The sequence below is a fragment of the Neotamlana sargassicola genome (assembly GCF_020523965.1).
GTDB lineage: Bacteria > Bacteroidota > Bacteroidia > Flavobacteriales > Flavobacteriaceae > Neotamlana > Neotamlana sargassicola.
In genome coordinates, this window is the sequence record NZ_JAJAPX010000002.1 from 461,370 (window position 1) to 519,040 (window position 57,671).

Here is a 57,671-nt window from a genome sequence, read left to right on the forward strand (position 1 = left end):
CAGAACCTGCGAAAGTTGAACATTTTACAGAAAACAACAATGTTTTGGTAATGACAGGTTTTGGAAGTGATAATAAAAACAAGCGTTTGCCAAAAGAAACAGAAGCTATAAAAGGCGAAGTAGAATTTGATTCTCGCATTAAAATAGTAGCCAAAGGCGGACGTGTCGAGGCTAAAAACAACACGCTTGAAGTTTCAAAAGCTAATAGCGTACTTATTTATTTGTCTATTGCAACCAATTTTATAAACTATCAAGACGTAAGCGGCGATGCACATAAAAAGGCTTCAAATTATATCGCTTCCGCGGAAAAGAAATCGTACGAAAACTTGCTAGAATCACACACAAATTTCTATCAAGAATACTTCAATCGTGTGTCTTTAAATTTAGGTACCTCTGAAGCGGCTAAACTTCCAACCGATGTTAGGATAAAAGCATTTAAAGACGGATTCGATCCAGAATTGGCAGCCTTATATTTTCAATATGGAAGATACTTGTTAATTTCTTCGTCCCAACCAGGAGGGCAGCCTGCAAACCTTCAAGGGTTATGGAATAAAGATTTAACACCACCATGGAAAAGTGCCTACACCGTAAATATTAATACCGAAATGAATTATTGGCCAGCCGAAGTCACTAATTTAACCGAAATGCATGAGCCATTAATTGAGATGGTAAAAGATTTATCGGTTGCCGGTCAAGAAACAGCAAAAGTAATGTACGACGCCGAAGGTTGGGTTACACACCACAACACCGATTTATGGCGTATTTGTGGCCCTGTAGATGGTGCTACTTGGGGGATGTGGCCAACCGGAGGTGTTTGGTTAACACAACATGCCTGGGAAAAATTTATGTTTAATGGCGATCTAGATTATTTAAAATCGGTTTATCCAGCCATGAAAGGCGCTTCACAATTTTGTTTAAGTATTTTAACACCAGAACCAACAAATGGTTGGTTAATTGTTACTCCTTCAATTTCGCCAGAACATGGTCCAAAAGGGCGAACAACTAGAGTTAATATTGAGGCAGGAACCACTATGGATAATCAATTGGTGTTCGATATGCTTACTAAAACCATTTTAGCAGCGCAGTTATTAAATGTCGATACTGAATTAATAAACAAAATGGAAGCAGCTTTAGCGAAATTACCACCCATGCAAGTGGGTAAATACAACCAATTACAAGAGTGGTTAAAAGATTTAGACGATCCTGAAGATAAACACCGTCACGTGTCGCATCTGTATGGTTTATATCCTTCGAATCTAATTTCGCCTTATAGAAATCCAGAATTGTTTAAAGCGGCCGAAAATACTTTAATTCAACGAGGCGATCCATCAACAGGATGGTCTATGAACTGGAAAATTAATCTTTGGGCACGTTTGTTAGATGGTAATCATGCGTATAAGCTTATGGGCGATCAAATAAAACTAGTAGGCCGTCCAGGTTCTCCAAAAGGAGGTGGTACTTATGCTAATATGCTCGATGCGCATCCACCATTTCAAATTGATGGGAATTTTGGTTTTACTTCAGGTTTAACCGAAATGTTGGTGCAAAGTCATGATGGAGCAGTGCATTTAATTCCGGCCTTACCAGATGTTTGGAAAAATGGTAAAGTAACTGGTTTACGAGCTAGAGGTGGTTTTGAAGTTTCGGAATTAGTTTGGGAAAACGGAAAAGTTGTAAAAGCGGTAATCAAGTCTAATTTAGGAGGGAAGTTACGTATTCGTGCATATAACGAATTACAACTAGAAAAAAGTAACCTATTAGTTGAGGCAACAGGTGTAAATACAAACGCATTTTACCAGGTTCCTAAAATTAAAAATCCGTTATTAACCAATGCAACTAATATTGAACCAATAGCGTTAAAGGCTTCTTATTTATATGATGTTGAAACAAAAAAAGGAGAAGAAATAACTTTAATTCAGAAGTAATAAAAGCTTTAAATTTCGATTAGATATAATTAAAAGCGCATTAAAATTTATTTTAATGCGCTTTTTATATAACTTGATTTAAACTTGGTTGTCTCTAACGTTTAATAAGTTTTTTAACAACACTTCCTTGATTATTGCTAAACTTCAAGAAGTGAATACCAGAACTTAAAGAATGTAATGAAATAATATTTTGACCAGCTGATACGTTAATAGTTTTTTCTAAAATCCCTTGAACATTATAAATTTCCAGAGTCGAATTTTCTGCATTTTTAATGTTTAGTAAATTATTGGCCGGATTTGGATAAAGTTGTAAATCATTAAATGATGTTTTATTTACGCTAAGGGTATTACTGCCGTAAACTTCTACTTCCGCAAGTGAAATAGCTCTATTCGAAGTTTTAGATATTTTTACAATTTTACCAACTGTTGTTCCAACATCAATAGTCAATGGGCGGCTACTTGGGTAAGAGGCATAAAATTGAGAAAAAGTTACATCGCCGTTAGCCTTGATAATTTCTACAGTAAAATTATTCAAATCATCAATATAATTACTTCCTGTTCTGCCATATACTTTAATTTCATTAATGGTTTTATCGGCTCCTAAATCTACTTGCCACCATTTAAGGACACCTTCGGCACCATGTTCTGTGTGAGTAACAGAGCCTCCGCCGTAATTTCCATCGGTATTTCCGTCGTTTGCTCTGCTTGCATCGCCTTCGTAAGCGGTGCCAGATTGAGATGCAATGCCGCCATTTGAAGCCAAAGCTAAATTTATTGACTCTTGGGTTTCTGCATGAAATTTAAACCAATCAATATTAAACTCATTATTGCCAAAATAAATATAAACATCATGAATACCTGTTACTTCTTGGTTTAAAGGCACGGTTACTTCTTGCCAAACTTCCCATCCTCCTGTTTGCGGTACTGTTGTTGTGGCAATCATGGTGCCATCGTACGGGTGACTTAACATAACGTTTACGTAGCCTGTAGTTGTGCTAAGTCCTGCAAGGTTTAATGTGATTTCTGCCGGACTTGTTGACGTAAAATCTACGTTGCTATAGCGAATCCAATCGCCATCGTGAATACCACCAAGGTATTCGTCGTTTATGGGTATAACACCAAGCATACCGCAATAGCTTAAGGCGTCTATTTGAGTATAAGCATCGTATGAAACACCAAAGCATTCATCGTTTTGAAAGTAAAAATTATCGAACTTTAACCATGTTCCTGTACCTTCAGTAAATACAAAATAGATGTCGTGAATTCCTGTTAGTTCACTACTTGTATAACTTTTAAACACATCGTATGTGTCCCAGTCGCCGGTGCTTTCTACAGATATTGTTGCAAGCAAAGTACCGTCTACAGCACCGCTTCTAACTTCTACTTTACCATTTGAAGTTGCCGAAGCTAAAATTTCTACAGCATTATAAACATCGTCATACCCAAAATCGACATTCGAGAATTTTATGTAATCGGTGTTTTCTATATCGCTAACTACATCGTTAAAAATAGAAAGGTTTTCAATTGTAACACCACTACCATCACAATAATCTTCGGCGCTTAAACGGAAAAACGGATTATAACTTGTTGTACAAGGGTCTTCAACAAACTTAATGACATCAATATTAAAAAGCCATCCAGTATCGGAGGGTGAATTTGCTACAAAATATAAATCGGTTGTACCAGAAATAGTTTGGTTTAAATTAGCAGAATACTCTTGGTAAGTTAAATAATTACCCGTGCTTGAAATAGGAATTGTAGCCAAAAGCGTACCCGTTGAGCTGCCTTGTCTAACCTGTAACGACACGTTGTCTTTTGTTCCAGAAGCTTTAACTGTTACCGAAGCCATGTTTGTTAAATCGATGGCGTTAAAACTTATCCAATCGCCTGAATTTATACCATACACTTCACGTTCGTTGGTGTCGCCTGCTATATCTTGAGTGCCAATACCTAGCATATTGTCGTAACATTCGGCCTGCAAATTGTCTGCACGGTTATCGCAAGGTCTAATATAATCGCAGGTTGTTAAGGTTGTAATTGTGTTTCCAGAACCATTATCGGTAACAGGGCCACAAGAATAAATATCGCAATTTGTTGCAGTTTCTAAAATAACAGGATATTTGGTGTTATTAGTAAATGTAATATTTTCGGCACTTCGAGATGGTGGAGGTTCAACAGATCCTGTTAAAAATCTATTTGCGTATCTATGGCCTCCTAAAACAATTTGGATATCCGGATTGTAGTATGTTGTGCCATCGTGTATAGTAATATTGTGGTTTGTTCCACCTGCAAAAAAGTATGGTGTATTTCCAATTTTAGGTATGTAATTGTCTAAAATAGTAACCTCGTAAGTGGCGTTCGAGCGATGAATGTCTTCCGATAAAATCGGTCCAACAGAGGCATCTGCAAAACAATTAATAACATCGCCGTCGTTACCAAGCCAGAACCCACCTTCGCAAGCTAGGGCAGTACAGTTTTCAATACGTTTATTATCGCCACCTTCTGCACCGGTATTAACACCAACCCGCATTTTTACAATGGTACAATCTATAACCGTAGTATTTAAGGTTTGTCTGGCAGTTTCAGTGGTTGGATTTCCGTCGCTATCGTAAACTACACCTGTTGAATATGCTCTAATTCCAGCTTCTTGTAAGCTAAAAGTATAATCGCTTGTGTGATCTTTTAAATTGAAGCCCCAAACGGTTTCAAAATCTACATTATCGGCAGGAGAATCTGTGCCTTCTTCTTGAAGCATTTCACCTACGGTTCTTAATTCACCTTCAACATAACAGCCTTCAATAATAGCATCGTGAGAGCCTTGTACAAAAATACCATGACCATAAGCACGCATAATAACTGTACAGTTTTTTAAATGATTTCTGTCTCCTCTAACTAACATGCCGGCATGTTTGTTATGAGCAATTACAGAGCCACCGCCTTTACCAAAAGTATCGCCGTAGCCATATGGAAACGAGCCTCTAACAGTTGTTTTAAAGCCTTCAATTAGGTTGTCGGCACCATCTAGGTGTACAGTGCTTGCTCCTTTTGTAGGAACAGTCATGCCAATATCTTCGAGGGTTAAGTTTTTGTAAGTATTGTTGCTTCCAACCGGCCAAAATTCTATAACATCTACATTACCATACAAGGTGAAAATTTCGGTGTCAATTTCAAATTTAACATCAGTAAAATCAAACGTTGAATTGTTTCCAGTAAATAATAACAATCTAGGGTCATCAAAAAGTTTGCCTTCACCGCAATTGCTGGTGTTGAAATAATAGGTTCCTGGCGTCATAACAAAATTGCCGTTGTCGTCGTCTAATCTATCCTTTAATTCGGCAAGAGAGGTAATTGTTGTTTGAGCTCCAGATTTGGCTGCAATAAGCAGAATCAAACACAAAATTAATTGAGTAATGTTTCTCATAGTAATTAGTTTTATTTGGTCTTTTTTAGTTTTTATAAAAGAACAAATAAAGCCTCTGTCTTTTTTTTATTTATTACTCAATAACTGTAAAATATAACCCATTTGGTTTACGGGAAATTGAAATTAGATTGAATTATGTAGGGTTTAACTGTATATTAAAACCAAAACCAACATATGTTATAGTTTATGAGTGATAGTTTAAAGTGGTAAAAGATTTAAACAATTATAATTGTTTAATGTTTTCAAAATAAATAGGTCTGCAGGAATGTAGAGGTTTTAAAAACACCTAAACCAAACTAAATATTATACATGCCACAATTAAGTAAAAAATCAATTTTAAGTTTATTGTCAATGGTCGTTTTGTTTACAAGTTGCCATTCAAAGTTTAAGCATCAATACACAAAAACAGCTCACGGTGTAAGTATTGAGAATGATAGTATAATTATTGATGTTGAAATAATAAATGAAGCCATAATTCATGTTAATAAAATGAAATTGGGGAGTGAGCCAACTTCAATTCCAGATTATGTTACAGTTTTAGAGCCACAAAATGTGGAATGGAGCATTATTGAGTCTGCAGATAATTTAAGTATTGAAACTGAAGCTTTAAAAGTAGAAATTAATACTGATGGAGAAATAGTTTATAAAAGTAAAGATAATCGAAGTTTAGTTTCAGAAACAAACGAAAAAACGTTCATTAACTTAAATTCAGAAGTTTCTCATCCGGTTTCACAAGCATTTACAGCAGGCGACGAGGCGCTTTACGGGTTAGGGCAGTTCCAAAGTGGCATCATGAACTGGAAAAACGTGCCGATTCGTTTACAACAATACAATCAAGAAATTGCTATTCCGTTTTTGGTTTCAACAAAAGGTTACGGTATTTATTGGCATAATTATAGTTTAACAGATTTTAATTTGCCAGATAATGAAATAGAGTTCGCTTCCGCGGAAGTGTTGCCAGATGCTCCAAAAAATAAGGAAACAAAAATTCAAGGAGAGAAGGAAGATGTTGCATTGCATTTATCAAAACAAAATATATCTAAAAATATTCGTGAAACCACCTTTAAACCAACGCAAACGGGTGAATATACCTTTTTAGCATTAAGTGATAATAATGGAAGAATGCGAGGTGAAATAAAAGTTACTATTGATGGTGACGACATCATCAACTACGAAACCATTTGGGTGCCGCGTCGTTATTCTGGGAAAAAACATTTAGAAGCCGGTAAAACATATAAGGTAGTTTTTAAAAATACAGGCGCTAAAATACCAGGGAAATTATTTTATAACACGCCCGATTTTAACAAAACCGTGTTTAGCAGCACGCAAGGTAACGCCATCGATTATTATTTAATTCAAGGTGACAACCCAGAAAAAGTAATTTCAGAATATCAAAATCTTACCGGAAAAGCACCATTATTTCCTAAAACAGCTTATGGTTTTTGGCAATGTCGAGAGCGCTATCATAACCAAGAAGAATTATTGGAAAATGCGAACGAAATGCGCAAGCGCCAAATTCCTTTCGATAATATTGTGCAAGACTGGTTTTATTGGCCGGAAGGAACCAAAGGTCCGGAGTGGGATGCTGCCAAATATCCAAGTCCAGATTCTATGGTCGATGAGTTAAAAAAATTAAATTTAAAACTAATGGTTTCGGTTTGGCCAGAGATTAATAATAAAGCACTTGAAGAAAAATATAATCTTAAAAAAATAGAGAGTTCGAATTATGTTGATATTTATGATACAGGCGTAAGCGAGCGTTTTTATAAAATGATTAGCGACTCCATGTTTCAAAAAGGTGTTAGTTCAATTTGGCTAGACGGCACAGAGCCAGAAGGCGTAAAAGATGTGACTAAAATGACTGCGGTTGGTCGTTTCGAAGAGGTTCAAAATCCATATTCCTTAGAGGTTACAAGGGCTATGTATGAAGGTCGCAGAAACGAATTTCCAAACGAACGGGTGTTTAATTTAACACGTTCGGCTTATGCGGGGCAACAACGTTATGGTGCCACATCTTGGTCGGGCGATGTTGAAGCGTCTTGGGAACAATTAGAAGAGCAAATTTCTGCCGGACTTAATTTTACCATGGCGGGTATTCCATACTGGACACACGATATTGGTGGCTTTTTTAGAGATTCAAAATCCATCAATCCACGTTTCGATAATCAATACACCAATCCAGAATTTATCGAGTTGCTAACCCGTTGGTTTCAGTTTGGAGCATTTAGCCCAATTTTTAGAATTCATGGCTATAAATCGGAAACCGAAATTTGGAGATACAATAAAGAGTTTGAAGATATTGCTCGAAAATTTATCGATATCCGCTACCAACTTATGCCATACATTTATTCCGAAGCTTGGAAAGCTACAACCGAGGGTAAATTGATTATGGCGCCATTAACCTATCAATATCCAAACGATAAAAATGTTTGGGGTATAAAAGATCAGTTTTTGTTTGGCGAATCTATGATGGTGGGTATTGTTACCAAATATAAGCAACGAACTAAAAATATGTATTTGCCAGCAGGAACTTGGTATAACTTTTGGACAGATAAGCAAGTTGAAGGAAACCAAAAAATAACGGTTAATGCGCCATTAAATGAAACGCCAATTTTTGTAAAAGCAGGAAGTATTTTACCTATTGGTCCTAAAGTACAAAATGTAACCGATAGTGCTAAAAAACCAATAAATATAGTGGTTTACCCTGGTGAAGACGCTAAATATACCATGTATTTAGATGATGGTGAATCTTATAATTACGAGGATGGTTCTTATTCTGAAATTGAATTTTCTTATTCAGAATCAACCAAAATCCTAACCGTAAAAAAAGGTGAAGGTGATTATCACGATTTTGAAAATACACCAATAAAATTTACGTTTCAAATGATTGGAGAAAATAGAAGCGACCAGAAGGATTTTGTTGGACAAGAACTTACAATTCAGTTTTAAATATGAAAAAATCAATTTTAATTTTATGTTGTGTTTTTACATGTTTTGGAATCAACTCTAATATTGAAGCTCAAAACACAAAGCGGCCAAATATTATTTTTTTAATGACCGACGATCAGCGTTGGGATAATATGGGATGCTACGGAAGGTCTGAGTTTTACACCCCATACCTCGATAGTTTGGCGGCAAAAAGTGTGGTTTTCGATAATGCATATTATGCCGTAGCTATTTGTATGCCAAGTCGAGTTACCATGATGACTGGGCGTTATAATTCCAATCATCGTGTAGGTTTCGTTGCTCCAGATAATTATACTTTGTCTCAAACCGATTTAGCTAAAACTTATCCTGCCATGCTAAAAAATGCAGGATACCGAACGGGTTTTGTTGGTAAAGTAGGTTTTACAGTTACCGAAAATGGACAACGACCTAGTATTCCAAAAGAACATTTTTACAAAGAAAATTTAGGGCAAACTTTCGATTTTTTTGCCGGTAGCGAAACACGACCAACTAAAGGTTTAGTGTTATGGCCAGAAAACGATGAGGCGCTTAAAGAAATTTACAAACCGAGCAGAACAAATACAGGCAGAACCTTAAAAACGGGCGAAGCCATGTTAAGGTTTATAGATACGCAACCAGAAGATAAACCGTTTTGCTTATCGGTGAGTTTTTATGCGGTAAAGCACGACTCTGACAAACACATGTATATGCCGCATTTCGAGCAATTTAAAAATGAAGACTTTTCGGTGCCTGAGAATTATGTAGAAGGCGATAACGAAAAACTACCACAAGTTGTAAAAGAGAATGCACGTGGTGTTTATCTGCATCGAAACAGGTCATCGAAACCCGAGCAATATCAGCGATTAGTGCGCCGATTTGCTACGCAAGGGTATAGTGTAGATGACCAAGTGGGGAAACTAATTAAAAAACTAAAAGAGAAAAATTTACTCGATAACACTATAATAATTTATACCAGCGATAATGGCCGTTTTCAAGGCTCGCATGGACTTTTCGATAAATGCTTGCTTTACGACGAGTCGGTTAAAGCACCACTTATTATTTACGACGGTCGTAAAACAGTTTCGGAGCAAAGTAGGCGAGAAGATGCGTTGATTTCTTCAGTAGATATGGCGCCAACAATAGTTTCAATGGCTGGTTTAAAGCCAGCAAATACCATGCAAGGTCGAGATATTACAAAGGTTTTAAACCAAACACAAGATTTATCGCAATGGCGCGATGCTGTGTTTATGGAAGATTTGTTTTTAGTTGATATGTTTAAAGCTAAAAACAGTAATAATCCAGATGCATTAAATCAAGAATTAATTAAAAACAATAAATCGTATCGAGCAAGAGGCGTGCGCACTAAAAAGTGGAAATATTTTGTGTATTACGAGCACGAACCTAAAATAGAGGAATTGTACGATATGGAAAGCGATCCTTTAGAGCAAAATAATTTAGCTAATAAATCTCAGTATAATTCTGTTCTAAAACAACTTAGAGAGAAAACAGAAACGTATTATAGCAGTATTACGCGATTTTAAAATATCAATTTAAAGAGGCGGTAAGAGATATTTATAAGCATTTATACAATCAACTTTAACTAGACATAACAAAATGATTAAACAAACTTTATCTATCCTAACGCTATTACTTATGGTGTTTTCATGTCGAGCGCAATTAGCAGACAAGTCATCAGCAGTTATAGAAATCAGTTCGATCGCTGAATTCAAAAAATATATAAATCAAGATAATGTACATGTAAAACTTAAACCTGGTAATTATCAAATCGATTCGGCCGAAAAAATCCGATTTATCGAAATAACAGGAAACAATTCATATTTCGATTTAACTGGAGCCAGATTTATGGTAGATACGAAGTTGTTTAATCGTCCAGATTTAATAAAAAGTAGCGATGGAAACAGCATGTATTGTGCCATCGAAATATCGGGTAATCACACCACGCTCGAAGGTTTGTATATTGAAACTTATGGCGATACTCCAGGAAGACAAAGTAAAAATAAAATGTTTAATCTAGTTGGTGAGTCTGTTACTTTAAAAAACGTCGAAGTCAGAACCACAGGTTCTAGCCCTTGGGGATATGGTTACTTATATGGATTAGGCGGTGGCGATGTGCGTAAAATGAACGGCATTCGTATTGGTTATCCGGCTAAAAATGTAAAGTTACTTGGATGCAAGGTGCATATGCGAGCCATGGGACACGCCATCTTTTTGCAAGGTGCAGAAAATACTCTAATTGAGGAGTGCGAAGTAGATGGTTTGCTGCGAACTACCGATGCAATGCTTGCTGAAACCTCCGGTTATGGTTTCGATAAGAATTTTTATGCTGCAAAAGGCAATTATATCGAAGGCACCATTGTGGCAGCAGATGGTAAAATACTACCAGGTGAAATTATTTCATTAAGTGAAGATGGTATTCGCATATATCCAGAATATAATGGCTTTAAAACTAAAAATACAACGGTTAAAAATTGTACAGTTACCCAAATGAGACGAGGTATTTGTACTGGGTTAGGTGCTGCAAGCGATACCGTAATAGATTGTGTAGTGCGCGATTGCGTAGCAACAGGATTTAATGTTGGGAATGGTGATACACTAATTAATTGTAGTGCCAACGCTAAATATGGCGAGGCGTTTTGCATTCCGTATACCAATGCTAAAAACGCTAAAGTAGATATTACAATTTTAGATAGTAGAAACGGATTAGCCAATAACCTGTTAGCGAAAATAAACGGAACGGGTCATTCTGTATTAATTAAAACAGATAATGATGCGTATATCCCAGAAACTATGGCGATAAAATTATCGGTGTGGGAAGGTTATGGCAATTTTAACGAAAATGCAACCATGCATGCTACCAATATTACATTGGATAATAAAACCTCGACAGAGGTTATAAAGTTTAACGGCACAAAGCAATTAAAAGTGAAAAGTGTAGGGAAAGTACGTGAAGCTACCAATTCGGAAAACCTTATAAATGAAGGTAATCGTACAAAGAGGTAATTTTAACTTATTTGATAATTAAATCAATATGAAAAAGTTTTTAGTAAAATTAATCTTTTCATTATTTTTTGGTATAAGCACTACCATATTTGCAAAAGACATTAAAATAAATTCCCTAAAAGAATTAGCTAAATATGCTGCAGAAAGTGGAAATACCATTACGATGGAGCCTGGAGTTTATAAATTAACAGATTATTTAACTCCCGAAATTGTTAAAACTCGTAAAAATAATAAAGAATATCAGTACATCACTTTTAGCGGAAATAATAATATTTTCAATTTAAATGACGTTGAAATAGAGGTAGATACAGAAATTAGAACTTGGTTAAAACCACCCATTCATTCTGATGAATTTTTAGTTACAGGTGTACATAATACTTTTATAGGGTTAACTATTAGATGTGTTGGAAACGGAACATCACCAGGAGGTACAGTGTTACAAGTTGCTGGAGAAGCCAATGTTTTAAAAAATGTTACGTTGCACGTAGCGGGATCTTATCCTTATGGATATGGAGATTTATTTGGAAAAGGAAAACAAAAAGAAACCACTGTAAAACACAGAAAACATAGCGGACTTTTAGTAACGGGAGACGAAACTAAATTGTATGGTTGTAAAGTATTAAGCCGCTCTTTTGGGCATTGTTTTTTTATTCAGCAACATCCTAAAAATGTATATTTTGAAAATTGTTATGCCGAAGGAGAAGTACGTTCCACAGACGAGGTTTTGGCAGAAACATCTGGACCTGCTTTTGATGTGAACTTTAAAACTTGGACTCAAAATCGTGAAGGGGAATATGTTGTAACTCCTGGTTATATGAAATCGCTTTGCGAAGACGGATTTAGAACTTACGGAACATGTGAAAACATTGCCTTTAAAAATTGTACAGCCAAAAATACCAGAGGTGGATTTGAACTTCGTTTTAACAAAGCACATGTAGAAAATTGTACAACTATTGGAACAGAACGCGCGTATTGGATTGGAGATAACACCACAATGATTAACTGCAAAGGCGATGCTAATTACGGGCCTCTTTTGTTTGTTGAGGGAAATAATGTAGATGTAGAGTTGATGGTTGATTCAGCAGAATCTGATAGAAAAGTACATTCATTAATTACTGTTTTAGGAACTGATAATAAAGTAGTATTAAAAGCTGCTGATGGAAAAAATAGAACTCAAGGATTGCCAATTTTGGTAGGGTATACGCCTCCTATGCATGGTGAATCTATGTCTCCGTATAGTCAAGCCGAAGTAAATAAACTTCATTTAATAAATAAAACAGAAATGCCGGTGTCTGTTGGCCAAATGGCATCAAATTGTACCATTGAAACCAATGGGAAGGTTATAGAAAAAAAGGGAGAGAATAATCAAATACTAGAAAAATAATTTATGAAAAAGCGTCAAACGGTTATCGTTTTTGGATTTTTGTTGCTGTGTAATTTTTTGCGCGCTTCAGAAATTAAAATCAACTCCCTAAAAGAATTAGCAACCTATGCTGCCAAAAGTGGAAATACCATTGTTATGGCGCCCGGAGTTTATCAAATGAAAGAATACTTAACAACTGAGGTGATTAAAAATATAGTGCCAGATGAAATTGGAAGATATGCCATGATAAAATTTTCTGGAAACCATAATGTTTTTGATTTTACAGGAGTAACTATTGAAGTTGATACCAAACTGTTAAGTGTTTTTAAAGCACGAGTAAGTGAGTTTTATGTTGAAGGAAGTCATGTGCATATCAAAGGATTAACGGTTACAGATATAGGAAATCATCCAACGGCAAAAGGTGGGCATTCATTTACTGTGGCTGGAGATGATGCGGTTATAGAAAAAGTAACTTTAAATATGAGCGGATCTTTTCCTTATGGATATGGAGATTTATTAGGAAAAGGAAAGGGCGCTTTGGTACCTTTAAAAAAACATAGTGGTATGTGTATAGAAGGGTTAAATGATAAAATTAAGGATTGCTCTATTTATTCTAAATCTTACGGACATTGCTTTTTTGTCCAAGGTGGTCGCAATGTGCTTTTTGAGAATTGCTATGCAGAAGGTGTTACAAGAACTACAGACGATATGCTATCTGAAATTTCAGGGCCAGCATTCGATGTGAATTTTGCATCGGTTTATAAAAATTACGCAGGTGAAAATATAATAACTCCTGGCTACACAAAATCTTTAAATGAGTGTGGTTTTCGTATGTACGGAAAAGGTGGTGTAAACGCTATTAAAACAGGAGCGGTTACCGCTATAAATTGTACCGCTAAAAATACTCGAATTGGTTTCGCCTTTGCTAAAATTTCAGGAGATGTTTTAATTAAGGATAGCAAAGCTATAGGGTGCGAATTAGGATATTATGTGGAAGGATTAACGGTTGAAAATAGTATAGGAGATGCCGCAAACGGCCCCTTGTTATATGTAAATAAAGGAGAAAAAACAACGGTAGAAATAGCATTGTTACCCACGGAAGCTAAAACAAAAGTACACGTATTGGCTGCCATTGCCGGAGATAATCACAATATCACCTTAACGAATTGGAGAAATTTGAAAAGAGGGCAACAGCTTCCTATAAAAATAGGAGTAACTCATCCGCCAGCAAACAATAGTTTTTCTCCGTTGGGAACAGCAAAAACGACTGCGGTAGTTTTAAAAAATACAACAGGAATGCCGGTAGAACTAAATTCGGAAACTAGTTTGTGTGAAGTTTTTAGTAATGCTGCTGTTAAAGATAAAGGCACTAATAATTTGATAAATAAAAAATAAATTAAATCAGGAAAAATGATAAAAAAGCTATTAACAATTAGTATTGTGTTTTTAAGTATGTATTCATGTAAACACACTGAGGTGCGTACATTAAAACTAACTGAAGATTTAACAGTAAATGCCGAACTAATTTTAAGTGACGATTTTACAGAAGGTATAGATAATTGGAAAGTAGAGCAAATGCCAGGTGGAAGTTATTATCATAAAGATGGGAAATTAGAAATTAATGATGCTGCCGGTTGTACCGCTTGGTATAAAGAAAAATTTGAAGGTCCCATTATGATTGAGTACGATGCTCATGTTATTAAGGCTGATGGAGAATTTGATAGAGCTTCAGACTTAAATTGTTTCTGGATGGCAACCGATAGCGAAAATCCAGATAACTTATTTGCAAATTCTGCGGCAAGATCGGGACGTTTTCCAAATTATAATGCGCTGAGTTTGTATTATGTTGGTATGGGCGGACATTACAATACCAAAACACGATTCAGACGCTATTCTGGTAACGGCGAAAAACCACTTTTACCAGAACATGATTTAAGCGATTCTATTTATCTTATTAAACCAAATACAACGAAACAAATTCGCCTAATTGCTTATAACGATGTTATTCAATATTACCGAAACGATACTTTAATTTATGATTATAGAGATAAAAAACCTTACACAAGTGGTCATTTTGGTTTACGAACAGTGCATAATCATATGACGTTAGATAATTTTAAAGTGTATAAGTTATCAGAAGTAAACTAATGAATAACAATAAAATGATAAGTTATACGCTAAACAAAAAACACATAGTTGCATTATTTTATCTAGTTACTTTTTTTGTAACAGTTTCCTGTTCTAAAAAAGTGGTTGAAAAAGTAATAGTTTATCCAGCGCCCGAAGGTATTGAATTATCGAAATTATATAAGGTTACGGTTCAAGATATAAATGTGCCAGTTTATAATACTAAAATCCCACCTTCAAAACCTATTCCGCGTTTAAACCCGATTCGTGGTGAGTTAGGGTTAGCTTCAATCGCATCTTTCGATATGGATGAATCGGTTACTATTTCCGTTGAATCTCCAGAACAAGTTCAATCGGTTAAAATTTTACCAACCTCCTATAATATTAAACCAATTGTTTCGGGAAATAAAATTACTTTTCAGCTAGAGCATCCAGGACATGTTACGGTCGAAATTAATGGTGATTGGCACCAATCCTTACATATTTTAGCAAATCCGTTTGAAGTAAACCGACCAGACCCAAAAAATCCAGATGTTATATATTTTGCGCCCGGGATTCACGAGGTTTCTCAAATAACGGTAAAAGATAACCAAACGGTTTATTTGGCTGGCGGCGCTTATATTCGCTGTGTTTTACCGGAGCAGGAAGAAGAAATAGAAGTACGAGGGCATTTAAGAAAAAAACCAACCTTTATATTAGATGGAACCAATGTGGCCATTAAAGGGCGTGGTATAATAGACCAAAGTGCTATTCCTAAAAAGCAAAGGCGCTATACTATTTTAGCTCATAAAGCTAAAAATGTAACCATTGAAGGTGTTACAATTTTCGATCCGAGCCATTGGACCATTCCTATTCAAAGTTCAGACAACGTGCATGTCGATAATATTAAAATTATTGGCTGGCGCGGAAATGCCGATGGTGTTGATATTACGAGTAGTCGCGATGTGTTAGTTGAGAATTGTTTTATGCGCACTTTTGATGATGCTGTGGTAATTAAATCTTTTGGTGGTTATGGCGAAGTAAATAATGTTCACACCAGAAAATGCGTAGTTTGGAACGAATTAGCGCATTCGTTAAGCATAGGAGCCGAAGTTCACGAAAATATTAGCAATGTACTTTTTGAAGATTGCGATGTAATTCACGATGTTGGTAGAGAAACGGCATTAAGAGTATATCACTGCGACGATGCCGTTATTAGTAACGTAACTTTTGATAATATTAGAATTGAAGAAGCACGCCGTTTAATTTCCTGTTGGATTGGTAAAACACGATGGACAGAAACTGAGGAGCGTGGCCATGTAAAAAATGTAACCTTTAAAAATATCACAGCTACTTCGGCACCCATCGATACAACACTTACTGGTTTTCAAGATGGAACCGATTGGAAACCGTACATTATAAAAAATCACGCAAGTATTAATTTAATAGGCTTCGATGACGACCATTTGGTTGAAGATATTGTATTCGAAAATGTTGTTTTGGATGGAAAAGCAATTGATTCTACTCAAATTACCACAAATGCCTTTGTTAAAAATATAACGGTGAATAAATAATTAGACTAAACTAAACAATATAAAATGAAAAAAATAGAGGTTACACTTGTAGCCATTTTTGCGGTATTTACTGTAAATGCGCAAGACATTAAAATAGATGGAAAAAAAACAGGCAAAAAATTTGAGCACTTTTGGAGTAAAAGTGTAGGTGCTGGTCGAGCCAACGAAGGTCTGCGAGCCGGTTGGCTAGAGCAGTTGCAAAAAGTGCAAGAAAATTGCGGGTTCGAGTTTGTGCGTTTTCATGGTATTTTTCATGACGATATGTTTCCTGTTTTCGAAAAAGATGGGAAGTACACCTATAACTGGCAATACATTGACGATTTGTTCGATAGAATGCTCGATTTAAACGTGCGTCCGTTTGTAGAATTGGCGTTTTTCCCAACGCCGTTAGCAGCCGAAAATAGCAAGACGCAATTTTGGTGGAAAGCCAATATTACGCCCGACGAATCTAAATACAACGAGTGGCATAACTTAGTAAAAGCGTTTACGCAGCATTGTGTAGATCGCTATGGTATCGATGAGGTGTTAACCTGGTATTTCGAGGTTTGGAACGAGCCTAATTTACATTATGGTTTTTTCGATGGAACCAAATCGCAGTATTTCGAGTTGTATAAACAATCGGTTTTAGCAGTGCGTTCTGTAGACGACCGATTAAAAGTAGGCGGGCCATCAAGTAGTAATTTCGTAGCCGACGGGCGTTACAATGGTGAGATTGAAAGTAGAGATGGAGATTTAATTACCTTTACTGCCGATAATATTAACGACTTAGAATGGAAGGGCTCTTGGATCGTAGATTTTTTAGAATACTGCGAAAAAGAAAAACTTCCAGTAGATTTTGTGTCAACGCATCCATATCCAACCGATTATCCGTTTAATCCAACTACAGGAAAAGGAAAAGATTTTTCTAGATATGTAAATTCAACAAAAGACGATATCGAATGGTTAAATAAAACCATAAAAAACAGTGCATTTCCAAATGCCGAAATTCATTTAACCGAATGGAATACCAGCCCGAACAGTAGAGATGCGATGCACGATTTTTTACCGCCGGCAGCTTATATTACGAAGGTAAATTTAGATTGTATAGGTTTAACCAACTCTTTGGCATTTTGGACCTTTACTGATATTTTTGAAGAAAAAGGCGGCGGAGAAAGTATTTTTCATGGTGGTTTTGGTATGATAAACTATCAAGGTTTAGTAAAACCATCATATCATGCCTACAGAATGTTACATCAATTAGGTGATGAAAAACTGTTTAAAAACGATTATTTGTTTGTAAGTAAAAAATCAGAAAATGGTAAAATTGTGGCTTTAGCTTATAACTATCCAGAAGATCATTATAATGCTGTGCCTTCTAGTATTAAAAAGATTGATAAATATGAAAACGGTAAAACAAGACCATTAAATTTTACGGTACATAATTTAAAACCAGGAACCCAGTTTAAACTAGAAATTCTAGATAAAAACCACGGGAATATTTACAATTTTTGGGAGGACATGGGAAAACCAGAACCACCAACACGAGAGCAAATAAAAGTGATGAAACAATACGCCGAAAATTTAAAAACAGAGTTGGTTACAGCTGGAAAAAATGGCGTGTTAAAAATAAATCGAGAACTAGCGCCTTGGAGCTTGGTGTTAATTGAGCAAGTTAATTAAGGATAACAATAATTTTCGCGATAAAATGAATCTTAGTAAAATTTACTATTAAGATTCATTTTTTTTGTGCTAAACATCAAATTTGAACTTTGTTTTACATGGCTTGCATCATAATTTATATAAAAAAAGCAGTAAGCTATTTAGTTTTACCTTAAACTATAACCAACTAAAACCAATGGCATTTCTTGCAATTCTAAATTTTGTTATTGCTGCATTAAGCTCTTTAATTTCGATAATTACAGGTGTATTGCTTATTAGGCATCGTCAAGTTATATTTTACTTTAAAAGTGCATTTTCATTTATTAAAGACGATTATGTGTTTGAAGAAGAAATAAACTACAATGGATTTTTTAAGGAAGCTATTCAGGTGCTTAAATTTGGGATTAAATCTTTAGGGAAAAGCAGTTCTAAAACCGTTTATGGCGACAATCAAATTTTTGAAATTTCAATACTCGTTGTGTTATTAGGGAAGGTTTTGGTGTTTATTGGGTTTGTAGGCATTGTATTAAAATTTATTGGTTCTATTTGGATGCTTTCAACCTCACATGTTAATATCGATATTTTTAATTAAAACACTTTAAAAAGTGATGACTAATTCAATAAAATAAACGCTCTATCAAAATATCTTATGACGACTTTCAATTCAACAAAAAATAAAATAAAAATTAGCATTGTTTTTTTAATGTTGCTTTTACCTATTGCTAGTTTTTATGCGCAAACGGTAGTGGGTTCATTACAAGAATTATTGCCTTATTTAAGTGAAAACAATGTAAAGGTAAAACTTAAACCAGGTGCGTATGTTGTGTCTGCAAACGATATAAATAACGGCGATTTTGCCACTGCTACTAAAGTGAAAAACCATGCCAATGTTTTATTCCTGTTTTCAGGAAATAACAGTGAATACGATTTTTCTGGAGTAGTTATAAATGTAAAAACCGATGTTTTAACTGCATTTCCAAGTAAAAATGAAGAACTGTATGAAATTCAAATTATTGGGAATAAAAATGTTTTAAAAAATTTGACCCTAGTTGATGATGGCTCGGTTTACGATGCGCCAACACGACGCGCAACAAACATTGTTATGGATGGCGCTAGTAACAGAATTGAAGGGTTTCATATTACAACAAGAGGTGCTTATCCATATGGTTATGGCGAGGCCTTTGGTAAAGGCGGTAAAAGTGTAATAAATCACCGGAAGCATTCGTCGTTTTTAGTGCGTGGTTATAAAAATCATGCTAAAAATTGTACCATAATACACCGTTCTTATGGGCACGCCATGTTTATGCAAGCTGCCGATTGGCCTATTATTGAAGGTTGTTATGTTGAAGGTGCTATGCGCTCTACAGACGATATGTGGAAAGAAAAAGGCACAGGAACCGATGCCGATAAAGTGAATTTTAAAACCGTTTGGGGTTATAAATTACCAAAAGGGTATATGATGTGTTTGGGTGAAGAAGGTATTCGTGCCTACAACGGAGGCGAAACCATTATTGATGGAAAAGAGTATCGACGAGGAACATCTAACCCAACAATTATTAATTGCACGGTTAAAAATATGAGAGCAGGAGTAACCTTAACACATGCAACGGGTAAAAAATATGTAGAAGGTACAACAGTTATAGGTTGCGAAAGAGGATTCTGTATTGGTTCGGGCGATATAGTGGATTGTTATGCCGATACACAACATGGTCCAGCCTTAGGTGTCGATTACGAAAGAGATCAAGGTACAAAAGCCGATATCACCCTGTTACCTTACCAGGGAAAATCTTATAACGGAAGCGGTCATGCAGCGATAATAATTGGGAGTAATCACAAAATTATTTTTAGAAGCGTGGTTGAAAAAGCCGATCAAAATTTAAAAATTAATATTGGTGGTGATAATAAAACCATTGGTATGTTGTCTAAAGATGAAAACTACAGGGCATCAAATATTATTTTACACAATTTTACCAATTATCCGGTGGTTTTAGATGACAATAGTAAGAATTGCACAGGTGTTTCTGTGGGTGAGGTAAAGGATGAAGGATTCAACAATCACATTTTTAACATAAACAATTCAGAAAAATAATCACTTAAAAGTATATAAGCTTTGCATCATGGCTAGGAAGAATCTAGCTGAACAAGCAGTGTCGTTTTCAATGTTTATTAGAGTTCAATGGACAGTGTTGACTGATTCTAGAAATGGCAATACCGGCTTTGAGTTTAACAACACTTTGATGTATTTGTAAGGTTAGGGTATTCAGAAAACACTGAGTAAAGGTAGTGCTTATATATTACGCAAAATGAACGATAATTTATTCGATTTGAACCATAAATTACATCATAAAATATTTTAACTCCGTAGGTTTGAGCCTATAAGTCTCTCAATAATTAATTAGTCTATACTTCTGTCTATTATGGTCGAAGTAAGTTTTGAAATTACTGATTGTCGTGAATCATATAATTCGGTTTTGATTATAAAATTGAAACCATTCGGGGTTAGTTTTATATAGTTTACGATAGTGTTGTTAAATAATATTGATGGATTTATTTAAAAATTATGTTTTGTTTTATAAAGGGTTGTTATTGACCCTTTTTCTATTATTCTTATATCTTCCTTCGGTAAACCAGACAGATTACGTTAATTCGACCATAACATCAAAAACAGTGTTTTTTCTTTATGCGCTCATCGTTACACTAAGTTGCTGGGGGCTTCAAATGGTTGTCAACAAGAATAAACAACGGGCAGTAAAAATATCTATCCTAGATGTTTTACTAGCTCTATTATTGGTTTTTATTTGTGTTAATAGGTATGTTTTACAATCTAACTATGGGTTTTCTATTCGATTTATAGAACTATTAGGGTTGAGTCTTTTATATGTAATATTAAGAGGGCTACCTGTGAAGCATTTTGTGTGGATTTTGTTCGCTATAGTGCTTTCAGGTGTCATACAAGCGGGTTATGGTAACTTCCAGTTATTGGGGTATTACCCGTCTAATCATTCTGGATTTAAAATGACAGGAAGCTTTTTTAATCCAGGGCCTTTTGCTGGTCTTTTAACATCGGTATGGACGATGGCCTTAGGACTTTACTTGTATAGAGAACAGATTTTCAAACAGTTTTTATATCTAAGTACCTCTTCAACTTTAAGACTGAACACTTTAATAAAGTACACTTTCGAGTATATCCTACTATTGGCTATTATAGGCATTCTATTGGTAGTACCCGCATCACAATCCAGAGCGTCTTGGTTGGCTATTGCAATTACTACCGTAATATTATTAGAATTTAAGTACTGTTATCTTAAAAAACTTTTTGCTAAGATTTCAAGATTTAAAAAAGTAATGCTTTCTATGGGACTATTGATCGTATTGGGTTTAAGTCTATTTGGGATTTATCATTTTAAAAAAGGGTCTTCGGATGGGCGCTTATTTATATGGAAAGTTTCCTTTGAAATAATTAAAGAGAACCCTGTGGTCGGCGTGGGGTTCGATAGGTTTAAAGCACACTACATGGATGCCCAAGCCAATTATTTTGCTGAGCATGGCGAAACGACTGAGGCTATGGTGGCAGACAATTCATATTATGCATTTAATGAATTTGTGCAGTTTGTTGTTGAAAATGGCTTAGTGGGATTGTTGTCTCTTATAATTCTTAGTGTTCTGCTATTTAAAACAAAAGTAGAAAAAGAAAATACATACATTTCTAATATTCTTAAAACATGCTTATTGGCTATTAGTGTATTTGCATGTTTTTCATACCCCATGCAAATATTACCTATTAAAATAATTCTGGTAGCTGCTCTGGCTATGTTGACTACTGTAAATGCTAAGGTTTATGAAATCAAAATAACTCAAAGTAATACCATGCATAAAGTTTTTAAAACATCCTTGTTGGTAATTGCAATTTTTGGTGTTACTAAAGCGAGTTTATATGCTAATGTGCTTAATGAGGGTTTTAAAACATGGCAATATGCTCTAAGTCCTTATGGAAGTTACGAGGATGTTTTAGAGGATTACAAAGCTGTTTACCCCCTATTTAAAAGGGATGGTGATTTTTTAATGAACTATGGTAAAACATTGTGTTTAGAAAAAAAATACCCTCAGGCAATCTCAATTTTGCAGCAAGCGAAACAACATCTGAATACTACCATTATTGAAACGGCTTTGGGAGATGCTTATAAAGGCATTAAACAATATGAAAAAGCAGAAATAACCTACAAAAAAGCTTATCATATGATTCCGTCTAGGTTTTACCCTTTGTATTTATTGGCTAACCTATATGATGAGAGTGGTGATAAGACCAAGGCGGTAACCATGGCAAAGAGACTACTTGATAAAGAAGTAAAAATACCCTCAACTGCTATAAAAGAAATGAAAACTGAAATGAAAAGAATAATTACTAAACATAATACAAGTTCTACAGATAAAAAAAGTCAATATAAATGAAAAAAAATCATATGTCCAAAGCGGTGAAATCTTTAATGATTCTTATTCTTTTAATCTGTTTCAACTGCACTCAAAAAAAAGACAAACCTGAAGAGGAAGAATTCATCGATAAAAAAGCACACGGCATTCAAAAAAATGAAGTTAGTGTTGCCCTGTTAGAACAAAAACCTTTTAAACGCGAATTGGTTAGTAACGGTAAATTAATAGCCATTCAAAAAAATGTATTAAAGTTTGAAGTTGGTGAGCGTTTAGAAAAATTATATGTAGCCAATGGCGATCTGGTAAAAAAAGGACAAACCTTAGCTGTGTTAAAACCCTATAAATTCAAACAAAAGCTAGATAAAGCCACTATAAGTTTAAAAAAAGCCACTTTAGATTTTAAAGACCAACTTTTAGGTCGTGGTTACGATTACGATGTCAAAGATAGTATTCCCAAAAATATTTACGAAATGGTGGCTATTCGTAGTGGTTATGATGATGCTTTACGCGATTTGGAAGATGCTAAATACGAGTTGCGATCTTCTAAACTTGTAGCGCCATTTAGTGGTAGAGTTGCTAATATTGAAAGTAAACAGTTTGAGCAGGTAAGCGTAGGAAGAGATTTTATGACTTTAATTAACGATTCAACCTTTGAAGTAGAATTTCATCTTATAGAGTCTGAAGTAGGTGATGTTCGAGTAAACGACCAGGTAGAAATTGTACCCTTTGCTTTAGAGAAAACCTATCAGGGTAAAATTACCACAATTAATCCTATAGTAGAAAAAAACGGTACCATTCTCGTTAAAGCCCTTGTTAAAAATGATGGGCAATTAATTGAAGGGATGAATGTAAAAGTATTAATACAAAAAGATATTCCAGACCAATTAGTAGTGCCTAAAGAAGCTGTTATTTTAAGACAAAATCAAGAAGTTTTATTTAAAGTTGTTGATGGTAGAGCCTTTTGGACCTATGTTTTAACAACCAACGAAAACAGTAAGCATTATGCAGTCATACCGCATCCAGACAAAAGTTCTGCAAAGCTAACCCCTGGAGACTCTATAATTGTTTCGGGTAACTTGAATTTGGCACATGATAGTGAGGTGGTTGTTAAAAAATAAAAAATAGATGGTAAAGTTCCTTATACACAAACCCATTGCGGTTTTAATGACGACACTAGGTATATTGATTTTAGGTTTTTATTCCTCAAATTTTATACCCATATCGCTAATGCCAGATATTGATATTCCAGAAATAACAGTACAGATAAGCGATGAGAATTTGTCTGCACGCCAATTAGAAGATGGTGTTATAAAAAGCTTAAGGAACGAATTAAAGCAAGTAAGCCATTTAAAAGATATAAAAAGCGAAACCACCAATGGTATGGCTATAGTAAGGTTGCTTTTTACACATGGCACTAAAATAAATTATTCGTTTATAGAGGTCAATGAGAAAATAGACCGATTTATGGGGCGACTACCCAAAACCATGAAACGTCCCAAAGTTATTAAAGCCAGTGCTACAGATATTCCTGTGTTTTACATTAGTGCTACTTTAAAAGGCAATCGAGCCAAAAGGGGTATACAAAACAAAGATTTATACCCTGTGTCTCAAGAGTTTGTAGACTTTAATCGTTTTACCAATCAAGTTATAAAAAAACGTATTGAGCAAGTTAACGAGGTTGCCATGGTAGATATTAGTGGTTTGGTAGCCTCAGAAATTTTAATTATTCCAAATCTAGATAAAATACAATCTCTTGGTCTTACACTAGATGAATTAGAAAGCGCTATAAAAAGAGCTGATGTAGACATTGGTAATCTATCTATTAAAGATAGTCAGTACCAATATAACATACGTTTGGGTAGTGAAGTGGTAGACATTAGAGATGTAGAAAATTTATACATAAAAAAGCACAATCGTGTGTTTCAACTAAAAGATCTTGCGCAAGTTCTAGAACACCCACAAAAACGCAAAGGTTTAGTGTTATCTAACGGAAAAGAAGCCATTACTATGGCCATTATAAAACAACATGATGCACGTATGGGCGATCTTAAAGAAAAGTTAGACGAACTCCTAAAGCGTTTACGGAAAGATTATAAAACTATAGATTTTAGGGTGACGCGAAGCCAAACCAAGCTACTAGATTACGCCATTAATAATTTAACCCAGAGTTTATTATGGGGAGTGATACTTGCTTTTTCAGTCATGTTTTTGTTTTTAAAAAATATGAAGTCTCCTTTTTTAATTGCTATAGTTGTTCCGGTTTCTATGGTGGTTTGTTTGCTGTTTTTTCAATTGTTTCATATTTCCATCAACATTATCTCACTATCCGGATTGGTTTTAGGCATTGGATTAATGATTGATAATTCCATTATCGTAATAGATAACATCACACAATATATAGAACAAGGTAAATCCTTACCTAAAGCCTGTGTTTTAGGAACCAACGAAGTGTTTAAGCCGCTTTTAAGTTCTGCATTAACAACCTGCGCCGTGTTTTTACCTTTAATATTTATAAGTGGTGTTACAGGGGCGTTGTTTTATGATCAGGCTATGGCAGTTAGTATTGGACTTTTTGTATCATTAGTAGTGTCTTTAACCTTATTGCCAGTATTGTATTATCTATTTCATAAACGAAAGAAAGTTAAAAAAGGGCGAATATCTATATTTTTAGAAAAAACAAACCTTATAAACTACAATGCGGTATACGAAAAAGGCTTTCGTTGGGTGATGCGCAGGCAAAAAATAGCTTGGTCTATTATTGCTTTATTAGGTATTACTGTAGTTGGTTTATATGCTGTATTACCCAAAACACAAATGCCAGAATTTTCTAAAACCGAAACCTTATTAAAAATAGACTGGAATGAACAAATTAATGCCGATGAAAACAAGCAACGTATTATTGCAACTCTAGAACCTATTAAAGACTACTTAAAAGATCATACCGCATTAGTAGGAAGTCAGCAATTTGTACTCGATAAAGAAGCTTTAGCTAAACCATCAGAAGTTAACTTGTACTTAAACTGTGGCAATCAAAAAACATTAGATAAGATCACTAATACATTAAGTGATTATCTCAATAAAAATTACCCTGAAGCTTTATATAGATATGGAGAGGTCGATAATATTTTCAGTGCTATATTTTCTGATGACGAACCGCCTCTGGTAGCGAGAATGCGAAACGTAAGTGGTTTAAAAAACAGACAAAACGAACAATTAAAAGCCTTGTGGTATCAAGTTAACGATGCTATGGATAACTTACAATTGAAACCCATTGTGTGGCAAGAATCTATGGTATTGGTTGCCGATAAAGAAAAACTTATGATTTACGATGTTAATGAAAACCAGCTGTTTAATAAGTTAAAAAGTGCTTTTGGTGAAAGACAGGTGTTTTCAATAACCGATAATCAAGATATTGTTCCCATTGTATTAGGAGGCGAAATAAAGCCTATAGAAAATGTCCTTGATGAAACGGTAGTCGTTTCAAAAGACAGTGCTGTAATTCATGTAAAAGAATTTATAAATGTGATGCATACTAAAGATTTAAAAACCATTGTTGGTGGTACAGAAGGCGAATATTACCCTATAGCTTTAGAAGTAGATCCTGATAATGCTACAGATACGCAATATCAAGTTAAAGACATAGTTAACCATAATAAGTGGTACGAAGTTAATTTTTCAGGACGTGTTTTTACTAGTCAGGCGATGTTAAAAGAGTTAATCATTGTTTTATTAATTTCACTATTACTGCTGTATTTTATTCTCGCATCACAATTTGAATCGTTTTTATTGCCTTTAATTGTGTTAATAGAAGTCCCTATAGATTTGGCAGGAGCTTTTTTATTTTTAAAACTCTTTGGGATGAGTATTAACTTAATGTCACTTATAGGTATTGTCGTTATGAGTGGCATCATAATAAACGACTCTATATTAAAAATAGATACCATTATACAATTACAGCGTCAAGGCTATTCACAAATAAAAGCTTTGTTGGTTGCGGGCAAAAGACGTTTAAAACCTATATTAATGACTAGTTTAACAACCATTTTGGCATTAATTCCGTTGTTATTTTCTTCGGGCCTAGGCGCAGAATTACAGGCACCTTTAGCGGTTTCATTAATAGGCGGTATGCTTTTAGGCACACTTATAAGCTTATATTTTATTCCGTTGTGTTATTATTATTTATCAAAAATTAAATCTTAAGTACATGACAAAAAACAATACAATAGCTATATATACCAAAAATGAACAAAGTAAAATGTTGTCTCCTCGAACGCAGTTGATAGGTCTTCATATTAGTATGAATTACAATATTGAGGTCTCGACTGCGCTCGACCAGACATTTTAGAAAAGTAAAAATGAATGGGTTTAAAATTATGAATAAGCAAAATATAAAAACCATAGTTATAACAATATTATGTACTTTTTTTATACATACTGTATTGCTTTCTCAAAGCATTGAGAAGACTATACAGGCTAAAGACATTACCCTTGAAGATGTTTTGGCTCTGGCCAGTAAAAATTCATTAGATGCTTTTAAAGCCAAACGACAATACGAATATAGCTATTGGAACTTTAGAGCGTTTAAAGCCAGTTTATTACCGAGTATAGATTTTACTACAAAACCATTAACTTATACTAGTTCTGTTGTTGAACGTTATGATTCAGAATTAAATCAAGATGTGTTTAGACCCATACGTACTTTAAACTCATATGCAGGTTTATCCTTAGGGCAAAATATTTCACAAACCGGTGGACGTATATCTCTTAATTCAACTTATAATAAACTTACTAATTATACAGATGGTAATACAACAAATAGCTTTAGTGTTACACCTGTTAATATTGCTTTATCACAACCCTTAATGGCGCATAATAGCTTTAAATGGTTAAAAAAAACAGCACCATTAGAGTACAAAAAAGCGCATAAAGAATTAATCTCTCAGTTACAAAACATTAATATTAATGCGGTGCAGTACTTTTTTAATTGGGCATTAGCCTCAAAAAGAAAAGATATGGCAGGAGAGCGCGTAGCCTCATCAAAAAAGTTATTTGCCATTAGCAAAAAACGCTACGAGATAGGTAGTATAGAAAAAGAAGATGTATTAAACCTGGAATTGCAATTGTATAATGCAGAAACCGACCTAGCTATTCAAGAAAACGATTTAAAACGTATAAAACAAGACTTGGAACTGTTTTTAAGAAGCGATTTACCAGAAAACACAGTACCTATTTTACCAGAATTAATTCCCAGTTTAAAAATTAATGTTGACGAAGCCATTGCATTATGCGAAAAAAATAACCCAGATATGTTGGATATAGAAATAAGTAAAATAGAAGCCGAAAGAGATTTAGACCAAGCCATTAAAGATAACCGTTTCGATTTGTCATTAACTGCCAGTTATGGTTTAAACCAACAGGCAGAAACCTTTTCTGGAGCTTATGTTAACTTACTACAACAAGAATTAGTTGCTATAACTTTTACCATGCCTATTTTAGATTGGGGAGAGCGTCGAGGCAATATAAAAAAAGCACGTATGAACAAAGCTGTTCTTGATATTGATAACGAACAAGCCGAAAGTACATTAAAGCAGGATATTAAAGCTAAAATCATAGATTTTAACCTCCAAGAAAAACTGGTGTTAAATGCACAACATGCCAGCGAAATAGCCAGAGAATCTTACTTAATTACAGAAAAGCGCTTTTTGGCAGGTCGGGTAGATTTATTACGTCTAACAAGCGCCTTAAATGCGTGGCAATCCAGTAACGAAAGTTATATGAATAAACTCTCTAATTATTGGCGATATTATTACCAAATACAACAATACACCTTATATAATTATAGAGAATCTCGAGAACTAACTGTTGACCTAGAAAAAGGCATTTTAGATTAACCATAAAATTTAATGTTATGACTTACAGAGAGCGAAAAGAAAAAGAACAACATATTTTATCGTTAATTGAAAAAGAGAGATTAATATGTTTAGAAAAAGTAGCACAAGATTACCAATGTAGTAAAAGAACAGTTGAGCGTATGATAAAAGAATTGAGAGAAGAAGGGAATAATATTGTGTTTTGTAGAAAGCGTTGTAAGTATTTTATAGATAGCTAATGAACCGACAAATTTTGTCGGTTACACTTCTTATCTTTGTAAGAATTAAGATACTAAGCCTCTGGGTTTAAAAAATTAAAACAATTTGCGAAATGTATAACTTTTAAAATGTAATGCCTATGTAACATAAACAAAATACCCAGAGGATAGACTTATAGTGCTGAACTCGATTCAGCGTCTTATTATTTGAGATAAAACATCAAAAATAAGACAAATAAGCTATCGCAACAACTAAAAATATAAGTTGTTGTCATGTTTTATAAAGTAGCGTGCTTTTTTAGACTTTGTAAAATCAATTAATATTTAAATTTTAAAAATAATAAAATGAAAAAAATAAAAAAGTTTGTAGTATTTGGAATAATTACATGCTTAAGTATTGTTTTAATTGGGTTTAATAAAGAAGGGGAAACAGAAAGTTTTTCGCTGGATAGCTTAATTGAAGTTGCTAATGCCCAAGGAGAGGTAGAATTAAACCCTTCTTACACTATATATCATCCAACAGAAGTAACATGTGTTGTTAACGTGTATACATATATAGCCGCTCCAGGAGGTTATTTGGTTAAAGCATTAGTTAGTTCAACACCAGGTACAAGAATTGATTGTCCAAGTGGCGAAATGATTTGTGCACCAACTACCTGTGCTATTTAATAATGTTTAATAATATAAAATAAAAAATGAAGAAAATAATAGGGATTTGTTTAATTGGAATTATGGTTTTTGGAGTAACTGCTTTAAATAATAGAGAAAAAGAAGTTAAAACAGAAACTGTTTTTTCCTTAGAAAATTTAATTGAAAAAGCCCAAGCACAATGTGAAAATGGTTCGGTTACTAGTCCTCAGTATTTAAAGTATACGGTTGTAGAAAAAACCTGTTCGATAACTTTATCAGTATCTCAAGCTAATGCTTTAAATGCATCTATTAGTGCTAATGGAGCCAATTTGGGAACGACATCTAGTACTACTTATTATGCTGGGTCTACTTATCCAGACGCTACATATATTAAATGTTACAGTGGTTCTTGTTATTGTGCTGTTATGGCATGTACAATATAATAAAAAAGGTTCTAAATAATATATTATTTAGAACCTTTAAAAATAATAAATGATGAAATTAAATAAAATTTTAAGTTATTGGGCATTGTTAGTGCTTACTATTATACTAGGATGTGAAAATAAATCAAAAAAGGATGTAGACGATTTAGCTCCAATTTATAAAGAATACAATACAGATAAAGTTAGATTAAATGACTTAGATTCTATAGAAAGGCAGTTGAATGATTATGAGAATATTAAAATTATTGAGCTTGGTGATAAGGAATCTGAGCAAATAAATGCCTCTTCTATAATAGACACTTGTTGGTATGTGGCTTTAGAAACTAAAGAAGAAAGCCTATTTGGTAAAGTGGATAAAATATTGATTGAAGATGATCTCATATTTATCTTAGATGAAGATGGCACAAAATCGATATTTATTTTTGACATGAATGGTAAATTCATATCAAAAATAAATAAACATGGTAGAGGTCCAGATGAATATTCTGCGATTCGTGATTTTACGTTAGATTCGGAAAATAGACAAGTAATAGTTTTTGATGATTTTTTAGCAAAACTTTTTTATTATAGGTATGATGGTACATTTGTGAAAACAGAAAAAACTTTTTTTAGGTTTCGAGAGTTTTCTAAATTAGGTAGTAATACCTATTATTATTTAGGTTCAGCTGATAATAAGCATTATCCATTTCTAGAAGAAAATTTTATAGTGAAGCAAAATAAGGGTAAATTTATAGAAACAGCCATAGAAAATCCGCAATATAAATTTATTAGACTTGAAGCTCAAAATCAAGTTCAAGTATCAGGAAATCATTTAAGTTTTGCGATTCCCGTAATGGATAACCATATTTATAATATAGTAGGAGAAAATGTTGTACCCTCGTTTAAATTAGATTTCGGAGATGGAACTATTAAACCTTCAGACTTGAATAAAAAATATCAAACCAAAATTATGGATGCAGTTAAAGAGGATAAAAAATGTCTTTTTGCGGGAATGCATTGTGAAACAAATAAAACACTATATTTTAGATATATAGAAAAAGGAGTGTTTATGAATTGTTATTTTAATAAAAAAAGTGGGAATTTGAAAATTATAAAAAATACTATTCCTGATTTAAGTAGTATTATGACTCCAGTAGAGTCTCCTGCTTATGCTATTTATGATGAAGATGTTTTTGTTTCTTTAATAGACCCACAGTTGATTACCATGAATAAAGATTATGTTAATCATGAAAGTTCTAATAAAACAAAAAAACTGAAGAGTCTTGTGAATAGTGTGAAAAATACAGATAATGTAGTGTTATGTTTTCATAAGTTGAAAGATTTTTAGATATGAAAAATATTTATTTTTTTTTAAATATTGTGTTTATTATTCTATTCTTTAGTTCATGTTTGAATTCTGAAAGTAATTCTAAATATTTTATACAAGGGTTACGATTAGATTCTGATGCTGTTTTAAAAAGTGATGAGGATAGTTTAGTTAAACTAAAAGATTTAAAAAAACCAATATTAATATTTCAATATTCTGAATTGAATTGTGGTGTTTGTGTTGATTCTGTTATTGTCACTCTAAAAAATATAGATAAAGAAATACCATATATATACATAGCAGACTATAAAAGAAAAACAGACCTTTATTTATTTAAGAGAGTTAATAAGATAAAAAAGGATGTCTATAGGACTAATTATAAAACAGATGTAGATACCTTAAATGTTCCTTATGTTTATATTTTGGATGATAAAAGTTTAGTTCAAAAATCTCTTTTTATACCTAGAAAAGAAAATATTTTAGATTTTAAAGAATACCTTGACAAGGTATCAAAACATTATTGGTAAAGTGATAAATGGAATTAATATTAAAAATAAACTTTACTTCTTGTTTTTAGTTTATATAATTTTTATGTCATCCTGTAATAGTTATAATCTAAAGAATACTTCGATAAAGTTTTTTACTACTTTTCATAATTTTGGGGAAATACGATTTAGATCTACTTCAGAAAATGCGATATTCTATTTTACTAATACAGGAAAATATCCTTTAAAAATAGAAAAAGTGGAAACGAACTGCGGTTGTGTTTTGTTCGAGTTCACAAAAGATTTTGTAAAACCAGATCATGAAGGACAAATAATTATTAATTATGATTCACGATATTCAGGTAACTTTAAGCAAACGATTAAGGTTTTTTATAATGGAGTGAATTCTCCTGATAACTTGAAGATCAAAGGGGAAGTTTTATTCCCAGAGTAATAATTTAACATACTGTATTATTTGAAATTTATAGTAAGAGTTTTATTTAATGAATAAATCTATTGAATTTCTTAATTTTTATATTTTGTTTAAAAAGTATTCAAAACATATTAAAAAGAAATATTTAATACTTGTTTTACTATTTGTAGTTTTAACTATTTATGGTGTGTTTTGGTTAGGTGGCACTATTCTAATTATAGCATTGTTATATTTAAGTATAAACTATTTATTATCTCTTATAAAAAACATCTTTATAAAAAAACTATGTAAAGGTATATTCTCTTTTTTAATCTTCTTATTTGTGGCTATAGGTATTCGTGTATTTGTGGTAGATATTTATTTAATACCAAGCTCTTCAATGGAAAATACCTTATACCCTAAAGATGTTATTTTGGTAAATAAATTAAAATATGGTCCTAACCTACCTAAATCACCTTACGAAATCCCTTGGGTGAATTTATATTATTTGCTACAAGACAACTCTAAAGAAGCAGTGACTAAAAGAATATGGCCAGTTAAACGTTAAGCGGCCACCACCCTTAAAAAACAACATTATGAAATATCTAAAAATACTATCAATTTCTTTAATATTAATTTTTTTTAGTTGTTCTAAGAAGAATAATGATATTAGTCAAACAACTTTAGAAATACCTTATGAGTCTCATAACAATTTTATTATGCTTTCTAAATACTTTAAAACTATAAAGTTTTTACCTTTAGAAACAAATAAAGAGTCTATAATAGGTTCTATTAAGAAATTGAAAATCATCAATAATAGAATCTATATTTTTGATAATATTGGAAATTCAATTCTTGTTTTTAATAGTCATGGTCAATTTGAAAAAAAAATATCTTCAATCGGGAGTGGTCCCGATGAATATATTTCAATAAGTGACTTTGATGTTGAAAATAACAATCTATACATAATGGATATATCTGGAAAAATCCTCCATTTTAAAAATGATGTATATGTTAACTCCATTAAAATTGATTTTAGAGCAACAGATTTTTGCATTACCAAAGGAGGATTTATCTTCAAAATTTTAGAATTTGATAACAAATCCGGTCAGTTTATAGCAACATCTAAAGATTTAAAAATTAAAAATAAACTTTTGCCTATTTCTGAACCAAATTCAAAGAAATTCAAATTTAACTATGGATTCTCAAATAATTTTGGAATAAATAATTCCAAAACCTATTTTTCGCAGAATTTTTCAAGATCTATCTATGAATTAGATGATGAAGAATTTACTTTCAAACATGAGTACGTATTAGATTTTGGTAGTAAAAGTTTACCTGAAAATGATAATGTAAACAATTATGATATGCTAAGTCCAGATTTTAAATTTTTAGTACGAAACAACTTTTATTTTCATAATAACTACATTATTTTAGATTATTTTCACAATAATGTTCGTCGAATTGATTGGATTGACACAGGCAAAAACATACATAACGTTGGTATACCAAAAAACGATATTAATAAAATTCCGTTTATCCCAAAATGGGGGTTTAATGATGGTCTCGTTGGATTTATGAATGCAGAACAATTGATTGACGAGGAAGATTTAATGAAAAATGTTAAGATTAAAAATATCAAAACAGGAGATAATCCAATTTTAATGATTTATACATTTAATGATTAGATTTATATTGTTACTATTTTTTGCAAATTGTTCTAATAGTTCTCTTGAAAAAATAAGTGATATTTTGGGAAAATAAATAACGGTTCTGTTGTTAAAAGTTTTTTAAATTCTACCCGTTGTGCATTTAGACAATATTTAATTCCCTATGAAGAAGTAAATGTGCCTTATTATTTCTTTATAGATTCAACTTTAAGAATTACAATTTTTTTTATACCACAAAAAGACAAACCAAAATTATCTATAGTTTATTTAAATTATGCTTTAAAAAAACATTTTAATAAAAATTGAGACACATAAAAAAAAATCATTTAGTACTAATCATATTATCAATAGTTTTTGCTATTTATGGACTGTTTTGGTTGTGTGCAGCTATAACTTTTATCATGTCCATATATTGGACTGTAAACTATTTATTAGACCATATAAAATACAGTTTTATAAAAAAAATATGTAAAGGTGTTTTTTCGTTTTTAATGATACTCTTCATTGTTATAAATGTTCGTATCTTGATTGCAGATATTTATTTAATACCAAGTTCATCTATGGAAAACACTTTATATCCTAAAGATGTAATTTTGGTTAATAAGTTAAAATACGGACCTAATTTACCACGGTCGCCTTATGAAATTCCTTGGGTAAATTTATATTACTTGTTACAAGACAACTCAAAAGAAGCTGTTACAAAAAAAAGATGGCCAGCCAAACGTTTAGCAGGTGCCAGCCATGTTAAACAAGGAGATGTAATAGTTTTTAAAAATTTTAGTAAAGATGTCGTTTTTGTTAAGCGCTGTGCTGCTATTGCCGGTGATACGTTAAAAATAAAAAATGGAGAGGTCATTACAAATAACAATTTATACGATGCAGCAGAACACATTCGTAATAATTATGCTTTTAAAATAAAGTCGCCCAAGGGGTTTTATAATACCATAGATTCTTTGAATATTGATACCCATTTTTATTCGCTTAAAAGTGATGGCTATTGGAAAGAAGCAGAATTATCGTATTTAGAAATAGAAAAACTAAAAGGTTTAAACCTTATAGATTCTGTACAAAAAAAAACAGATGTTTATATTTTAGATGAAAAAAAGTTGTATGGAAGAGGTGGTGAAAACCAAGCTTGGACACTGGATAATTATGGGCCTGTTGTTGTACCCAGAGCAGGTATGGAAATACAATTAACAAACGAGGCTTTTCGATTGTATAGGGGTTTAATAAAACATAATGAAAATGTTTTTATTAAAAGAAAGAAAAATAATACTTTTCACGTCAATGGCAAACGAATAACAAGTTATACCTTTAAGAAAAACTATTATTTTATGTTGGGAGATAATAGAAAACAATCACGCGACTCAAGATATTTTGGCTTTCTACCAGAAGAAAAAATTATTGGCAAAGTATCTTGTGTTTTATTTTCTAATAAAGACGACAAATTTCAATGGAATCGTTTATTTAAAGGTGTGTAATTAAGTATGAGACTCAAGTTTTCTTCTTTTACAATTTTAACTGTTTTTATTTGCCTTTCTATCATTGGCGCAAGTTTAATACCCTTATTAAGTGTTCAGCTTAAACCCTCTCAACAAAAAACAGCTTTAAATATTAATTTTAGCTGGCGAGATGCATCTGCTAAGGTTTTAGAACAAGAAGTGACCTCTAAACTGGAAGGTGTTTTTAATACGGTTAGGGGTATTCGAAATATACGCTCTGTATCTCGAAAAGGTATAGGTTCTGTGTACTTAGATTTTAAGAAAGGCTCCGATATGGAAGCCATTCGTTTCGAGTTGACTAACCTTATACGTCAAACTTACGAAGACTTGCCCGAAGGCGTAAGCTACCCTTACCTATCAGGTAATATACAAACTGAAGATACCGATAGAAAAAAAGCCATTTTAACCTATAGTATCAATGCCCATGAAAATCCCTATTACATAAAAAAATATACCGAAGATAAATTAGTGCCCAGACTTACTGAAATTAAAGGGGTTAATGAAGTAAGCGTTAGAGGTGCTTCAACATACGAATGGGTTATAACATACAATACCAATACATTATTACAGCTAAACTTATCTGTAGACGATATCTCTCAGGCTATTAATACGTTTCTGCAAAAAAAACAATTAGGTGTTGGTAGTTTTGCGTCTAAAAGCAGTTCAAAAAAAGAAGAAGTCTCTATGTCTATGGTTTTTAATTCGGATGAAACTATTGACTGGTCATCTATTCCAATTAAAAAGATTGGAGATAGGGTTATTTATCTAGAAGATGTCACTAAAATTAAATTTCAAGAAGCACAGGTAAATAGTTATCATCGTATTAACGGATTAAACTCGGTATCTATAGTCATAATTTCAGAAAAAGGTGTAAATACCATAGATTTAGCAAAACAAGTAAGAGTCATTGTCGATGGCTTAAAGGATGAGGTTTATAACGATGGGTATTCTTTGAGACTTACTCGAGATGCCTCGGAATTTTTATCTGAAGAAATTGGTAAAATAGAATTACGTACACTTTATTCATTACTTATTTTATTAGTACTCATTTTAATAATAAATAGAAGCCTAAAATATCTAGTGGTTTTACTTTTAAGTATTATTATAAATTTATCTATTGCTGTTATTTTTTATTATTTGCTTCATGTAGAACTGCATATGTACTCCTTTGCAGGTATTACTATTTCCTTTGGTATTATAATAGACAATAGTATTATTATGATAGATCACCTTAGAAACAAAGGTGATAAAAAAGCATTTTTAGCCATACTTGCAGCAACATTAACAACCATTGGCGCATTAATGATTATTTTCTTTTTAAAGGAAGCCCAACGTATAAACCTATGGGATTTTGCTATTGTTATAGCGATTAATGTTGGTGTCTCCTTAGCTGTGTCATTATTTTTTGTGCCTGCATTGTTAGAAAAATTTAAAATAGAAAAAAAGCGGGTTAATTATTCTAGAAAACGTAAACGTGCAGTTGTAAAATTCAACAAAGGGTATTTAAAAACCATGTTGCTTTTTAAACGTAAACCTGTAAAATGGGTGTTTGTTTTACTATTTATTTTTGGCTTTGGTTTACCTTTACATTTAACACCCGAAAAAATTAAGGGAGAAGGATTCTGGATAGACACCTACAATAAAACATTTGGTAACGAATGGTTTAAAAAAGAAGTAAAGCCAACCCTTGAAAAAATTATAGGTGGCTCACTCAGGCTTTTCTCTGAAGAAACCTTTGCAAATTCCTACCATGCGGAACCCGAAAAAACAATGCTTAGAGTAACTGGAGAAATGCCTCCGGGGTGTACAATTGAGCAACTAAATACGTTGATTGGGCACATGGAAAATTTAATTTCCAAATACGATGAGGTAAGTTTGTATGAAACAGATATTTATGGTCCACAAAATGCCAATATTAATATTTATTTTAAAGATGAATTTGAATTCGGTAGTTTCCCATATACTCTAAAAAGTTTGCTAGAATCTAAGGCTATTAGTCTGGGTGGATCTGACTGGACAGTTACAGGTGTTGGTCGTGGTTTTTCTAATGCTTTAGGTACAGGCTATGAAAGCCAAAGAATTACCATGGAAGGTTATAATTATGATAAGTTATATAAATACGCCGAAGCTTTTAAACAACAACTTATTGATAGTTCCATGGCTAGAATTAAAGATATAGAAATACAAAGTGGCGGACGCTCTACAACAGGATTAGGGGAGTATTATTTAAATTTTGACTTAGAAAAAATTGCTGATGTGGGAGTTTCTCAATCTAATATTTACAGGTTTTTAAAAAATCAGGTATATACAAGTAACATTACTTCTATAGTGAATAACGACGAGATCCAATCGGTAAAATTAGTGTCAGATAATTACAAAAAATTTAATGTCTGGGATTTAAGAAATACACCATTATGGATTGGAAATCAGCAATACAAATTAAATCAATTGGCCAATATAAATAAAAGGAATTCTGGTAATATCATTTCTAAAACCAATCAAAAATATAGTTTAACCATTGCATACGATTTTATAGGAACTTATCAATTGGCTAAAAAAGTAAAAGATGACAATATAAAATCTTTTAGGGAAAAATTACCCATTGGGTTTAATATTGGAAAGACTAAAAATGGAAATTGGGATAAAGATGGTGCAAACCAATACTACTCGCTATTTATCGTTATTTTAATTATTTTCTTTGTTTGTTCTATTCTATTGGAATCACTAAGGCAACCCTTTGCCATAATAAGTATGATTCCTATTTCGTTTATTGGTGTATTTCTAACCTTTTATCTATTCAATTTTAATTTTGATCAAGGCGGCTATGCATCTTTCATTTTGTTGTGTGGAATTAGTGTTAATTCAGCATTATATATAATAAATGATTATAATAATTTAAAAAAGCAATTTCCAAATCGAACGATTCAATTACTATATTTTAAAGCTTTTAACTATAAAATTATTCCTGTCTTTTTAACAATAATTTCTACAATTGTTGGACTTATTCCATTTGTTTGGAACGGTAAAAATGAAGCGTTTTGGTTTTCGTTTGCTGTGGGATCAATAGGAGGTTTAATTTTTTCATTAATTGGTATCCTAATTTATTTACCGCTTTTTATTCTAAAAAAAATTAAAAATCCATGAAAAAAATAATTGTTTTATTAAATGTTATTTTATTAATAGTAGCCCTATTGTTTAGTTTTACTGGTTGCAATGCCAACAAAGAAGAAAAAAAACTGGAAATAGCTTTAGAGTTGGCGGGAGAGAATAGGAAAGAATTACAAAAAGTTTTAGACCATTACCAAACGCCTAAGGATAGTTTAAAATTAAAAGCAGCAACATTTTTAATATCTAATATGCCATACCATAGTTTTACCGAGATTGATGAGAGGTTCAATAGTGTTTTTAGAAAAATGGGAAGAGGTAAACTATTTACTGCTGATAAATCATACCGAAAATCTGAATTTAGAAAACGATTACGCAATCATTCAAATTATTTAAAAGAGCGTGATTCATTTCCTATAAATAAAAAAGTTAATGACATTGAAGTTTTAAAAGCAGATTTTTTAATTGATAATATTGAATTAGCATTCGAAGCATGGTATAGAATACCTAGGAAGAAAAGAGCTTCTTTTGATGATTTTTGTAATTATATTTTACCTTATAGATCATACAATGAGCCTGTAGAAATTGATAGTCGTTCAAAACTGTATCAAAAATATTCATGGGTTTATGCAGAACTAGATAAAGGTGAGGCAATAGAATCCATTATAGACAAAATGGCTACGGAATTTGATTATAACATATTTCTTAGTATACCAGAATACTATCCTTATCCGCTTAGTATTAGTCAAATAGAAAAATCTAGATTTGGTTTATGCGATGATAATATAAATTATTGGGTAAATGTTTTTAGAGCAATAGGTATTGTGGCTTCTAAGGATTTTGTTTCACATTGGGGTAATCATCACTCTAATGGTCATTCGTGGTTATTTGTAAAATATATGGATAAAGAATACATGACCAATCCTGGGAGTAATGATAATTTGAACGAACTTTATAAAAATGAGAGTATCCCTCTGGTTAGAAGAGTTTCATTTAAGCACCAAAATGAATCAAATTTTTCACTTCTTAGTACTAATGTTACATCTACTTATATAAAAACATTAAATATAAAAATAGATAATGTATTGAACGTAGATATTGAAAGGCCTGTATTGTGTGTTTTTGATAGAAATAAAGAATGGGAAATTGTTAGCAATGGTTCTAATTCTTGGGGTAAAAGTGAGTTTTTAAATGTAGGGGTAAATGTATTATACTTAGCTGGTTCAGTTAATAATAATGGAGAGATTATTCCTCTTAATTATCCTTTTTATATCAATCAAAATAAAGAAATGCATTTTTTTGCTCCTAAAGACTCAATTATAAAGAATGCTACCTTATTAAGGAAGTATGGTCTAAGCAGTCCAAAAGATAGGCAAAAGGTAGATTGGCCTAAAAACTTAAATAGTTCTGAAATACAAGTTTCTAATGATAAAAATTTTCAATATTATAAAACTGTTTATAAAATTGAAAATTTTAATAGTACTCAATTGCAAAAAGTTAACTTTAATTCATCAGAGAAGTATAAATATATAAGATTTAAATCCAATAATAGAGAAGAATCTTATTTAGCTGCATTAGGCTTTTATGATGACAAAAAAAATAAGTTACAGGAAAAAGCAAATCTTTTTGAAGAAAATTTAACTATTGCAAATAGAAAAAACAAGATTGATGTTGCCTTTGACGGTAATCCTTTATCCTTTTGTGGAGGGACAGACTTTTCTATTGGTATGAAACTTGACAAACCCACAACTATTGGAGCTATTGAATTTCAAGCAAGAAATGATGGGAATCATATAGATGAAGGAGACGTTTATGAACTGTTTTATTGGGATAAAAATTGGACGTCTTTGGGGAGCCAAAAAGCTAAGGATACTGTGCTTTATTATGACGTTCCTAAAAATTCTTTGCTATGGTTGAAAAACCATACCAAAGGAAAAGAGGAACATGTATTTACAATAGATCAATATGGAGGACAAAAGTGGCTAGGTTTTGATAATGATATTCAAAATCATCTTTAATGACTAGGTATGGTTTTTATCATCTCAATCAAACCGGACTTTGAAAGCTTCGCGCGCTTCTATTTTAATAGTTCCGGTAGCGTAGCGTACATTGGAGGAAGCGAACATAATATTACGTTTACAGCTTCAAAGGAGGTTTTACACGAAGGATTAGCTATTAAAGTTGGTGGTGATAAAAATAATATCAGACTTAAAAATGGGAATTTCCCACATCAAAACGATTTTAAGGCGCATAATTTTGAGTTGAATAATCAAACTTCTTTTCCTGTGGTTTTATCCAATAAAAGTCAAGGTGTAAAAGTGAAATCTCTTGGGCAGGTAACCGATTTGGGAACGGGTAATAAAATTGAAAAATTAACGAAATAATATGAGAATTATATCCTTAACGTTTTTGTCGGTTTTCTTATTGATTTGTAGTTGCAAATCGGCTCCAACTGAAGCACCACAAAAGCAAACCAATGTCGTAATTATTTACACCGACGATTTGGGTTACGGCGATTTATCATGTTATGGCGCACAAGGATACAGCACGCCAAATTTAGATAAAATGGCAAGTGAAGGTATGCGTTTTACAGATTTTTCGGTGTCTAGTTCAATCTGTTCACCATCGCGTGCTGGCCTGTTAACAGGGCGATATGCCGAACGCTGGGGGTATGAGAACGGTGTGTTTTGGCCATACAGTCAAGATGGTATGCCAGCTACCGAAGTTACTATTGCCGATATGCTTAAAAAACAAGGATATGCTACGGGAATGGTTGGTAAGTGGCATTTAGGTCATAAGCCAGAATTTGCACCAACGGCACAAGGATTTAATATGTATTACGGTATTCCGTTTAGTAATGATATGTGGCAAGATCCAGAAATGCCTGTGGCAAGTCATGTAGTTTTTAACGAAGGTTATAATTTAGATGATTTTAAAACCAAAAATCCGAAGAAAAAATTCAGAAATAAAGTGCCTTTAGTAGAAGGTAATGAAGTGATTGAGTGGCCAGTAAATCAAGCGTTATTAACTAAAAAATATACCTATAAGGCTAAGGAGTTTATTAAGGCTAATAAAAATGAACCATTCTTTCTTTACATGGCGCATAGTATGCCGCATATTCCGTTATATGCTTCAAAAGATTTTAATGGAACAACAGAACGCGGATTGTTTGGTGATGTTATCTCGGAAATCGATTGGTCGGTTGGTGAAATTTTAAACACGTTAAAAGTGAATGGTTTAGCCGAAAATACCTTGGTGATTTTTGCTTCAGATAACGGGCCATGGATAAGTAAACAGCCTAATGCCGGAAGTGCAGGCGGATTGCGTGATGGGAAATTTTCGCCTTACGAAGGAGGAAGTCGAGTGCCCTGTATAGTTTGGCAACCTGGTTTTGTACCAAAGGGTGTGGTTTCTAATGCGCAAACATCAACTTTAGATGTTTTTCCAACCATTGCTAATCTAGTTCAATCGGAATTGCCAAATAATTTAAAAATAGATGGTTTAAACATCGCTTCGGTTATTTCTGGTGATACAAAAATTCCTGAACGCGACTATTTTTTATATCGTGGAAATGCCATTAGAGTCGGCAATTGGAAATACGTAAAAACTAAAAAGGAAGAACAGCTATTTAATCTTTTAACCGATAAAGAAGAGGTTAAAAACGTAATTAAAGATTATCCAGAGAAAGCAAACCTTTTAAAATCTAAACTAGATTCAATAGCAGTTTCATTACAATAAAATATTTTATGGTGTATTATTTATATGGAATGCATCATAATTTATAATTTTTTTTTACTAGGTAAATACATTTGTAAAACATTATTAAAATTAAATTTAGAATAATTCAACTTCATGAAGCATAGCACAAAAAAATATTTATTTCCTAGAATAATTATAGCCTTGGTTTTTATTGTTGTAAGCTGCAAACCCAACAAAAAAGAATCAACCGAAATACTTAAAACAGATAAACCAAATGTTATTGTGCTTATGGTAGACGATGTTGGTTATGGCGATATCGCAGCCCATGGCAACGAATGGATTAAAACACCCAATATCGATAAGTTACACGATCAAAGCACGCGGTTAACCAACTTTCATGTTAGCCCGACGTGTGCACCAACTCGTGCCGCATTTATGACTGGGCATCATAATTATAGAACTGGTGTGTTTTTTACCATAAAAGGGCGTTCCCTTATTCTTGAAAAAGAAAAAACAATGGCTCAAGTGTTTAAAGATAATGGCTATAATACCGCTATGTTTGGTAAATGGCATTTGGGCGATAATTATCCGTTTCGTCCGCAAGACAAAGGTTTCGATGAGGTGCTAATGAATAATGGCGGGGGCGTAGGACAAACTATGGATTACTGGAATAACGATTATTTTGATGACACCTATGTGCATAACGGAAAGCTAGAAAAGTTTGAAGGCTATTGTACCGATGTTTGGTTCGAAAATGCTAAAAAATATATTGGTGAACATAAGGACGAACCGTTTTTCTGCTATTTAGCAACAAATGCAGCGCATTCACCGTATTGGGTCGATAATAAATATTTAAATCCGTACAAGGATAACGAAAACATACCAAACGCTGCTTTTTATGGTATGATTGCGAATATCGATGAAAATCTTGGCAAGTTAGTCGATTATTTAAAGTCGATTGACTTAATGGATAATACCATTTTAGTGTTTACTTCAGATAATGGTTCTGCTGCCGGAAACAAAATGGGCGAAGGGCAAGATCGTTTAGATGGTTTTATTGCCAAAGGAAATAACGCCGGTATGCGAGGTGTAAAAGCGAGCATGTACGAAGGTGGGCATCGCGTGCCGTTTTACATTCATTGGAAAAACGGTGGTATAAACGTAGGTAAAGATATTAATGATTTAACAGCGCATTACGACATATTTCCAACATTGGTAGAGCTTTGTGATTTAGAATTAAAAGAAGATTTAAAATTTGATGGTTCAAGTTTAGTGCCTTTAATGAATGGCGATAATGCTAATTTCGACGACCGTATAGTTTACGTGAACACACAATTTTCTACCGATCCTGTGCCGTGGAAGCGTACCGCATTAATGCATAAAAACTGGAGACTTGTTGAAGGAACAGAATTATACGATTTAAATACAGACCCAGAACAGCGCACCAATTTAGCCGATAAATATCCTGAAAAAGTTGAATTATATAAAGCGGAATATGATAAATGGTGGGCAGAAATAGAACCTACTTTTGTTGAAAAGCCATTTTTTATTGTAGGTAACGAAGCCGAAAATCCAACAACCTTGTTTTGTCACGATTGGCATAGCGAAACCTTTACGCCTTGGAAACAAGATCACATTCGCACGGGGCAAATAAATAATGGCTTTTGGCGAGTTAAGGTTGAAGAAGCTGGAACTTATACTATAAAATTACGTCGTTGGCCAGAAGAAACACGTTTACCCTTGGGCGCCAAAGCACCGCTTCGTCCAGCACTCGAAGGTACAAGTGTTACGGCCAGTAAAAACAGTAAGGCTTTAAATATTAAAAATTCCAGAATTGAAATTCAAGATATTAAAATGTCTAAACCAGTAAATCTTGATGATGAGTATGTTGCCTATAAAGTAGAGTTGGAAAAAGGAGAAACACATTTAAATACTTGGTTTACTTTAGATGACGGTGTAGAAATTGGAGCTTATTACGCCACAATTGAAAAACAACTTTAATTTAAAAAATGAATGAAAAACTATAATATTATACAATTAGTTTTCTTAGGAATACTTTTAAGTTTATTTAATTGTAAGGATAAATCGGAAGCAAATAATGAAATTGCCAAAGAAAAGAAGCGTCCTAATTTTTTGTTTGTTTTAGTAGATGATCAATCACCTTTCGATTTACAAACCTATAATCCATCGTCAATATTAGAAACACCAACAATTAGTAAATTGGCCGAAGAAGGTATTGTGTTTGAAGAAGCTCGACATATGGGCTCAATGAATGGAGCTGTGTGTACACCGTCGCGCCATATGATTATGTCTGGGCGTACACTTTGGCATTTACCACCAAGTGCGGAATTTCAAAAACAAACCGATCCGCATGAAATCGATGAGCAAACCATTGGTGCCATTTTTAATCGTGCAGGTTACAAAACCATGCGTACTTGTAAAAAAGGCAACTCGTATCCTGGAGCAAATAAGCAATTTACTGTAGTTCATGATGCTACAAAACGCGGCGGAACCGACGAAACAGGAAGCCCTTGGCATGCCAAACAAGTACTAACTTACTTAAACGAAAGAGAACAAACCAAAGAAGACGATCCGTTTTTTATTTACTTTGGGTTTTCACATCCACACGATAAGAGAGATGGTACGCCTGAATTGCTAGACAAATATGGTGCTGTAAATCATCGCGATAAAAATGCCTTACCAGCATTAAACGACAAGCAACCACAATTACCAGAAAATTATTTAGAAAAACACCCGTTTCATCATGGGCATCCTAATTTACGAGACGAAACGCGTGTTAGTGGTGTTTGGGAAAACAGAGATGAAAATACCATTAGAAACGAGTTGGGTAGAGAGTTTGCATGTTCAGAAAATATCGATATTCAACTTAATAAAGTTTTAGCCAAATTAGAAGCCATGGGCGAGTTGGATAATACTTACGTTATTTACACTGCCGATCATGGAATGGCTATTGGTCGTCACGGACTTCAAGGAAAACAAAACTTATACGAGCATACTTGGCGTGTACCGTTTATTGTTAAAGGGCCTAATTTACCCAAAGGAAAACGTGTAAAAGGAAGCGTTTATTTGTTAGATGTGTTACCAACTTTATGCGATTTGGCGAATATTGAAATTCCAGAAACGGTTGAGGGTAGTAGTTTTACTTCGGTTTTAAATGGTGAAACAGAATCTATGCGCGAGGTTATGTACGGCGTATATTGTGGTGGTACCAAACCAGGTATGCGAACCGTTAAAAAAGGAGATTGGAAATTAATTAAATACGATGTTTTAGAAGGGCAAGTAAAAGAAACACAGTTATTTAATTTAGCTGAAAATCCGCTTGAATATTTACCTGAACATGGTAAAGACGGCGAGTTATTAACCAATTTAGCGAACAATCCTAAATATGCCGATAAGCTTGCAGAAATGGAAGCCTTGTTGTTAGAGCAAATGGTGCAGCATGACGACCCTTATCGCTTGTGGAACCAACCACCAATTAACTAGAAGATTTTTTTATTTTTTTGAATTTTAAAGTGTCGTATTTCAAATTTTGATTGCGGCATTTTTTTGTGCTCGGGGTTTTAGAAACATAATTTAAACATATTGAGCAATGATTTAAAGGATGTTGTCTTGCTAATCAATAATATTACACTACCAACTAAACTAAATAATTATTATGACCACTAATTTTACTAAGAAGCTTTTTAGCTTCCTTTTTTTGGCTTTGTGCATAGCGAATTATACAGAAGCTCAACTTGTTCATCCAGGAATTTCACATAAATTATCAGACCTCGACCGTATGAAGGCCATGGTGGAGGCAGGTATAGAACCTTGGGCAACTACGTATCAAAATTTAAGTAGTAATGCAAAAGCACAATACACCTACGCTGTTAATGTCGATCCAGCAATAACTACCGAATATAATAGTACCAGTGATGGCTGGTTTATAAACGATGGTACGGCGGCGTACTATAATGCTTTAATGTGGTATATAACTGGAGACTCTAGACATGCCGAAAAAGCTATTGAAATTTTTAATACCTGGAAAGGTATAAAAAGAAATACCATGACGGTGCCGTTAAGTTCCGGACGTATTTGGCGTATTATTGAGGCTGCCGAAATTATTCAACATACCTACGATGGATGGGCAGAATCCGATATTCAAGAGTTTAAAGATATGTTGGTGTATCCTGGATACTCAAATACTACAGTGCCTACGGCTGCCATAGCAAGTAACGATATTTCATTTTATTGGCGTGTTTATCAAGGTGATCCAGCAAGACACGGTAACCAAGGATTATTTTGTATGCGTACCATGATGGCAATGGCTATATTTTTAGATAATGAAATAATGTACGACAGAGCCTTACGTTACCTGCAAGGTTACACGCATAGAGTTGACGATGTAGCTTACCCATCAGGACCACCAATAAACAATAATCAGTTAGAAGGTTGCGAGTATTTCGATGAATTTACTCAAAACGGATTTGAAACAACAATTACGGATTATGGCTTTAACGAAGTAATTAGTAATTATATTTATGAAAATGGCCAATGTCAAGAATCCTCTAGAGATCAGGCACACGGTCAAGCAGGAGTTTCAACAATAACTGTTATGGCTGAAATGGCTTGGAATCAAGGAGACAATCTATATGGGCATTTAGACAATAGGCCGCTTTTAGGTTTAGAGTTTTACTATCGTTATAACTTAAGTTGGGTTGAAAGTTTTCCAGATCAAACGAGTCCTTGGGAGCCTACGGTGGCGTCGGGTGAATATATAGAACGAACAGACCAATCTGGCCGTTGGAGATCACTAAAAATAAACCCATATTTAGTATGTAGCACAACTGAAGAAGATTGGCACCGCGGAAGGGTAAGCCTTTTAACATCCCCTATTTATGAAATGAACTTAGCGCATTATAAAGATCGTTTGGGGCTGCCTAGTGAGGATTACAAATGGTTGGAAAGAGGTTATGATTACATGACTGCACAGATAGGTGTAGAAGGAGAAGGAACCGTTACAGATCATCCTGGATTTGGAGGTTTAAAATTTAGAAGAGTAAGTCCGGGCGACCCAATTAGTGGTTTCAATAGTAATGGGTTACCAGTATATAAAATGAATGATTTGTCTGTTCCTATTGAAGCTGAAAATTTCGATTATTTCGTATTAGATGGGCAAAATAGAACGTATAGTGATAATTCTTCAGCCAATGAAGGTGGCGCGTACAGAACCGACGAGTCAGTAGATGTAAAAGTAGCCAGCGAAGGTGGTTATTGTGTAACTAATATTGAAGCTGGAGAATATTTAACTTACACTATAAACGTTCCAGCCAACGGAACCTATAACCTAGGAATTCGTTATGCATCAGCTAATGCAAACGGAAACATAAAATTTAATTTAGATGGTGATGATATAACGGGTGAAGTGGCTGTGCCACATGGCGGTTCAAACTCAACAGGACTAACAGATTGGAAAGATTCACAGGTAGCTAGCGAGGTGCATTTAACTAAAGGTGTTAAAGCTTTAAAACTAATGTTTAGTGGTGCAAGTAACGCTTTCGAATTAAATAATTTTAGTATTTCTTTAGTTGAAGCAGATCCAGACCCAGTAAATTTAGCAGTGCTACATGGTGTGGCTTCTCAATCTATCGATTCCGATCCTTGTCCTTATGGCGGTTGTGCAGAATTAGCTATTGATGGTAATACCAACGGAAATTTTGGAGGTGGTTCTGTTTCGCATTCGGCACATGGAACTAGTGGTTCGTTAAAGTGGTGGAAAGTAGATTTACAAAACAATTACAACATTGAAACCATAAATATTTATAACCGCACAGGAGGATACCAAAGCCGATTATCAGATTTAACAGTAGAAATTAAAGACAGCAACGGCAATACGATTTACAGCGAATTTTTTGCAGGATATCCAGATCCATCTTGGACTTTAGATATTGGAGGTGTTGTTGGTCAGGGAGTTATCATATCAAAAACTACAGATACAGGTATAACATTAGCCGAAGTTGAGGTGTTTGGTGTAGATGATGCCATAACATTATCTAATCAAGATTTTAAACTTGAAAATACCGTAACATTATACCCAAACCCAACAACCGATTTATTAAACATAGTAAATGCGCAAAACTCAACAGTATCGGTATTTAACATTTTAGGGAAACAAGTATTAACTCCTTTTGAGGTTAAAGAACAAAATCATCAATTAGATGTAACGCAATTACAGCCAGGTATTTATTTTTTAAAAATTGATAATGGTTTTGGTGCTGTCACTAAAAAAATAATCAGAAAATAAAAATACCAGATCATGAAAATAAAGTGTTATATAAAAATTTTATTATTGGTATTTACTGTTAGTACATTAAATGCGCAATTTGTTCATCCTGGGTTATCTCATAAGTTATCAGATTTAGATAGAATGAAACATCAAGTTGAAGCTAAAATAGAACCTTGGTATTCTTCCTATCAAGATATGTGTGCAAAAAATACAGCAAGTTACGATTATGTTGTTCAGGGAAATACAAGTTTACACGAAGTTTATCGAGACGCCCCTAGAACGAATAAAAATATTTTTGAAGCAGATAGCAGAGCGGCTTATTATAATGCCTTGCGTTGGTATATTGAAGGCGATACAAGATTTGCCGAAAAAGCTATAGAATGTATGAATGCTTGGACAGGGTTAACTTATGTGCAGCATAATGGAACCACGGCGTTAAGCTCAAACATGATTATTATTATGCTTGAAGCAGCAGAACTAATAAAAAACACCTATTCAGGTTGGTCAGAATCAGAGATTCAGGCTTTTAAGGATATGTTGGTTTATCCCGGGTATTCAGATACTACAATTCCTCCAAACGAAAGTACAGAAGGCACTTGGTATTGGCGTGCTTATAAATTCGATCCAGTTAGAGCAGGTAATCAAGAATTATGTGCCATTAGAACAACGATGGCGCTGGGTATTTTTTTAGATAACGAAAAAATGTACGATCGTGCTAAACGATACATAACTAAGTTTCCCGGACGAATTGATGATATTCCTTTTCCAACTGGGCCACATGTTCGAGGTTCGGAAATAGATAGAAATGAATATAGAATTTCATATAACATTACTGTAGGAACTACCGAAAGAGATTTTTATGGTAACGGCGCTTTAACTAATTATGTTTACGAAAACGGACAATGTCAAGAAAGTTCTAGAGACCAAGGGCACACGTCGTTTGGTTTAGGTTTGTTATGTTCTATTGGTGAAATATCATGGAACCAAGGGTACGATCTTTGGGGAAATACAGATAGTAGAATTTTATTAGGACTGGAATATTCTTTAAAATATAACGTGTCTTTTGTGCAATCGTATCCAGATCAAACTACGCCATGGGAGCCAACGGTTTCATCGGGAGAATTTGTTCAAAGAGACGATGCTACGCTCAGAACTCATGGTTTAGCAATTTGTCCTTTTATAGATACAGATGTCACTCGACTAACCAGAGGAACATTTTATTGGGAAGATACTTGGGAGTTGCCAATAGCTCATTATGTTGGTAGAGGACTTAAAACTCCAGATGATTTAAAGTGGACCATTAGAGCTCGAGATTATAGCATTGAAGAAAATGGTAGGTACGAAACAGGGCCTACAGGAGGAGCATATGTTGGATATGGAGGCTTATCGTTTAGACGACCAGATGGTTGCTTTGGCGACCCAATTAGTGGTTTCGATAGTAATGGATTACCAGAATATAAAATGAATGATTTGTCTGTTCCTATTGAAGCTGAAAATTTCGATTATTTCGTATTAGATGGGCAAGATAGAACGTATAGCGATAATTCTTCAACCAATGAAGGTGGCGCGTACAGAACCGACGAGTCAGTAGATGTAAAAGTAGCCAGCGAAGGTGGCTATTGTGTAACCAATATTGAAGCTGGAGAATATTTAACCTACACTATAAATGTGCCAGCCAACGGAACCTATAACTTAGGAATTCGTTATGCATCAGCTAATGTAAACGGAAACATAAAATTTAATTTAGATGGTGAAGATGTAACAGAAGATGTACCCGTGCCTCATGGCGGTTCTAACTCAACAGGACTAACAGATTGGAAAGATTTTCAGGTAGCCAGCGAGGTGCATTTAACCAAAGGCGTTAAAGCTTTAAAACTAATGTTTAGTGGTGCAAGTAGCGCTTTCGAATTAAACAATTTTAGTATTTCCTTGGTAGAAGCAGATCCAGACCCAGTAAATTTAGCAGTGCTACATGGTGTGGCTTCGCAATCTATCGATTCCGATCCTTGTCCTTATGGCGGTTGTGCGGAAAATGCAATTGACGGCAATACCAACGGAAATTTTGGAGGTGGTTCGGTTTCGCATTCGGCACATGGAACCAGTGGTTCCTTAAAGTGGTGGAAAGTAGATTTACAAAACAATTACAACATTGAGACCATAAATATTTACAACCGTACAGGAGGATACCAAAGCCGTTTATCAGATTTAACAGTAGAAATTAAAGACAGCAACGGCAATACGGTTTACAGCGAATTTTTTGCAGGCTATCCAGACCCATCGTGGTTTTTAAATATAGGAGGAATTGTTGGTCAAGAAGTAATCATATCAAAAACTACAGATACAGGAATAACATTAGCCGAAGTTGAGGTGTTTGGTGTAGATAAGGCCGTTACTTTATCACAAACAGATTTTGAGTTTAAAAATGTTGTAAAGGTTTATCCCAATCCGGTAATTAATCAACTTAATATAACTAATGCACAAGATTCAAAGATTACTATTTATAATATTTTAGGGAAGCAAGTTTTACCTACTTTTTTAATTAACCAATATCATCAACAAATTGATTTAAATCAATTAAAAGCAGGGGTGTATTTTTTAAAAATTGTAGGGTTGAATGGTTCTATTACTAAAAGAATAATTAAAAAATAAGTTTATGAAATTAATATCATTTGTTAAAATTGTTTTATTATTTTTTACAGTAAATTTTTTAAACGCTCAGTTTGTTCATCCAGGTATCTCGCATAAACTTTCAGATTTAGAGCGTATGAAATACATGGTTGAAGCAGGTATAGAGCCATGGGCAACAACTTTTCAGAATTTAAGTAGCCATTCTAGAGCTCAATACGACATTCCTATTAACGTTGTAAATGAAGACCCATCTTATGTGATAGAATTTAATGCCTCAAGTGATGCATGGCTAATTAACGATTCCACTACAGCTTATTTTAATGCTTTGATGTGGTATTTTACAGGAGACTCAAGGCATGCAGAAAAGGCCATTGAAGTTTTTACAACCTATAGCACCCTTAGGCGAAATACCCAAATTCCATTAGTGTCGGGTCGTATTGTAAGGTTAATTGAAGCGGCTGAAATTATTAAACATACATATAACGGTTGGTCGGAATCGGATAGACAAGCCTTTGAAGATATGTTAGTTTATCCTGGTTATTCTAACACTACTTTACCAACCGCAGCCATTGCAAGTAATGATGTTACTTTTTATTGGAAAATATACAATGGAGACCCTGCCCGAATTGGAAATCAAGGGCTTTTAGCTATGCGAGTTATGATGGCGATGGGCATTTTTTTGGATAATGAACGTATGTATGATAGGGCAGTACGCTACATACAAGGATACCCGCATCGGGTAGACGATTTACCATATCCTTCAGGACCTGCAATTCGAGGTGCTCTTACTCAGGAATGTGAATTCGGAAGACAATATTCGCTTGATGGATTCGAATCAACTATAGAAGATTATGGTTATAATGAAGTGATAAAAAATTATATTTATGATAATGGGCAGAGTCAAGAGTCTTCAAGAGATCAAGCCCATGCTTTGGGAGGAGTAACCATTATTAACGGGATGTCAGAAATCGCTTGGAATCAAGGAGATAATGTTTATGGGCATCTTGATAACCGTCCGCTTTTAGGTATGGAATTCTATATTCGATATAATTTAAGTTATGAAAAATCATATCCAGATCAACCGTCTCCATGGGAGCCAACCTTCGAATCTGGAGAATATTATCAAAAAACAACACCACATAAGAGAAGAGAATTATTAAAAATAAACCCAGGTGTAGATTGCGATCAAACCAATTGGACACGTGGAATTAATAACCTTAGTCCAGTTTACGAAATGTCCTTAGCGCACTATAGAGATCGTTTGCAAACTTTACCTCCGGAGGATTATAAATGGTTGGAAAGAGGGAATGAGCATGTTATGGAGCAGCAAGGGTATGAAGGACTTACAAGTACCATAGCATTTCCATTATATGGGAGCTTGTTCTACCGTCGCGTAAGTCCTGGCGACCCTATAAGTGGCTTTGATGTAAACGGGCTTCCTGTGTATGAAATGAATGAACTTTCTATGACAATAGAAGCTGAGAACTACGATTATTTCGTTCTCGAAGGTCAAGACCGAACCTATAGCGATAGCGTTTCGGGCAATTCGGGCGGAGCGTACAGAACCGATGAAGCTGTCGACCTAAAAGTTTGTAGCGAAGGCGGCTACAATATTACCGATATTGCTGATGGTGAATGGCTTACCTATACGGTTAGTGTGCCAACCAACGGCAAGTACAATCTTTCCATTAGGTATGCATCTGCCAATGGCAACGGAAAAATTAAGTTTAGTTTTGATGGGGACGAAACCACTCCAGAAGTTACAGTGCCCTTTGGAGGAGCGCATTCAACAGGGTTGACAGATTGGAAAGATCTTAAAGTAGGCAGCGAAGTAAGTCTTGCCCAAGGCGTACATCAAATGAAAATATTGTTTAGTGGGGCTAATAATGCATTTGAGTTGAATAATATCACTGTAGCTTTGGTAGAAGCAGATCCAGACCCAGTAAATTTAGCAGTGCTTCATGGTGTAGCCTCTCAATCTATCGATTCCGACCCTTGTCCTTATGGTGGTTGTGCGGAAAATGCAATTGACGGCAATACCAACGGAAATTTTGGAGGCGGTTCGGTTTCGCATTCGGCACATGGAACCAGTGGTTCTTTAAAATGGTGGAAAGTAGATTTACAAAACAATTACAACATTGAAACCATAAATATTTACAACCGTACAGGAGGATACCAAAGCCGATTATCAGATTTAACAGTAGAAATTAAAGACAGCAACGGCAATACGGTTTACAGCGAATTTTTTGCAGGCTATCCAGACCCATCGTGGACTTTAGATATTGGAGGAGTTGTAGGTCAGGAAGTAATCATCTCGAAAACTACAGATACAGGAATAACATTAGCCGAAGTTGAGGTGTTTGGTGTAGATAAAGCAGTAACATTATCTAATCAAGATTTTGAACTTGAAAACACCGTAAAATTATACCCAAATCCAGCAAGCAATTTATTAAATATTGTAAATGCTCAAAATTCAAAAGTATCGGTATTTAATATTCTAGGAAAACAGGTTCTTGAAAAATATATTCAGCTTAATAAGGATTCGCTAAACATGTCCACCTTAACAAAAGGCGTGTATTTTGTTAGAATAAGTAAAGACGGAGCAAACACGATTAAGAAAGTAATTAAGCAATAGTTTTCTTAAAGAATTAATTGATAATTACTTAGGGTTTTGTTTTTTAATAAGATATATCTTACAATTGGTTTTTAAAACCTTATAATTAAGCAAAAATTCATCATAATTAATATTAAATGAGCGTAAATTTATAACAGTAACCGCCTTTATTAATCATATTTGAATAAGTTTTGTTAACTATTTCTTAACTTTTTATCATTAATACTTAGACTTAAAAATAATCTTAAATAATATGTAAACAAAAAAAAGGAAAACCAAAAAAACAAAGACCAATTAAACTAATTTATTAAACCAAAAAGTATGAATAAAATTTATTCGATAATTTATTCTTTGAGTTTGTGTTATAAGCTAAACTTAAAGATGATCAAGTCTGTACTTGTTTGTTCGTTGTTAATATGTAGCGAATATGTAAATGCAGAGACGTCCTTTGATAGTGTATTAAAAATAATAATTGAAGGGGATGAAAAAAACGAGTTTGAAAAACCACAATCTCAAGTTACTGGAACTGTTCTAGATGAAAATGGTATTCCATTGCCAGGAGTTAACATTTTAGTACAAGGTACAAATAGAGGTGTTCAAACCGATTTTGACGGAAACTTTACCTTACAAGCAGCAAAAGGTGATGTTCTAGTGTTTTCCTATATAGGATATAAAACACAAGAAGTTAAAGTAGGTAATTTTTCATCGGTGAACGTTACCATGATCGAAGATTTAACTGGCTTAGATGAAGTTGTAGTAGTAGGGTTCTCTACGCAAACTAAAGAAGCGGTTGTAGGTGCGATTACGCAAGTAAAACCAGAAGATTTAAAAATACCTTCAAGTAACCTAACAACTTCTTTTGCAGGTCGTGTTCCTGGTGTAATTGCGTTTCAAAGTTCTGGTGAACCCGGTCAAGGATCAGATAATGCTCAGTTTTTTATTCGTGGAGCTACAACCTTCGGAAATTACGCCTCACCGTTAATTTTAATAGATAACATTGAATTAACTGCCGATGATTTGGCAAGAATCTCACCAGATGATATCGAAAGTTTTTCGGTGTTTAAAGATGCAACAGCCACTGCAATTTATGGAGCAAGAGGAGCAAATGGTGTAATTGCTGTAAAAACAAAATCGGGAGAGCTTGGGAAACCTAGAGTGTCTGTTAGATACGAAACCACGTATTCTCAGGCCACCCAAGATTTGGAGTTTGCAGATCCTTTAACGTATATGCGCTTACATATGCAAGCGGTTAATACACGTAACGCATCGCCAAACATAAATATTCCTTTACCGTATTTACAAAATAAGATAGATAATACTATCGCAGGAACAAACCCTTATGTGTATCCTGTTACAAACTGGCAAGATGAGTTATTGCAAGATTTTACAAAAAACCAACGATTAAACTTTAGTGTTTCTGGTGGTGGTAAAATAGCAAGGTATTATGTGTCTGGTTCTATTGCTCAAGATAACGGTATTTTAAAAGTAGATAATCAAGCAAACTTTAATAATAACATCGATAATAAGGTATATAACTTAAGATCTAACATTAATATAGATTTAACGCCAAGTACAGAACTTATTGTACAGCTAAATCAAACGGTTGATGATTACCGTGGGCCAGTGCCTACAGGAAACCAGGTTTATAACATGATTACCAGAACCAACCCGGTTCGCTTTCCAGCCTATTATGCGCCAGATGAAGCTCACGCTACTAGAGAGCATTTATTATTTGGTAATGTAGATACCGGCGAAGGTACTTTAGCTTCTTATTTAAACCCATATGCAGAATTAGTGCGTGGTTACAGAGACTATAGCAGAAATGTAAGTTTATTAAGTTTGCAAATAAAACAAGATTTATCTGGTATTACAGAAGGTTTGCGTTGGAGAGCATTAGGTAACATGACAAGTACTTCTTCTTATAATATTAGAAGACAATACAACCCGTATTACTATGCTATATCAGATAATAATTATGACAGAGCAACAGATACTTATCAATTAACACCATTAAATGCAGATGGTGGTACAGAATATTTAGATTTTGTGCAGTTTCCAAACGATAGAGTTGTAGGTAGAAATATCTATTTTGAAACAGCATTAAACTATGATAGAACCTTTAAAGATAAACACACTGTTAGTGGATTATTAGTAGGTATTGCTCGAGAATCTGTAGATGGTAGTCCAGATAACTTACAAGAATCTTTACCTAGTAGAAATATTGGTGTTTCAGGTAGGTTTACTTACGATTATGATCGCAGGTATTTCATAGAAGGTAACTTTGGTTATAATGGGTCAGAGCGTTTTGCTGAGAAAAACAGATTTGGCTTTTTCCCATCTGTAGGTGGCGCTTGGGTGGTGTCGAATGAAAATTTTTGGAATTGGGATTTAGTAAGTCGATTAAAATTTAGAGGATCTTACGGTGTTGTTGGTAATGCGCAGATTGGTGATAGAAACGATCGTTTCTTCTATTTGTCGGATATTAATTTTAATGGAACAGGGGCGACATTTGGTACATTTGGAGGCGATTCAGAAACCGGTGTTTCTATTAGTAGATATGAAAACCCTTATATTTCTTGGGAACGCGCTTATAAGCAAAATTATGGAGTTGAAATTTATTTACTTAAAGATGCCATTCAATTACAAGCTGAATATTTCAAACAAAAAACAACAGATATCTTACAAACACGTGCCGATATTCCAACATTTTTAGGATTACAGTCTACACCAGTTGCTAACCTTGGTGAAGGTAAATCTGGAGGTTTCGAGTTAACATTATTAGTTAATCATAACTTTAATAAAGACTGGTGGTTACAAGCTACGGCAAATTTTGTAAAAACGCATAGCGAATTTACGGTTTACGAAGAGCCAGATTTATCGGCAACACCTTGGTTGTCTCGTTTAGGTAATCCGTTTAATCAAACTTACGGTTTGGTAGCAGAGCGATTATTTATTGATGAGGCCGATGTGGCTAACTCTCCAGAACAACAATGGGGAGAAGTTATGCCAGGGGATATTAAATATACCGATATTAATGGCGATGGAATCGTTTCAACTTTAGATGTTGTACCAATTGGAGAGCCAACTCAAGCCGAAATAAGTTATGGTTTTGGTTTCTCTTTAGGGTATAAAAACTTCGATATCTCTGCCTTTTTTGCAGGTTTAGATAATGTGTCGTTTTTTATGGACTCTGAGGGGTTAACGCCTTTTGCTGATACCGATGTAAATGGCGATTATTTACCAGGCTCCATAGCAGAAAACCAAATATTACAAGCTTTTGCCGATAGCCATTGGTCTGAGGAGAATCAAGATATTTATGCGCTTTGGCCAAGACTTTCTAGTTATGCTGTTTTAAACAATAATCCAGAAGATGAAAATGGGAATCGTATCCAAAGTACTTGGTGGATGCGAGATGGCGCTTTTATGAGACTTAAATCGGTTGAAATTGGATATAATTTCACACCAGATCAAGGAAAGATTTTTGGTCAAGCGAATGTGCGTTTATACCTAAGCGGAACAAACTTAATGCATTGGAGTAAGTTTAAACTATGGGATCCAGAGTTAAGAGGTAATGGGTTAAACTATCCGTTACAAAGAACTTTGAACATTGGAGCAAGAGTTAACCTATAAAAAAAAAGAATTATGAAAAAAATACATAAAATAATATTTTCTATAGTGTTTTTGTTCGTGTTTTCATGCGAAAACTATATAGATATTGTACCAGATAACGTAGCAACCTTCGATTTGGTTTTTAATAATCGCACCAATGCTAAAAAGTTCTTTTTTACGTTGTATGGATATTTACCAGGGTTTGCCGATTATAATGATAATGTGGCATTAGTTGGTGGCGACGAAATTTGGACACACCAAACTTGGACAGCAATGACCTTTTCACAAGGAGAGCAGTCTAAAGCATCACCATTATTCGATCATTGGGGTGATGGTAACCGTATTACGCCACATATTGCCTTAAGAGATTGTAATATTTTCTTAAATAGAATAAACGATGTGCCAGATATGACACAGGCTGAGAAAGATAGATGGATTGCAGAAGCTAAGTTTTTAAAAGCTTATTTTCATTTTCACCTGTTAAGGATGTATGGACCAATTCCTATTATTGATGAAAACATCGAAGTAAGCGAAGATATTATTTCGGTACGTATAGGTAGAGACACCGTGGATGAAGTTGTAGATTATGTAGTTAGTTTGCTAGACGAATCTATCGCAGGTTTACCTTCTCAAATATTTTTAGAAGGAGACGAATTAGGTAGAGCAACTCAACCTATTGCTGCCATGTTAAAAGCAAAAGTTTTAGCGTTAAGTGCAAGTCCACAATTTAATGGTAATTCGGTTTACGCATCATGGACAGATGATGAAGGGA

The 57,671-nt window shown here is 33.9% G+C and carries 36 protein-coding genes (2 of these 36 cut by a window edge); 35 read left to right on the top strand and 1 reads right to left on the bottom strand.

Annotated features, from left to right (window positions below; translation table 11 throughout):
* Positions 1-1,925, top strand: the 3' portion of a protein-coding gene (locus LG651_RS06615; protein ID WP_226695346.1) for a glycoside hydrolase family 95 protein. Its footprint begins 577 nt before the window's first position; only the last 1,925 of its 2,502 coding nucleotides appear in the window; its start codon lies off the left edge, out of view; its stop codon occupies positions 1,923-1,925.
* Positions 1,926-2,019: 94 nt separating this feature from the next.
* Here the strand turns inward: LG651_RS06615 and LG651_RS06620 are convergent, their stop codons facing one another.
* Positions 2,020-5,346 carry a carbohydrate-binding protein gene (locus LG651_RS06620; RefSeq protein WP_226695347.1) on the bottom strand — a complete coding sequence of 1,109 codons (3,327 nt, stop codon included), beginning with the start codon at positions 5,344-5,346 and terminating at the stop codon, positions 2,020-2,022.
* Positions 5,347-5,655: 309 nt separating this feature from the next.
* Here LG651_RS06620 and LG651_RS06625 point away from each other — a divergent pair, with 309 nt between their 5' ends.
* The 34 genes from LG651_RS06625 to LG651_RS06790 all read left to right on the top strand — a co-directional run.
* The gene (locus LG651_RS06625) at positions 5,656-8,295 is read left to right on the top strand and encodes a glycoside hydrolase family 31 protein (RefSeq protein WP_226695348.1); all 2,640 of its coding nucleotides are present in this window, start codon (positions 5,656-5,658) and stop codon (positions 8,293-8,295) included.
* 2 nt (positions 8,296-8,297) lie between these two features.
* Complete coding sequence (locus tag LG651_RS06630; protein WP_226695349.1) at positions 8,298-9,833, top strand: sulfatase-like hydrolase/transferase; 1,536 nt, start codon at positions 8,298-8,300, stop codon at positions 9,831-9,833.
* A 73-nt stretch (positions 9,834-9,906) separates the two neighbouring features.
* Complete coding sequence (locus LG651_RS06635; protein ID WP_226695350.1) at positions 9,907-11,313, top strand: right-handed parallel beta-helix repeat-containing protein; 1,407 nt, start codon at positions 9,907-9,909, stop codon at positions 11,311-11,313.
* Between the two features lie 28 nt (positions 11,314-11,341).
* A complete protein-coding gene (locus LG651_RS06640) occupies positions 11,342-12,697 on the top strand; it encodes a hypothetical protein (RefSeq protein ID WP_226695351.1) in 1,356 nt (451 codons plus the stop codon).
* A gap of 3 nt (positions 12,698-12,700) precedes the next feature.
* A complete protein-coding gene (locus LG651_RS06645) occupies positions 12,701-14,071 on the top strand; it encodes a hypothetical protein (protein WP_226695352.1) in 1,371 nt (456 codons plus the stop codon).
* Between the two features lie 15 nt (positions 14,072-14,086).
* A complete protein-coding gene (locus LG651_RS06650; RefSeq protein WP_226695353.1) occupies positions 14,087-14,824 on the top strand; it encodes a DUF6250 domain-containing protein in 738 nt (245 codons plus the stop codon).
* Positions 14,824-16,356: a glycosyl hydrolase family 28 protein gene (locus LG651_RS06655; RefSeq protein ID WP_226695354.1), complete on the top strand. Its 1,533-nt coding sequence runs from the start codon at positions 14,824-14,826 to the stop codon at positions 16,354-16,356. The genes LG651_RS06650 and LG651_RS06655 overlap by 1 nt, the downstream gene beginning before the upstream one ends.
* Before the next feature lie 24 nt (positions 16,357-16,380).
* The gene (locus tag LG651_RS06660; RefSeq protein WP_226695355.1) at positions 16,381-18,015 is read left to right on the top strand and encodes a GH39 family glycosyl hydrolase; all 1,635 of its coding nucleotides are present in this window, start codon (positions 16,381-16,383) and stop codon (positions 18,013-18,015) included.
* A gap of 175 nt (positions 18,016-18,190) precedes the next feature.
* Positions 18,191-18,586, top strand: a complete 396-nt coding sequence (locus LG651_RS06665; protein WP_226695356.1) for a hypothetical protein — start codon at positions 18,191-18,193, stop codon at positions 18,584-18,586.
* Between the two features lie 57 nt (positions 18,587-18,643).
* Positions 18,644-20,083, top strand: a complete 1,440-nt coding sequence (locus tag LG651_RS06670) for a hypothetical protein (protein WP_226695357.1) — start codon at positions 18,644-18,646, stop codon at positions 20,081-20,083.
* A 452-nt stretch (positions 20,084-20,535) separates the two neighbouring features.
* On the top strand, positions 20,536-22,443 hold the full coding sequence (locus tag LG651_RS06675) for an O-antigen ligase family protein (RefSeq protein WP_226695358.1): 1,908 nt from the start codon (positions 20,536-20,538) through the stop codon (positions 22,441-22,443).
* Positions 22,440-23,540 carry an efflux RND transporter periplasmic adaptor subunit gene (locus LG651_RS06680; RefSeq protein ID WP_226695359.1) on the top strand — a complete coding sequence of 367 codons (1,101 nt, stop codon included), beginning with the start codon at positions 22,440-22,442 and terminating at the stop codon, positions 23,538-23,540. Before LG651_RS06675 ends, LG651_RS06680 begins: the two co-directional genes overlap by 4 nt.
* A 7-nt stretch (positions 23,541-23,547) precedes the next feature.
* A complete protein-coding gene (locus LG651_RS06685; protein ID WP_226695360.1) occupies positions 23,548-26,622 on the top strand; it encodes an efflux RND transporter permease subunit in 3,075 nt (1,024 codons plus the stop codon).
* A 173-nt stretch (positions 26,623-26,795) separates the two neighbouring features.
* Positions 26,796-28,313 (top strand): TolC family protein, encoded by a 1,518-nt coding sequence (locus LG651_RS06690; RefSeq protein ID WP_226695361.1) that lies wholly within the window; start codon positions 26,796-26,798, stop codon positions 28,311-28,313.
* A 17-nt stretch (positions 28,314-28,330) separates the two neighbouring features.
* Positions 28,331-28,531, top strand: a complete 201-nt coding sequence (locus tag LG651_RS06695) for an HTH domain-containing protein (protein ID WP_226695362.1) — start codon at positions 28,331-28,333, stop codon at positions 28,529-28,531.
* Positions 28,532-28,855: 324 nt separating this feature from the next.
* Positions 28,856-29,179, top strand: coding sequence for a hypothetical protein (locus LG651_RS06700; protein WP_226695363.1), 324 nt, complete (start codon positions 28,856-28,858; stop codon positions 29,177-29,179).
* A 26-nt stretch (positions 29,180-29,205) separates the two neighbouring features.
* Positions 29,206-29,583, top strand: a complete 378-nt coding sequence (locus tag LG651_RS06705) for a hypothetical protein (RefSeq protein WP_226695364.1) — start codon at positions 29,206-29,208, stop codon at positions 29,581-29,583.
* Positions 29,584-29,635: 52 nt separating this feature from the next.
* Positions 29,636-30,910 (top strand): 6-bladed beta-propeller, encoded by a 1,275-nt coding sequence (locus LG651_RS06710; RefSeq protein WP_226695365.1) that lies wholly within the window; start codon positions 29,636-29,638, stop codon positions 30,908-30,910.
* A 2-nt stretch (positions 30,911-30,912) separates the two neighbouring features.
* A complete protein-coding gene (locus LG651_RS06715) occupies positions 30,913-31,416 on the top strand; it encodes a hypothetical protein (protein WP_226695366.1) in 504 nt (167 codons plus the stop codon).
* Between the two features lie 64 nt (positions 31,417-31,480).
* Complete coding sequence (locus tag LG651_RS15855; protein WP_226695605.1) at positions 31,481-31,828, top strand: DUF1573 domain-containing protein; 348 nt, start codon at positions 31,481-31,483, stop codon at positions 31,826-31,828.
* 49 nt (positions 31,829-31,877) lie between these two features.
* The gene (locus LG651_RS06725) at positions 31,878-32,354 is read left to right on the top strand and encodes a S26 family signal peptidase (protein ID WP_226695367.1); all 477 of its coding nucleotides are present in this window, start codon (positions 31,878-31,880) and stop codon (positions 32,352-32,354) included.
* Positions 32,355-32,382: 28 nt separating this feature from the next.
* Entirely contained in the window at positions 32,383-33,474 is a 1,092-nt protein-coding gene (locus tag LG651_RS06730; protein ID WP_226695368.1) for a 6-bladed beta-propeller, read from the top strand.
* Positions 33,475-33,947: 473 nt separating this feature from the next.
* Positions 33,948-34,937, top strand: coding sequence for a signal peptidase I (lepB, locus tag LG651_RS06735; RefSeq protein ID WP_226695606.1), 990 nt, complete (start codon positions 33,948-33,950; stop codon positions 34,935-34,937).
* Positions 34,938-34,943: 6 nt separating this feature from the next.
* Complete coding sequence (locus LG651_RS06740; protein ID WP_226695369.1) at positions 34,944-38,102, top strand: efflux RND transporter permease subunit; 3,159 nt, start codon at positions 34,944-34,946, stop codon at positions 38,100-38,102.
* Entirely contained in the window at positions 38,099-40,081 is a 1,983-nt protein-coding gene (locus tag LG651_RS06745) for a discoidin domain-containing protein (RefSeq protein WP_226695370.1), read from the top strand. The genes LG651_RS06740 and LG651_RS06745 overlap by 4 nt, the downstream gene beginning before the upstream one ends.
* Positions 40,082-40,090: 9 nt before the next feature.
* The gene (locus LG651_RS06750) at positions 40,091-40,447 is read left to right on the top strand and encodes a hypothetical protein (RefSeq protein WP_226695371.1); all 357 of its coding nucleotides are present in this window, start codon (positions 40,091-40,093) and stop codon (positions 40,445-40,447) included.
* Between the two features lies 1 nt (position 40,448).
* Positions 40,449-41,801, top strand: coding sequence for a sulfatase family protein (locus LG651_RS06755; protein ID WP_226695372.1), 1,353 nt, complete (start codon positions 40,449-40,451; stop codon positions 41,799-41,801).
* Between the two features lie 114 nt (positions 41,802-41,915).
* Positions 41,916-43,763 carry an arylsulfatase gene (locus LG651_RS06760; RefSeq protein WP_226695373.1) on the top strand — a complete coding sequence of 616 codons (1,848 nt, stop codon included), beginning with the start codon at positions 41,916-41,918 and terminating at the stop codon, positions 43,761-43,763.
* A gap of 12 nt (positions 43,764-43,775) precedes the next feature.
* Complete coding sequence (locus LG651_RS06765) at positions 43,776-45,266, top strand: sulfatase-like hydrolase/transferase (protein WP_226695374.1); 1,491 nt, start codon at positions 43,776-43,778, stop codon at positions 45,264-45,266.
* A 172-nt stretch (positions 45,267-45,438) separates the two neighbouring features.
* Positions 45,439-48,066 (top strand): carbohydrate-binding protein, encoded by a 2,628-nt coding sequence (locus LG651_RS06770; RefSeq protein ID WP_226695375.1) that lies wholly within the window; start codon positions 45,439-45,441, stop codon positions 48,064-48,066.
* A 12-nt stretch (positions 48,067-48,078) separates the two neighbouring features.
* Positions 48,079-50,697, top strand: coding sequence for a carbohydrate-binding protein (locus tag LG651_RS06775; protein ID WP_226695376.1), 2,619 nt, complete (start codon positions 48,079-48,081; stop codon positions 50,695-50,697).
* Between the two features lie 4 nt (positions 50,698-50,701).
* Positions 50,702-53,311, top strand: a complete 2,610-nt coding sequence (locus LG651_RS06780) for a carbohydrate-binding protein (RefSeq protein WP_226695377.1) — start codon at positions 50,702-50,704, stop codon at positions 53,309-53,311.
* A 360-nt stretch (positions 53,312-53,671) separates the two neighbouring features.
* Complete coding sequence (locus LG651_RS06785) at positions 53,672-56,920, top strand: SusC/RagA family TonB-linked outer membrane protein (RefSeq protein ID WP_226695378.1); 3,249 nt, start codon at positions 53,672-53,674, stop codon at positions 56,918-56,920.
* 12 nt (positions 56,921-56,932) lie between these two features.
* Positions 56,933-57,671 carry the beginning of a RagB/SusD family nutrient uptake outer membrane protein gene (locus LG651_RS06790; protein WP_226695379.1) on the top strand. 1,148 nt of this gene lie beyond the right edge of the window, so only the first 739 of its 1,887 coding nucleotides appear in the window; the start codon lies at positions 56,933-56,935; the stop codon falls past the right edge of the window.

What these genes read in the sequence shown, in the direction of transcription:
- LG651_RS06775 (WP_226695376.1), top strand. Translation starts at nt 48,079, where the DNA reads ATGAAAATAAAGTGTTATATAAAAATTTTATTATTGGTATTTACTGTT.
- LG651_RS06770 (WP_226695375.1), top strand. Translation starts at nt 45,439, where the DNA reads ATGACCACTAATTTTACTAAGAAGCTTTTTAGCTTCCTTTTTTTGGCT.
- LG651_RS06645 (WP_226695352.1), top strand. Translation starts at nt 12,701, where the DNA reads ATGAAAAAGCGTCAAACGGTTATCGTTTTTGGATTTTTGTTGCTGTGT.
- lepB (WP_226695606.1), top strand. Translation starts at nt 33,948, where the DNA reads ATGATACTCTTCATTGTTATAAATGTTCGTATCTTGATTGCAGATATT.
- LG651_RS06740 (WP_226695369.1), top strand. Translation starts at nt 34,944, where the DNA reads ATGAGACTCAAGTTTTCTTCTTTTACAATTTTAACTGTTTTTATTTGC.
- LG651_RS06785 (WP_226695378.1), top strand. Translation starts at nt 53,672, where the DNA reads ATGATCAAGTCTGTACTTGTTTGTTCGTTGTTAATATGTAGCGAATAT.
- LG651_RS06675 (WP_226695358.1), top strand. Translation starts at nt 20,536, where the DNA reads ATGGATTTATTTAAAAATTATGTTTTGTTTTATAAAGGGTTGTTATTG.
- LG651_RS06755 (WP_226695372.1), top strand. Translation starts at nt 40,449, where the DNA reads ATGAGAATTATATCCTTAACGTTTTTGTCGGTTTTCTTATTGATTTGT.
- LG651_RS06665 (WP_226695356.1), top strand. Translation starts at nt 18,191, where the DNA reads ATGGCATTTCTTGCAATTCTAAATTTTGTTATTGCTGCATTAAGCTCT.
- LG651_RS15855 (WP_226695605.1), top strand. Translation starts at nt 31,481, where the DNA reads ATGTCATCCTGTAATAGTTATAATCTAAAGAATACTTCGATAAAGTTT.
- LG651_RS06685 (WP_226695360.1), top strand. Translation starts at nt 23,548, where the DNA reads ATGGTAAAGTTCCTTATACACAAACCCATTGCGGTTTTAATGACGACA.
- LG651_RS06670 (WP_226695357.1), top strand. Translation starts at nt 18,644, where the DNA reads ATGACGACTTTCAATTCAACAAAAAATAAAATAAAAATTAGCATTGTT.
- LG651_RS06650 (WP_226695353.1), top strand. Translation starts at nt 14,087, where the DNA reads ATGATAAAAAAGCTATTAACAATTAGTATTGTGTTTTTAAGTATGTAT.
- LG651_RS06680 (WP_226695359.1), top strand. Translation starts at nt 22,440, where the DNA reads ATGAAAAAAAATCATATGTCCAAAGCGGTGAAATCTTTAATGATTCTT.
- LG651_RS06635 (WP_226695350.1), top strand. Translation starts at nt 9,907, where the DNA reads ATGATTAAACAAACTTTATCTATCCTAACGCTATTACTTATGGTGTTT.
- LG651_RS06630 (WP_226695349.1), top strand. Translation starts at nt 8,298, where the DNA reads ATGAAAAAATCAATTTTAATTTTATGTTGTGTTTTTACATGTTTTGGA.
- LG651_RS06640 (WP_226695351.1), top strand. Translation starts at nt 11,342, where the DNA reads ATGAAAAAGTTTTTAGTAAAATTAATCTTTTCATTATTTTTTGGTATA.
- LG651_RS06745 (WP_226695370.1), top strand. Translation starts at nt 38,099, where the DNA reads ATGAAAAAAATAATTGTTTTATTAAATGTTATTTTATTAATAGTAGCC.
- LG651_RS06750 (WP_226695371.1), top strand. Translation starts at nt 40,091, where the DNA reads ATGGTTTTTATCATCTCAATCAAACCGGACTTTGAAAGCTTCGCGCGC.
- LG651_RS06760 (WP_226695373.1), top strand. Translation starts at nt 41,916, where the DNA reads ATGAAGCATAGCACAAAAAAATATTTATTTCCTAGAATAATTATAGCC.
- LG651_RS06660 (WP_226695355.1), top strand. Translation starts at nt 16,381, where the DNA reads ATGAAAAAAATAGAGGTTACACTTGTAGCCATTTTTGCGGTATTTACT.
- LG651_RS06620 (WP_226695347.1), bottom strand. Translation starts at nt 5,346, where the DNA reads ATGAGAAACATTACTCAATTAATTTTGTGTTTGATTCTGCTTATTGCA.
- LG651_RS06730 (WP_226695368.1), top strand. Translation starts at nt 32,383, where the DNA reads ATGAAATATCTAAAAATACTATCAATTTCTTTAATATTAATTTTTTTT.
- LG651_RS06625 (WP_226695348.1), top strand. Translation starts at nt 5,656, where the DNA reads ATGCCACAATTAAGTAAAAAATCAATTTTAAGTTTATTGTCAATGGTC.
- LG651_RS06695 (WP_226695362.1), top strand. Translation starts at nt 28,331, where the DNA reads ATGACTTACAGAGAGCGAAAAGAAAAAGAACAACATATTTTATCGTTA.
- LG651_RS06765 (WP_226695374.1), top strand. Translation starts at nt 43,776, where the DNA reads ATGAAAAACTATAATATTATACAATTAGTTTTCTTAGGAATACTTTTA.
- LG651_RS06710 (WP_226695365.1), top strand. Translation starts at nt 29,636, where the DNA reads ATGAAATTAAATAAAATTTTAAGTTATTGGGCATTGTTAGTGCTTACT.
- LG651_RS06715 (WP_226695366.1), top strand. Translation starts at nt 30,913, where the DNA reads ATGAAAAATATTTATTTTTTTTTAAATATTGTGTTTATTATTCTATTC.
- LG651_RS06655 (WP_226695354.1), top strand. Translation starts at nt 14,824, where the DNA reads ATGAATAACAATAAAATGATAAGTTATACGCTAAACAAAAAACACATA.
- LG651_RS06725 (WP_226695367.1), top strand. Translation starts at nt 31,878, where the DNA reads ATGAATAAATCTATTGAATTTCTTAATTTTTATATTTTGTTTAAAAAG.
- LG651_RS06780 (WP_226695377.1), top strand. Translation starts at nt 50,702, where the DNA reads ATGAAATTAATATCATTTGTTAAAATTGTTTTATTATTTTTTACAGTA.
- LG651_RS06705 (WP_226695364.1), top strand. Translation starts at nt 29,206, where the DNA reads ATGAAGAAAATAATAGGGATTTGTTTAATTGGAATTATGGTTTTTGGA.
- LG651_RS06700 (WP_226695363.1), top strand. Translation starts at nt 28,856, where the DNA reads ATGAAAAAAATAAAAAAGTTTGTAGTATTTGGAATAATTACATGCTTA.
- LG651_RS06690 (WP_226695361.1), top strand. Translation starts at nt 26,796, where the DNA reads ATGAATAAGCAAAATATAAAAACCATAGTTATAACAATATTATGTACT.